This window comes from Okeania hirsuta (genome assembly GCF_003838195.1).
In the GTDB taxonomy this organism is placed as follows: domain Bacteria; phylum Cyanobacteriota; class Cyanobacteriia; order Cyanobacteriales; family Microcoleaceae; genus Okeania; species Okeania hirsuta.
Genome location: NZ_RCBY01000010.1, coordinates 1 through 57,671 on the forward strand (window position 1 = coordinate 1; position 57,671 = coordinate 57,671).

Here is a 57,671-nt window from a genome sequence, read left to right on the forward strand (position 1 = left end):
CCCCAAGTAATTTTGAACACCCCCGTTGACGGTGGGGGATTAAACCCACAAAGAAAATGATAATGATCATCATTTTTAGAGAAGGGGTTGGCACGTTGAGCTTACCAATCCCTTCTCCCCCAATTCAAGTTGATTTTTATCTCAATTGTTGATGGTAGCCATCACTCACATTTTATGGTAGAAAAAGTCGATCCACTTACATAAATAGACCGACCAAATGCAATTTTTATCAGTGATACTCAAGTCCAAACTTTAAAAATTTTAGTTTGGTGATTAACGGTATAGAAAACTGTCAAAATAGAAAGGCATTTCTGGTTGTTTTCCTTTACCAATCACATATGAAAGTTGTCGAAAACATATACAAAGATTTTTAACATTATTTTCTTTGAGCCTTCCATTGTTTTGGTTTCCGATGATCATGATGATTATTAGTCGAGAATTTGTTGATGGTAGTCAATTAATTTTAACTATAGATAGAAGACAATGGAAAAATCATCATATCTTCGTGATGGCCACTATCTACAAAAAAAGAGCATTACCTATTTACTGGCAAGTTTTGCTCCAAAAAGGCTCTACTAATTTAGCGGAGCAAAAGGCACTTATTCAACCAGTTTTACGGTGATTAAAAAAATATAAACTGGTGGTTATTGGAAACCGGGAATTTTGCCAACGCAAAGCTCCGCGTAGAGTTATATCACTGGCTAAAAGTGAGAGCTAGAACTCCAAAAATTAATTTGATCTTCCGACAAAAAACAAAATACTACCTATAGAAAAAAAGGGAGGCATCATTAGCTTTCGCTGTTTTCGATGGCGTTCTCCATCTTGTACAATTAATAAGTTTTCTCCAAGTTGAGGTTTGAATATTTCATTAGGAGCAGCTGGGGCATCAAGAATTTTGTTTTTAGGATTAAATAACTCTTGAATATCCTGGGGATGACTGACAACTAAAGTCTCTAAATTGCCAAAGGAATTGGTAAAAAAAGTTCTCCATAATTTTGGGCACAATTATCCAAAAACTCTAATAGTTTTAGGGTTGATTGGATTTGTTGGATAAATTTAGGAGTTTTAAGTTTATCAATTTGTTTTATTGTTATACTGCTTCATCAAACTGATACAAAACGTCACAATAGGAGCTAATTCTTAAACAGGTACTAGCTGATTTTGATAACGCTTTCCCTTAACCACCATCCGAACCCCATCTGCTGGAGCCATCAACAAACCACGACGCACTGCTTTAACAGGCTTTTCATCTGCTAATGCCAACTCCCAACTAGATAGTATGGTTGCTAATACCAATTTCATCTCAAACAAGGCAAAAGCCTGACCAATACAGCGACGGTTGCCACCGCCAAAAGGCAAATATTCATAAGGGGAAAATTGACGTTCTAGAAAACGCTCTGGTTTAAACTGCTTCGGTTGAGGATATAAATCTTCCCGATGATGAGTTAAATAAATACAGGGACTCAGAAAAGTTCCTGGTTGAAACTGATAACCCATAATTTCTAGGGGTGACTTCACCTGTCGTTGAAGTGCTAATATCGCTACTGGATAAATTCGCAGAGTTTCTTTGCACACAGCATCCAAATAGGGCAATTTTAAAATTTCCATCGGATCTGGTTTATCTCCGAGTGCATGAAGTTCTTGCAGCAGTTTATCTCGAATTTCTGGTTGACGGTGAATCCAGTAAAATGCCCATGCTAAAGCTGTTGCAGTAGTTTCGTGACCAGCTACTAACAGAGTAATTAACTCATCGCGCAATTCTAAATCTGTCATAGGTTGTCCCTCTTCATCCCGCGCTGCCATCATCAAAGACAAAATATCGGTGCGAGATGGATCGGGATTTTCCCTACGTTCAGCAATTTCAGCATAGATTAGTTTATCAATGTCTCGCTCATTCTGCATCAACCACCCCCAAGGACTTAACGGACCCCAATCTTTTTGTAGTGCAGGGAAAAATAATAAGATAGATCTGAAGATAGATTCTCTTCCCTCAAATCTAGTAGTTAACAATTGGTCCATTTCTTGTAAGCGTTGACCTTCTTCTAAACCAAATACAGCTTTTAAAATTACTTGAAATGAGATTCTTTGAGTAGAGGAACGAATGGAAAAAGTTTTGTTTGTTATCCATTGAGATGTAACTTGCTGAATGATTTCACGAATGAGCTCGCCGTAAGCTAGCATCCTTTGGCCATGAAATGGTGGTGTTAAAAGTTTCCGTTGTCGTCTGTGAGGAGCGCCTGAAAGTGCTAGAAGAGATTGTTCTCCTAAAAAAATCAACCTTGTCCCATTTCCGCCGGCATCTAATTTTTCTGGATCGGTGGCAAAAATTTCTTGAATTCCTTGGGGGTTACTGATGATTACCATTGACTGTTTACTCTCACCTAATAAAACAGGAAGGGTAAAGATATCACCATATTGTCTAGCATTACTTTCCAAGAATTCCAAGGGTTTGACTATTCTTTGCAGTTTATTCAGGAATGACAGATTTTTTGGGCCTTTAGGGAGTTGGGATGTGACCATTTTTTTTTCTGAGTTTGATTGCTACTCTACTAATATACTCTATCTATATTAGGACTTACCCATAGACACTATATTGACTGAGAGCGAATACGATTTGCGTTCCACAAAGCTCCGCTTTACATGTTGCGGAGCAAAACGCCCCTACATACGGTGTTTTCAAGGTTATTCTGTGTAAGTCCTGTATAAATTAGGACTTACGCACCTGCAACGTATTGTCGTCCTAAGCGACCGATAGGGTTTGGGGAGTATTCCGGAACAGAAAGCAATCTCAAACCCTGGTTTTTTGTACCTCATGCGTAAGTCCTGTATATCTGTATTTACGATCGCATTTTTACTACATTCATTAGACTTCCCCGGAAAAGATGGATTAGAGGGAAATAATTTATGATTTATCTACGATAATTGATTTTATTTTTTATTATTGGAGATGTTTATTATGTAGCTTCTAGCAAAGCCAGATTCTTAACTCCAAAATACACTAGATTGGGACTTACGCAAATACGCTATATATTACCTTGGAATAAAATAGGTTGAAGAAGGAGACAGGAGACAGGAGACAGAAGGAAAATTACATGGGGATTCGCTCCCCCAAGTAATTTTGAACACCCCCGTTGACGGTGGGGTATTAAACCCACAAAGAAAATGATAAACTATCAGGAAAAGTTATCAAATCTGACAAAAGCTTCCCTTACAAATTTTTAACTCTATAGATGTACTAATTTGTCTAGATTAACCGTAAATCTTTTCAGATTTGCCCACCCGACATTTTTGATATTCTCTTACTGTATAATCAAGATAATTATACTTAAATATTATCAAAATTATGCTAGAGATACTTCACAATTTATCATCAGATAAAAAATCAAAATAAAATTTCCTAGATAATTGATATAAATCATCGCACAAATATCAAAAATTTTAACTCCCTCATGTCTGCTAAAGTCAAACTTACTATTATCCAAGGAAGTATGCTCGGCAAAGAATTTATCTTTGAAGAACGAACTACCTGTATTATCGGTCGTCATCGAGACTGTAGACCCAGACTACCTAGTGATGAACAACATCGTACAATTTCTCGTTATCATTGTCTACTTGATATTAATCCTCCAGATATACGAGTGCGTGATTTTGCTAGTAAAAATGGTACTTATGTTAATGGTAAAAAAATTGGGCAACGTCAATCTGAGCATATTCCTGAAACAACAAAAAAAAATAATTTTCCTGAATATGAATTACAATCAGGAGACCAAATTCAATTAGGAAATACTATTTTTCAGGTTAGTCTTGAAGAAGAAACAGAAATGCCTCCAGAAATGCTTGATCAACCAAGAACTTGGCAAGCAAAAACAGTTGAATTATCAACTTTACGACCAAGTTTAGGTGATTCTACTATAACTACAATTCCTGGTTATACGACACTTAATTTATTAGGAAAAGGTGGCTGTGGAGAAGTTTATTTAGCTAAAAATAATCATACTCAAGAATTAATAGCTTTAAAAACAATGTTGCCAGAAATCATAAATAATCCTAATGCTATAAATCGTTTTTTGAGAGAAATAGAAAATACTAAAGCTTTAAATCATCCGAATGTTGTTAAATTGAAAGATTATCATTATAGCGATCGCCTATTTTTTTTTACTTTAGAATATTGTAATGGTGGTAGTATTTGGAACTTGATGCAGAGTCATGGTTATCAGTTATCTGTTGAAGTGGCAGTGCCGATTATTTTACAGGCTTTAGATGGTTTAGAATATGCCCATAATGCAGAAATTCCTTATGTAAAAAAGGCAGATGGTAGTTTGAGTATTGGGCGAGGTTTGGTTCACCGCGATATTAAACCAGCTAATATTTTTCTGAGTAATGTAGATAATTCAACAGTAGTAAAAATAGCAGATTATGGATTAGCAAAAGCTTTTGATTTAGCAGGTTTAAGCGGGCAGACAATTACGGGAAATAAAGGTGGTACTTTTCCATTTATGCCCAGGCAACAAATGATTGATTTTAAATATGTAAAACCAGAAGTAGATGTTTGGGCAATGGCAGCAACTTTATACAATATGTTAACTGGTGTATATCCTCGTGATTTTGTTGGTAAAGACCCAATTTTAACTGTATTGCAAACTAAACCTGTGCCAATTAGACAAAGAAATATTTCTATTCCTAAATCTTTAGCAGAGGTAATTGATTTAGCATTAATTGATCAACCAGAAATTTATTTTAAAACAGCTCAAGAATTTAAACAGGCATTGTTAAATAGCGATCGGTATTTTCCGTAACGGAATGATCTGCAAACAGCACTCAGCTTTCAGCACGCTAATCAAAAGCTTAAAATTCAGACAACGCTAGATATTCCTTCTTCCTTCTTCTGCCGATCTCTGACTTCACGTCACAACCAAAATCCTGTAAGGGCGAATGGCCATTCGCCCCTACTTTGTTCTACCGAAATGATACTAATTTAATTAGTTTGAAGATTTTTTCCAAGGTGATTGATAATATATCTGAGAACCTTTGTCTGAGACAAAATGACAAGCTAAATAAGAGTTGATAAAACTCTTCCATACAGGTTCGCTTGAATACCGATAATACTCACCCAAAAGAGGTTTTATTGCCTCCGTAGCTGTCTTTAAATGATAGTGTGGCATACTCAGAAAAATGTGATGAGCTACATGAGTACCAATATCGTGATGAATAGAATTGATAAAACCATAGTCGCGGTCAATACTAGACAATGCACCTTTCAGGAAGTACCAGTCATCTCCACGATACCAGGGAATATCTGCTTCAGTGTGGTGTAAGTAGGTGACTAAATCTAGCCAGACGACAAATATTACATAAGGAACTAGGTAATATTTTACTAAAAATACCCAACCAAACTGATAGGTGAGCCATCCCAGAAAACCTACCATTAACATCCAGAGTGCTGAACTTGTTAAGACATCCCACTTTTCAGAAGGACGAAATAATGGACTGTTGGGCAGAAAATGAGAGCCAGCACGATTAGGCGATCGCCTAAATAAATAGAGTGGATAAGCTAATAATGGCAGGTAAAAGCGAAATAGCTTTTCATACCAAGGCATCATATTATACTTACTTTCAGAAACAGGATACCAACTTTCATCAGTATCAAGATTTCCAGTATTGGCATGGTGAGTTCTATGACTAATGCGCCAACCGTGGTAAGGCACGAGAATGGGAGTGTGAGACAAATGCCCAATGAGGTTATTAAACCATTTATATTTGGAGAAAGAGCCATGACCGCAGTCGTGTCCCACTACAAATAAAGCCCAAAACATAGTTCCTTGCATTAACCAGAAGATGGGAAAAAAGAACCATGAATCCAGATTATAGGCGATTGCATACAGACCAGCAATAATGCCAATATCAAGAAAAAAGTAGCTCAGAGACTTCCAGAGAGAAGGCTCAAAACAGTGTGGAGGAATAGCTGCTTTCACTTCTTGAAGAGTAAAAGGTAACTCTATTTTTGAGGGAGTTAAGTTTGTCTTAGTTGCTTGATCGAGAACAGTGTTTGATTGCACTAAATTTTCAACTTTGTGTAATATGTCTGATATTTCATCCTCACAAGTCACATTTTGCAGATTTAGCTTCCATCAACTACCCCTAACTCTTCTGAACTAACAGAGAGAAAAGGGGTATAAATTTATGGAACTTTCACTGCATTAGGACGAATCTCATCAGCTATAGAACAAAAGCTAGTGAGAGATGAAACGACCATTATTATATATTATCTAGGGGTAATTTTTGACAAAAATTTTATATTTCTAGTGCAGGATGGCAGATTATTAAGATAGTAGGGGAGCGGGGGGTTCTTGAGGACACGGAGAGGGGGAGACAGGGAGACGCGGAGATAGAGTGTCACCGACACGCCGTGTCCCCGTGTCCGGTGTGTCTCCGTTTCCTCATAGGGAGTAGGGGAGTAGGGAAAATAGAAAGATTTACTGTTGAAGCACTCATGATAAGTTTTTTCCAGAGCGCTCTTATCTGCACATGATATAACCAGTTACAAAATCCTAAAAGCCTTAACAATCAAGACTTTCAAGACTTTCAAGACTTTCAAAAAATTTTATTTTTAATTTTTTATTTACCAAAAAATTGTGGTTTAAAGCCTCCCCTTTTAAGGGGATAATAAATAAAAATTGCCCTTTGAATCAATCCTCTCCTTGAAAAGAAGAGGTAATTCTAAATTCTTAATTCTAAATTCTAAATTCTTGAAGCGTAGCGGCACTAGGCTAAAAATAGCTTGTAGGCTGGGTTTTGGCTTTCATCCCAATAGCGATAACCAAAATTATGGACAAAACTTTGCCATTCGGCCATCTCATCAGGAGGGACTTGCATTCCGACCACAATGCGTCCATAATCTGACCCATTATTACGGTAGTGGAAAAGACTAATATTCCAGTTGGGACTCATGGAGGCGACAAATTTCATTAATGCTCCTGGCCGTTCGGGGAACTCAAAACGGTAAAGTAATTCGTGGTGGGCGAGGGGAGAACGACCCCCAACCAAATGGCGCAGGTGTAGTTTTGTCAGTTCGTCGTCAGTTAAGTCTAGGGTTTTCAAGCCTTGATTTTCAAAAGTTTCTACTATTTTGGCTGCATCAGCGCGGTTTTCTATTTGTACTCCTACAAAAATGTGTGCTTCTTTTTCCTCAGCAATGCGATAGTTGAACTCAGTAATATTACGTTTGCCCAGACAGTCACAAAATCTACGGAGACTACCTGGAGTTTCGGGAATAGTAACGGCAAATATGGCTTCGCGACGTTCCCCAAATTCTGCTCTTTCAGCCACAAAACGGAGGCGGTCAAAATTCATATTGGCACCACAGGCAACGGCGATCAGGGTTTCATCTTGAATTTTTTCTCGCTCAACATAAGCTTTTGCACCAGCGATCGCCAATGCGCCAGCAGGTTCGACAATGGAGCGAGTATCTTCAAATACATCTTTGATAGCTGCACAAGTATCATCTGTTTCGACGAGAATAATATCATCTACATATTGCTGACATAGACGAAGTGTTTCTTCTCCTACTTCTCGCACTGCAACACCATCGGCAAATAATCCTACTTGAGGTAAGCGGACTCGGTGTCCAGCTTTGAGAGACTGCGACATAGCATCAGCATCAGCAGGTTCAACGCCAATAATTTTGATTTCCGGACGCAACCGTTTAACATAAGCAGCAATACCAGAAATTAAACCCCCACCACCAATGGCAACAAAAATAGCGTGAATGGGTTTTTGATATTGGCGGAGAATTTCCATACCAATTGTTCCTTGTCCGGCGATGACGTAGGGGTCGTCAAAGGGGTGAATAAAAGTTAAACCTTTTTCTGCTTCCAGTTGATGGGCGTAACTAGAAGCTTCATCATAGGTTTCGCCATACAAAATAACTTCCCCTCCTCTAGCTTTGACAGCATTAACTTTTAGTTGAGGGGTAGTGACAGGCATGACTATGATGGCGCGAGTACCGAGGCGACCTGCAGCTAGGGCAACTCCTTGAGCGTGATTTCCAGCGGACGCTGCGATGACTCCCTGGGAGAGAATTTCTGGAGGCAGTTGAGCCATTTTATTGTAAGCTCCGCGTAATTTGAAGGAGAAGACTGACTGCATATCTTCTCGTTTGAGTAGGAGGTTGTTTTGGAGGCGTTTTGAAAGGTTGGGAGCGGTTTCAAGTGGTGATTCTTGGGCTACGTCGTAGACGCGGGCAGTGAGAATTTGTACTAGATAGTCACAATACATAGGTTTTATTTGGTTAGTAAATGCTTGATTATTGGGAAAGGCAGAGGCCAGGAGGCAGAAGGCAGAAGGGTATAAAACCATTTCTCAAAAACTTTTCTACACTTTGTTGAGCAGGGGACTCACCCCTAACCCCTCCGGTGGAGGGTAGGGCTGTTTCATTCTCGATAGACACAGGGACACGGAGACAGGTCAACACCGGGATGGAGGCTTTTAAGCGCCATTGAACCCAATATCCTCTCAGAGCTTAAAGACGCTTATTGGCGCTCAAAATCGGCAAATTTTGGCAAATTTCACTGTTCCACTATCCCCTCATCTCCTGTTCTCCCGCTCATCCTTAATCTACAATACTTTAAAACAGCCCTGCCTCCCAGGAGGGGAAATAGGTAGTTGCATGCAACGTCCGTACAGGGAGAAGCAAACATAAGAATAATTAACATTAACGCAAGCTTAAATTAGCAAAAAAGTGATTTTGTTTGTACCGATCAGTTGACAACTGAAGTACTGCCCAAGTATAACAATAATGCATGGGAATTGGTATAAAATCCTATCCAGTTGTTCCTTCTACCCTTTGCTCTGAGCATGGCTGCCTTCGCTCATCTTATCATTACCTACTAGACCGACACATCTAATTTTATGCATTAGATTATTGGGGCGGGGGCGGGTTTACTTAGTCGTAGGTGACACCATTAACTTAACGCGGAACCCGCCCCTACTATTGCACCATTTTAGGCGTGTCAGTCCACTACAGGACTTATATCATGTTAATTCTTCCAGTTTTTGATATTTTTTTATACCTCCGGTATCGCACAAAATCTCAAAAAAAGCGATCGTTCTGCCTGCTATTGGAGAAAGTGACAGAGTGATAGTTTTTCTTGAAAATAGGAAACCGAGATTTCGGTTGATCTCATCGGGTTATATCATGTCCGGATAAGAGCGTGATCAAAACCTTTTCCCTTCTAACCTTTTCTTTCCTTCTGCCTCCTGCCTCCTGCCTTCTGCCTTACCTCCTCCAAAGTGTTAAGTATTCAACCGGACATGATATTACTGAGCCACAAGAGCGCGATCGCTCTTAGACAATATGCTTGGCGTTTATTTCATATTCCATTGATCTAGCCAAAGATTCTTAAGTTTTTCAATTGTGCTTTCCTTGTCTCTCACTATCTTTTTCCAGCCTGCTCGGATCGCGTCCTTTTCCTTCTTTGTTAGTTTCCATGAGAGTGGTGGCTCGTATTCACCTTCTGCGCTATAAAATGATTGTTTTGCTTTTAGATCTGGAGTAACTTCTTGCTCTGCAGTCTTTAGTCCTAGTTTTGCTTCCTCAGTAATAGAAGGGAAGAAGATGGGGAAATATTCAATTTCTACGTTTCCATCATTCTGTTTTGCGCTCTCCCATTCCTGCAACAATTCTACCTCAGTTAAATTGCGGGAAGTAAGAATTGGCCTGCGAACCTTGAATAAGCCTAGCAACGGACCAATAGTTGCCATAAACAAACCTCGCTTCTTTTCCTTTTTAGGTTGCTCATTAGGTTTGGTTTCAGGAAAAGGATTGATTTGTAAGATCAGAATTCTTTTTATTTCTGGGGTAGTTTCTTCACCTTTTTGGGTAGGTTTTTCACGAAGAAGCTCCTCAAGCCATTCTAATGCTGTCACAAAACCAGAATTGTCGAAATAGCCACCATCAGCGACGTGATAATTTTCTATCTTGCGATCTTTACCATCAGCGACGCGGTCGTCGGCTCGACAAATGGGAGATATGTAAGGGAACGTGGCAGAAAGTCTTGCACCTGTGACAACATCAATATCTTTTCCTGGATAAAGACTATTAAAGTCGAAGAATTTTTTCTGAGAGTTGTTGGGAAATTTCGCTGGTGTAACTAGCAACCGCCAGCCATTGTCAACCAGAGTTGCATTCAATACAGGGAGCGGAATATTACCTTCTTCAACTTCCCCTCGCCAGTCGGCTAAGGTTTTTGGAGACTCTGGGGTTTTCATACGTCCTTGCCAGTCCTTCTCGATCGCAATACCTCGATCTCTGACTTTGGGAGTGAGAATGTCTGGTAGGAACGGGAGGAAAATCACGCGCCACAAGTCAGGATAGGCTAATCCCCAACCTACTGCATCTAAACTGTTTGCGGTAGCGCCCTCAAATATTTTTTCTGATTCTGAAGTCGGTGGAAAACCTTTATATGTAAAGCGATCCAGATAATACATTGCACCTACTGAGCCACCAGAAACGGAACTAATTAATCCAATTGCTTTAGTAAATGATTCCCCTAACTCTTCTTGCAAGCCAGTCAATACTTGAGCCGTCCATCCAGCGGCTTGAATTCCACCTCCACTAGCACAGACAACAACTACAGTTTGTTTTGCAAGAGGCTCTTCTAGATCTTGTTTGTCCAGACGCTTTTGTAATAAGGCCGTCAAATTTTTTTGCTCTTCTGGCTGTTCTGGAGCATCCTTTAATGTAAAATAGTGATCGACATTCAAAAGCCTATAGAGCGCTACAGCAATCAGCACCCAGAAGAACAAGACAGAAATACGCGAGTAATCGAAGAAGAAGGTAAGACTGCCCAACAAAAGCACCGATACGGAAATTAACAACATTACATATAAAAGTGCTGGCGGTTCTTGTATCTTCTTATCGGGGGGCAACGAACTTGGCATAAAAAGCTTAAATGCGATTATATAGATAACAACAAGAACGATGAAGAAAACAATAGCGTCAAAATGATTGTTGTTTAAAATACCATTATCGATATAGCCTGCTGCTTTGGAAGAGTGTTGGGTCAAAAAGGAAATTGCTTTCACCAAAACCTTATTAATACCGGGAATTTTATCGACCGAGAGAAAGTTTTGAATCAGTTTGAAAAGAAACAAAAAGATAACGCCAAATGACACCCCCAAAAACAATCCAGACCATCTTTTGTTATTATCCATTTCTTCCTGGGATAATTCAAATACTGTCAGGGTCGTCGGTAATGCCAGGGCGATCGCTAACACATAATACCAAACTTTAGAAGAAGAAACTCCAGGCAGTTCCGGAACCCCAAAACGAGCTGGCGCACCACCAAGGATTATTGCAACGACAAAGGTTACGGCTGTTCCCGCCACAGTTGCACCCAAAATTGTCAACGCAATTTGACCAGCGCCACGCAGGACAAAAAGATTCTTGAGCATAGATTTCAGGGCACCTGTTGCGAGGAAAGGGAGCGCAATAAGCAATACACCCATGAGCAGAGGTATGCGTAGAAAAAAGACATACTGCCAAAAGGCGCTAGGCAGTAGCAGCCATCCCGTAACTACTACCCCTACAAGCACCAGCCATAAAATAATTTTTTGAAGCACGATATTGCTTTCCTCCTAGAACGTTTAACTCAGCAAGACTTTACATTCACTGGACTTACGCTTTCAAGTCGGTTCTAAAGCTAAATGTAGTTTCCGGTGCGCGGTGCGGCACCATATACGTCTATTATACTACAATTTATTCTCTTCTTCCTTCTTCTTTCTTCCTTCTTTCTTCTTCCTTCCTGACTCCTCAAAATTTACTATCCCAGTAATTTTTGCTCTAATTGTAGCAACTTTTCAATTCGCGCCTCTGTGGATGGGTGAGTAGAAAATAAATTAGCCATGAATTTACCGGAAAATCCATTCATAATTAGTAATGGCTCAAAAGCTGGGTTACCATTCAATGGCATTTGTCTAGCATTTTGGTCTAACCTCTGCAAAGCTTGAGCAAGGGCGCGGGGGTTGCCAGTTAAATCGCCAGCACCTGCATCAGCAGCAAATTCACGAGTCCGGGAAATTGCCATTTGTACAACACTAGCAGCAACCGGAGCTAACATGATCGTCAATAACATCACAATTGGGTTAGATCGGTTGTCGCGGGAACCCCCACCAAACCACATAGAATAACTAGCTATTTGAGTTAACCAAGATATCCCACCTGCAACGGTTGCTGCTACTGCTTGGGTGAGAGTATCGCGATTTTTGATATGACTGAGTTCGTGGGCAATTACTCCTTCAAGTTCGTCCTCTGGTAAAATTCTCATAATACCTTCGGTAACTGCTACTGCTGCGTGATGGGGGTCTCGACCTGTGGCAAAAGCATTAGCTGCGGCAGTGGGAATGATATAAACTGCTGGCATGGGTAGACGTGCGCGATCGCACAATTTTTCTACCATATTATAGAGTCCTGGTGCTTCTGCTTGATTTACTGGTCTGGCATTATAAGCTGCTAGAGCTATTTTGTCTGAGAAAAACCAGGAACCCAAGTTCATTACTGCTGCTAATACTAACCCCACTGTAGCACCTGTTAGGCCACCGATTAACCAATAACTAACTGCTACTAATAAACCGCTAAGTATTCCTAATAAAGCCACAGTTTTTACTATGTTCATAAAGGTTGCCTCCTGTTAAGGCCAATGGTTTCTATATTTTATTCTCAGGTGGCGATCGCTCTTTTATGATATTTTTTTCATTGTAGCTTTTACGATTGGTTTACTTATGGTCGGAAATCATGACAAAAGGTTCGGTTTTTGTGAAATTTTATAGCTATTAATACTCAGCTCGTCTCTCTTTAAATACCCACAAATAACATTTATTAGGCAGCAGTAGGGACGGGTAGTGCTCAATATGTAATGGTAGAGGAGTTTCGACTTAGTTAACAATTTGCGCAATTTATTGACATAATACGCTAGTTCTCACAGGCAAGTAGTAACGAGGGTGACGCTTTGTATCTTCTGCACTAATCCCTGCTATTCGCATTTCTGGGGTGTCTATCTATATAGACGTAGACCTATCCTGAAATCTCGCTCCCTACGCTAAAACGGCGTAGTAAGGGTTTGAGGACTTTTTTAGTTATGTTAATTGACAAAGACTTAAATGTAAGTATAGAGTGTAGAGATGGGGTTGGCTTGACCGTTAATGCCTGTGGATGAGTAACCGCCGACGGCCTCAGTAGAAGCAGGAAGTAAACATCAATTTGTTACGTTATGTGACGCTTTGTATCAGTTTTATGAAGCAGTAAAAGTTACTGTTGTCCATCCATGCCTACCTGTCCAAAGTGTGCATCTTCAAAAACTGTCAAAAATGGCCATATCTATAATGATAACCAGCGGTTTTTGTGCTGCGAATGTGGACGACAATTTGTGGAAAACCTTACCTAGAAACTGATTGACCAACCTACTCGCGAGCTGATTGACCAACTGTTATCAGAAAGGATTTCACTGGCTGGCATTGCACGCGAGTGTCCAAGTTTCGGACCAATGGCTACAAGCTGGCTGTCAACCAGAAATATGCACAAGTGCCCAGAAAGCTTAAGGTTCAGCCAAAAAAAAAGGAGAAGCTCACAATTAAATGTGATGAATTATGGTCATTTGTGGACAACAAAGGTAATCAGCAGTGGGTCTGGTTAGCGATGGAAGTAGAAGCTCGTGAAATTTTGGTGTTGATATCAGCTCACGGGATGAAGAAGCAGCTAGACATTTGTGGCAGTCCTTACCTGGGGTTGATCGTCAATGTGCCTTTGCGGAGCGTTGCTCTAGCGGTATCGCATACACTGATTTTTGGGCTGCAAGAGCGTGGTGTTTTACCCAGTAAACGACATCAAGCGGTGGGAAAAAAAACAGGGAAGACTTCTGACATTGAACGATTCAATAATACCTTAAGACAAAGGGTATCCAGGTTAGTACGAAAAACTTTGTCCTTCTCCAAATAAGATTGAAAATCACATTGGCGCTATTTGGTATTTGATCCATCACTATAATCAATCATTACTTGTTTAGCACTACCAGAGGGGCTTTAGATTCCTCAAAAACCCACAATTTTTTGCCGATAGTTTTTTTGTGGAAAAACCGCAAAGAGTCGAAACAATATTATTTATCATGTCACTGTGTTTATTAGTATATAATCTCGGCCAAAGAGAGTTGATAAATACTTGAAAAAGTACCAGTAATCTCCTCAAAAATCAGTTAGAAAATATGACAACTACTCCCACATTAAGATGGATATTTCAATGCTTTCAAGGAGTTCATTTGTTAACCATAAATCAACGCCAACAAGTAGTTAATCTCACAGAGGAACGGAGTTGAATTTTACAGTTTTTACCCTCCCCTTGCCAAAGATAAGATATTATCAGTGATGCGCTTCGGGTGTGCAATGATGTTCCGCACCCTCCGGGACATGATCGCACTACCTGAATTGAGAAAACTGATTGATGCTCTCGATGGGAGTATAGTTGCTCCTGTATTTTCTACTGATGATCAGAACTTTCTGGTTGCTCAACAATACTTTAACCCTCACTTTTTTGATGTTTTATACAATTAGGAGTTGGCTGAAATTCCGAACGCGATTCATGTTTTTTTGTAATACATTATGAAGTGCGGAATGTGGGTTATAATATCAAATCCGTTTAATTGGACATAAAAAAAATCTTCAATCGTCATAACTACGCTCATCTTTGTAATTCTTTCTTCTCCTGACTCCTGAGGACTGACTTCCCCTCCTGGGAGGGGCGGGGGTGGGTTGACTCCTCCTAACTTAACCATTCTATGGTTGTTTAACCGGATTTAATATAAGTATTCAACCGAACATGATATAGAACCCCCGATCGTATCTTTGCACGGGGTATGTGCTTTTGGCTGCCGTCCTCAGAACTTAGTTCTGGTGAAGTCAGGAGATTCAGGAACGAGAATAGGGCAAAAAGCGGATGGGACCCCGCGTCCTTCGGGTATTTCTTTCCTCCGGAGGAGGAGCTACGCTAACAGAAACGCTTTGCCTAGGGCAGTTGCTTCAATTCGGCGGGGCGCCTATTGGGTGGTGGCAGGTTCTGCCCACAGTACCTTGGGAACCCTAAGGAAGGGCGTACTGCACTCACCGCCCTTCGGGGTACCAGGTAGGGCGCTAAGCAGGTAGAAAAATGCTTCCATTTCCCTATTTCCCCATCTCCCCATCTCCCCATCTCCCTATTTCCCCATCTCTTTTTAAATAGATCTCAAATGGGTTCTATAAGTCCTATGTCTATCAAGTCTATGCAAGAAAATGAACGCCACTGATATCACTGCTATTCAATTCACTAAAAAATTCTTCAAATGTACCTGATGTTGAAATACCCAGGGTATTTGGGTTAAAGATAAATACATCTTCGTCTTGACCCGATACATCAGTTACAGAAAAGCTACCGGTTGTGGACAGAAGTAGTTGCTCTCCATTAATACCAATAGCATCAATGTCTTCACTATGCCCGGTAAGATCTACATCACTACCGTCGAATTCAATAGACCAAGCTCCAGTATCAGGATTGAAACGTAGTATATCTTCATCTTTACCGCTAATTCCTGAGACATTAAAGCTCCCTCGAGTGGAAATTAGAAGGTCTTTAGTAAGAGGATCGACACTCAGACCATCAATATCTTCACCACCTTCAGTTAAGCCAACATCTGAACCATCGAAGTATAGCTCGAAAGAACCGCTACTGTTGTCTCCAGATGATGTGGGAGTAAACTTAACAATGTCAGAGTCATCTACTTGGATGCCATTTATATTTTTAGGTCTCTCAAAAGAAAACAGAATTTCATTATCGTCAATCACTTCAAAAGCATCAATCCTAAAACCTTTAAGACCAACATCTGAACCATCGAAGAATTTACTGAAACTCTGGTCAGTTAGATTATACTCAACGATGTCTTCTCGTCTGAAACTAACTCCACCTAGAGTTTGGTTGTTTTTTAGGCTAAACAGTAAAGATTCAGTTTCGGGAGTTGGTGGTTGAGGTTCGGGAGTTGGTGGTTGAGGTTCGGGAGTTGGTGGAGGATGAGGTGTTAGCGGTGCGGGTGGTAAGGTTGGCGTTGGAGGTAGATTGGTGGTTGAGGTTCGGGAGTTGGTGGTTGAGGTTCGGGTTGATGGAGGATGAGGTTCGGGTTGATGGAGGATGAGGTGTTAGCGGTGCGGGTGGTAAGGTTGGCGTTGGAGGTAGGTTGGTGGTTGAGGTTCGGGAGTTGGTGGTTGAGGTTCGGGAGTTGGTGGTTGAGGTTCGGGAGTTGGTGGTTGAGGTTCGGGAGTTGGTGGTTGAGGTTCGGGAGTTGGTGGTTGAGGTTCGGGAGTTGGTGGTTGAGGTTCGGGAGCTGGTGGCTGAGGTTCCTGTACTTCATAAGCACCGATATCTACCGTACCATTGACAATGCGATCGAATTCCTGCCCCCGTTGGTCGAACGTTAATCCTGTTGCACCTCCGTTATCCCCGGCATCAATAGCAATACTATCAGAGAGTAAGGCGTGGGTTTCAGTAGAACCACCGTTATTTTGTAGGGGACCCAAACCAGGATCGCCTGATAAAAATGGATTATAATGGCCGTCTTCAATCAAATTATTGACGTTAGTGTCGATCTTGCTAGTCTTCAGCACGGCATCGCGACCAGTGCTGTTGGCAATGATGGTATTGGTGAGGTTTGTCCTCCCTTCACTAAATAAACCACCTCCACGTCCATCAGCAGAATTACCATAAATGGTAGAATTGGTAATTGTTGCGATACCAGAACTACTGAAAATACCTCCACCATCAGCGCTATTACCCGCAGTACTGTTATAAGAAATAGTAGAGTTAGCAACGGTTAAATTGCCATTTTTACTGTAAACTCCGCCACCATCTGTTCGATCTAGGCCAACTGCTGAATTACCTGAGACAGTTGAATTGGTAATTTCTAGATCGCCATTACGGCTAAAAATACCGCCCCCATCAGCAGATCCGAACTCACTGGTCATTAATGTCGAATTATTAGCGATGGTTGAGTTTGCGATTGTCGTATTACCATGGCGGTTATAAATACCACCACCGCTACCCAGGGCAGTTCCTTCAAGAGTATTGCCAGAGATAGTCGAATTAGTAACCGTTATGTCACTATACCAACCATAAATCCCACCACCGTCACTCAGACCACCAGTGACTTTATTACCGGAAATAGTGCTATCAACAACGTTGAGCTGACCATTGCGGATGGATACACCACCACCGTCAGGGTCGTCACCAAAATCATTTTGAAATTCGGGGTTTCCGTCGGCTAATTGTCCCTTGACTTCATTATTAATAATATCTGTGTTGACGATTTTCAAATAACCACCATAACTATTGATTCCACCACCATCAATAGATCTGCCTATGTCGTATTGCCCCTCAATGCCAGTTGAGGTATTGCCGGAGATGATACTGTCTTGAACGGTCAGATTCTCGGAGGTGAAAATTCCACCACCACCACCTATTGGATTGCCTCCAGTAATGGTTAAGCCATCTATGAATACATCAATCAGATCGTTATTGCCGTTATCGATATTGAAGACCCGGAAGCCATTCTGTTGTGCATCCACTGTCAGCAGATTTGCACCTAATCCATTGATGGTGAGAGGATTGGTGATCGATAATTCTCCACTGGTCAGTCCGATGGTCATTCCTGTGAGGGAACTATCAAAGGTAATGGTATCGGCATCCGGCGTAGCATTTGCCATCGCAATAGCATCCCGCAGACTGCCATTACCCGCATCCATGGTGTTGGTTACATTAAAAGTTGCCATAAGATTAGTAGAATTTCCTGTTTATTTTGCCTAACTTGATCTTGATTTAGGGCTTTGTTGGATCAAAACACCATCAGCTTAATCTACAATGCTTTTATTAATAATAAAACCTTGTATGACACAGCAAGAGGTTCGGGATATTCATGGAACAAAGCTTGGAATTTACTATAACATAAACATTATTACTTTTGAGTGATTTTTTAGTGGCTTTACATAATCTTCATAATCCCTTTACACAATCTTCATAATACATAGATTTTTATCCACAAAAAACGGTTAAACAAAGCATTATTTTTTTTGCTAAGGCTACAAATTTTTACTCCTAAAAAATAGCACAGATATTTGTGCTACTGAAACTCAAATAAATTCAACTATTATCATTTTCTTTGTGGGTTTAATACCCCACCGTCAACGGGGGTGTTCACGCATTACTTGGGGGAGCGAATCCCCATGTAATTTTCCTCCTGTCTCCTGTCTCCTGTCTCCTGTCTCCTTCTTCAATACCATCATTTAAACATTTATTTACCAAACCATAACTTATCTATAGAAAGATAGCAATCAGAAATAATTTGTCAAAAATCTAAGGATATATAAAAAATCTGAAACTTTTACCTCTATTCCCTGTTCCCTGTTAAGAGTTCCCTAAATTCAAAGATATTTTTACCCGCAACTGAAATAGGATTGCTATCACAAACAAAGTCAAAAAAATTACTATCTTATTTCTATCACTTCATCCTGTGAAAAAATTGAACTTTACCACCAATTTAACTAGATTAATAAAAGTATCTAACTATACTAACTATTTATTAAAAAAGTATACTTTACAAAGGTTCAAGACTACCTTACAATCAATATTAATTTGAACAAATATCAAAATATACCTTAATTAACTATGTCCAAAAACAAAAAGAATGCGACAGAAAGTGCAGAAACTAAGGCAGAAAAAAATTTTAGCGATCCACAATACTACTTTAATAGAGAATTTAGTTGGTTAGAGTTTAACCGTAGAGTTTTATCTGAAGGTTTAGACCCCCGTACTCCCTTATTAGAGCGTTTAAAGTTTTTAGGAATTTTTAGTTCTAATTTAGATGAATACTTCATGGTCAGAGTAGCAATTCTGAAAAAACAAATAGAAGCTGAAGTAAATAAATTAACTCCAGACGGTCGTACCCCCCAAAAACAACTTGATGGGATTAATCAAAGACTATTGCCAATGGTTTCTTTACAACATCAATTCTTTGAGAAAACTTTACGACCAGAGTTAGTAAAAAATGGCATTCATATCCTCAATTATATAGACCTCAATCAAAAACAAAAAACATACTTACAAAACTATTTTGAAGAACATATATTTCCTGTACTAACACCTTTAGCTATTGATGCTAGTCACCCTTTTCCATATCTATCTAATCTCAGTTTAAACTTAGCAGTAATGCTGAAAAATCCAGAAACTCAGGAAGATTTATTAGCCAGAATCAAAGTTCCCAAAATATTACCTCGGTTTTTACCCTTGCCAGAAAAACTACAGGTGCAAGAAAAGAATGAAACTGTACATTGGATGGGAGTGACTCTCGAACAAGTCATTGCTCATAACTTGGGTGCTCTGTTTCCTGGTATGGATATCCAGGAATATCATCTATTTCGGGTTACTCGTGATGCCGATCTATCAGTGCAAGAAGATGAAGGTGATGACTTGCTATTGGTAATTGAAAAAGAACTGCAAAAACGCCGTATTGGTGGTACCGTAGTGAGAATGGAAATTAATTCAACAATGCCTAGTACATTAAAAAAGATATTAATGGAAAAGTTGGAGCTATCAGAAAAGGATGTATACACAGTAGATGGATTACTTGATTTAAAAGATTTGATGTCATTCATGGGGTTACCATTACCACAACTCAAAGATCCAAATTGGGCATCTACTATCCCATCACGGTTGCGAAATCATGGCGATCGCATAGCAACTTCTGACCAGAATAAGAATAATGGCATAGACTTTTTTGCAGTCATTCGCCAGAAAGATGTATTGGTACATCATCCATATCACTCTTTTGCAAGTACGGTACAAAGTTTCATTACTCAAGCTGCCCACGATCCTAATGTGTTGGCAATTAAGATGACTCTCTACCGTACTTCTGGAGATTCACCTATTATCAATGCTTTAATTGCTGGAGCAGAAAATGGCAAACAAGTAGCAGCATTGGTGGAATTGAAAGCAAGATTTGATGAAGAAAATAATATTCAGTGGGCGCGGAAGTTAGAACAATCTGGCGTTCACGTTGTTTATGGTTTAGCAGGTCTGAAGACTCATACGAAAATTGTGATGGTGGTGCGTCAGGAAGAAGGTCATATCCGTCGCTATGTTCATATTGGCACTGGTAACTATAATCCCAAAACAGCTAAATTTTATACTGATTTAGGTTTATTTAGCAGTCGCCCAGAGTTAGGAGCAGATTTAACAGATTTGTTTAATTTCTTGACAGGATATTCGCGCCAGCAGTCTTATCGGAAATTGTTGATAGCTCCTGTAAATATGCGCGATCGCTTTATTAAGCTCATTAATCGTGAAATTGAGAATTGCCAAAAAGGAAAAACAGGTCGCATTGTTGCTAAGATGAATTCTTTGGTGGACTCGAAAATAATTGCTAAGTTATACGAAGCTTCTCAAGCAGGGGTGAAAATTGATTTGATTGTTCGAGGTATTTGCTGTCTGCGTCCTGGTTTAGAGAGTGTAAGTGAAAATATTAAGGTAGTAAGTATTATTGGGCGTTATTTAGAACATTCTCGTATTTTCTACTTTTATAATAATGCTCAAGAGGAGGTATATATTGGTTCTGCGGACTGGATGCCTCGTAATCTTGACCGTCGGGTAGAAGCTATTACTCCTATTGAAGATCCTGACTTAACGAAAGAGCTGCAAGAGATTATGGGTATTCTGTTATCTGACAACCGTCAAGCTTGGGATTTACAATCAGATGGTCAGTATATTCAGCGTCGCCCTGTTGATAATTCTCCAGAATTGGGTTCTCATAAAATTTTGATGGAAACATCAATCAATAATTAGATATAGGCACTAGACATCTCCTCCAAAAGAGGGAGTAGGCAGCTTTGCTGTAGGCAGTAGGGAACCCACCCCTCGCCCCTCCCCCTCCCAGGAGGGGAAAGAATTGATATATCTAGTGTGAGAATTGATTTGATTTTTGATTTTTACCAGATGTCTACTAGACTAAATTAAACTAGAAGATAGTATTTTGGTTTAAACTGTGAAAGTAAGTTTTAATTTTGGGCGTTGCTGATTCTAGGTATGATTTGATAATTTTGTCTTTTGTATTTTTTATTTTGGATAGTTTGAACTACTTGTTAATATTAACTTTTCCCTATTAATATCAAATCCGTTTAATTGGACATAAAAAAAATCTTCAATCGTCATAACTACGCTCATCTTTGTAATTCTTTCTTCTCCTGACTCCTGAGGACTGACTCCTGAGGACTCCTAACTTAACCATTCTATGGTTGTTTAACCGGATTTTATATAACTTTTCCCTATTCCCTATTCCCTATAAACTTACTTTCATACCTTAATTCAGCAATGCCTAATTTTGATATATTACTAAAGGAAAAGCAGGTGCAAATTGAAAAATTAAATTAGTGCTGAATCCACAATATTCAGAGGATGATTAACTCAGAAAATTTAGAAGAATCTGATGATCCGAGTCAGGGGAAATATTTTTCCCACTGTTCCCTCTTCCCTGCTGTTCTTACAGAAGAACAGTAATATCATGTCTGGATAATTAGTAGACCTCTGGTGAAAAAGATATAGATTTTTTGCAGGAGTAGGCAACAGGCAAAAGATAAGATTTTTTTAAGATATTTTTACGAAAAAGGCACGAAAAATGATTTTTTAGGGTGAATTTTTCGTATCCAAAACCTGCTCTAATTAAAAGGTTTATTTATTTTCCATCAGATGTCTAGTGATAAAAAAAACTTTCTCCTCCTCTTTCTTCCCTCCTGACTCCTGAGGAGGTCCACCTGATTCCTCCGTCGTTTATTTATAACTGTTCAACCGGACATGATATAAGTAGCTAATTAACTCGAAATTTAGGGGCGAAAAGTTGTTCGCCCCTGCTCAGATTAATTAATTGTTGTGGGTATTATTTTAGATAAATGTGATTAATTTATCGGCGTCGTCTAGATCCAAAACCACCACCGCGACGAGAGGGAGATAACCCACCACTACCAAAACTACGACGTTGTTGGCGAGGTTTTGCTTGATTGGAACGACGCAAGTCACTAGCACTAGCACCGCTTCCTGTGGAACGATTGAGATTTTGCTGCTGTCTGCGAGTGTTGTTACTTCTAGTTGAATTAGTTACACCTGTAGCACGCAATGTTTGACGATTTTTAACTGCTGCTGGTGGAGCTTGATAACGTTCTTGATATCGGTTAACAGCTTGGTCATAGCTATTACCATACCCACCATAACCAGTCATTACTCCACCTGGTTGATAAACTGGCGGTACATAATATTGAGGTCTGAACAACATATTACTAATTGCTCCACCAACTACCTGACCTGCTATTGCTCCAGCAAAAGGTGTCCAGAAGTTAGACTCCCGACGCACAATTATTGTTTCTTGTCTACCTGTTTCGGGATTTGTTTGAGTTTCAGTTACGTTATGTACATATTCAATTTTAAAGTCTGGTTTAATGTGTAAACTAGCTTGGTTGCCATTAATCTCAGCATAGTTAGTTTTGCCTTCCTGAATTTCTTCCTCAGTCAAACTTGCCATTTGCAAATCTGTCGTACTATACATCGGTGGTTTACCTGACGGAGTATTCAGCAACATTAATGTATACTCACCGTTAGCATCATTATAAGTTGCCTGTTGTACAGGATATTGCCCCTGGGTTACTTGGTTTCGGTTTTGCTTAATGGGGTTGGAGGGAATATTGGGATTTGAGTTTTGATCTGAAGTTGTGTTTGAACTGCCACAAGCGACTGTTGTCCAACACAATGTTAAACACATAAACAATACCGTCAATTTACGCAACATATTTTACGATCGCTCCTAAATAATCTAATTTTGAGTGAGTGTTACTTATTATTATACCTTTATTTTACCTTTGAGAGGGGAATAAAGAAGTCAGAAGTCAGAAGTTAACCCACCCCTAACCCCTCCTGGGAGGGGAAGTAGGGGATGCGTGAGCAACCCTCCAAAAACCCGATCGCCTTAAAAGGCGAGGTTGCGCGACCAAATTATTTTGATCAACCGAACTATCTTAAGTTTTACCGAGAAATTGTAGTCTCAAGTCTCCCCTTTTAAGGGGATAAAAAAAAGAAAATTCCGTATTTTCGTAGCCTCCTTATTGGAGAGGTACTGTTAGCGTAGCTCCTCCGGAGGAGGCTAACTGATAACTGAAATAACCTACAGGGGAATCAATTCAGGAAAATTGAGTAATAGTTGTTCATTGTCTAACTCATCCCCTAAACGTGCTGGAGAAAAATGTATTTGAATACCTCGCAGTTTTTCTTGATAATGCAGATTAATTAAGGCTTTTAATGCTACAGTCATTGCATTCATGCTAGCAAGATCGGCTTCAATATCTGGCACTTCTCCCTGAAAAGCAACTGTGAGCATTACTACTAAATTACCAGTAGGTGATAAAGTTAGAGGTTGGTCATCTGCCTCATAATCTTCATTGTCCCCAGAACTTAGGTAACGAGAGGCTGAGTCTGTAAAGAGTTCGTCAAAGAAATCTCCTGCTTCTCCTTCATCCCAGATCACATCTCCCTCATTAGAAGCAGACTGCCAATAGGTATCATACTGTAGGAGACTCTGACAGACTTCAACCAGTCTTTCTCCTGCTACTTCCAAGTTACCTTCTGATGCAACTATCTCCCTCACAGCTCGATTCAAAACACCCAATAAAGGCGTTACCTCTGAACCCGCTAAGTGAACAAATAAACGAGAGACAACAAATCGAGTTTTACCTGTAAATTTCTTGAAACTATCTTGCCAAGAACTCATAATTTACCTTCAAAAAAATCAAAAGTCAAAATTAAAAAGTCAAAAGTAATAAACGTTAATTATATCATGTTTGGATAATCAGTTATGATTAAAATTTAGTGGTTATATCAAATCTCATTAATTAGCCATAATAAAAATGTTTTTCTCTCTCATGCGTTGTTAGGAACGATAGGTTAATCTCCCTATAGAAAATTAATCAAGCAATGGCTAAAGTAGCGAGTGTTTGACAACAAGCAATTCCACCCACCTCTCTAGCTTCCCTCCTGGGGAATGGGGGTGGGCACACCTCAAGGAGGGGAAATAAGTCCCCTAAAGTCCAAACGTCACATTACACGGTATGGAAGAAAGACTTATGGAATTTGCCAAATCTATAGACATGAAAAAACTGAAAGGATTGAAAACGCTGATTAAACCATCCTCCAAAAGTATCAGAACTCATTATCGAAAATTAGCAGAAAATCGAAAATTAGCAGAAATATGTTACCTTTATACATCTGCATCAGCTCAGTGTTTATAGATGAAACAGGTGTAATGCTTGGTTTAACAAGAACTCATGCCGGTTCAAACAAGGGAACTAGAGTATATGAAATGAAGCCATTTTATCGAGGTCAAAAAGTTACAGTAATTGGTGCAATAAGTGTTAAAGAAGTAGTAGGGTTAATGACAATAAATAATTCCATGGATAGCAAAGCATTCAAAGTATTTATTGAACATTTTTTACTGCCAGAGTCATGGCCAGTAGCAGTAGTAGTTATGGATAATTTACCCGCACATAAACTAGCATCAATTGAACATAGAATTGAATCTGTAGGAGCTAAAGTCATAAATTTATCTCCATACTAACCGGATTTTAATCCCATTGAATTATGGTGGTCACAATTAAAATCTTTTTTACGGAGCTTTTCTCCAACTACAGCAAAAATGGTTGATAGAATCATCTCTGTGGCAATTAAGTCAATGAATCCTCAACATTTAAAAAACTGGTTTGCCAAGTGTTGTTACTGTGCCTCATAACAACGGAAAGCGCTGTAAGAAGAAAGAGTAGTATAAGAGAAAGTTTTTTGTTAACTAATTTGATATCATACCTCAAATCACCAACACCGCTAAATTAAATCCGGTAATCAGAGGATGGGTAACTACTACTCAACTCTAGTCAGTAAGGAGACATTTAAAAAACTAATAAATTAAATCCGGTAATCAGAGGATGGGTAACTACTACTCAACTCTAGTCAGTAAGGAGACATTTAAAAAACTAAATAGTCTTCTTTGAAGCTAGAAGCTCGGTTTTTTCCATAACGTTATTAAACGGACATAATATTATCATTTTCTTTGTGGGTTTAATACCCCACCGTCAACGGGGGTGTTCAAAATTACTTGGGGGAGCGTAGACGCGGAGCGGCCCTTCGTTGACTATCCCCATGTAATTTTCCTCCTGTCTCCTGTCTCCTGTATCCTGTCTCCTTCTTCAAAAATACTGATGTCAGTAATATTAATAAATATGGCGATCTAATCTGAGAAAAACAATTTCAACCCCAGCAAGCAAATTATAGCGATCGCTACAGAGAAGGATTTGCTTTAGAGTGCAAAGTCATCCAGCAAACCCAGAAAATAATTGCTATGGACAATATCATTATTCTGATTCCTTTTTATCAGCATTTTGTCTTTTTCCTGTCAAATATTTTTACAGTTGAAACCAAAATGGTATTTAGTCTTTACCTACCTAATGACATAATCTATAGCAGTAGAGTTATTGGCTCTTATTTTTGTGAACCCCATCAAAATTAGTACGCTTTAACTATATATAAATACAGATGTCAAAAACAATGATATTAGTTATGATATTAGTGAATGTTCAACTAATCAAAATAATATAATTTCCTAATATTAGCGAGTAAAAAGTTATGAAATCTGATGTCAATAGTTTGTGCACCTGCCAAAAACAGTTAGTTGATTTACAAAATGAAAATGCTATTATTCAAGAACGTTTATATCAGTTGGAGCAAATATTAGATATTTTACCTGAAAACTTGATTTGTCAAGATTTGACGAACCAGGAAATATTTTATAGTAATCGTGCTTTTCAACAACTCAGCAATGAAAATCAAACAGAAATTTTAAAATTCAGCAGGGAGACAAACCATAGACATCCAGTAGAAAAAACTACCCAACTCAAACTAAATGATCATACAGAAGAACGCTATTTAGCTATCCATCAAATTCCTCTGCGTAATAGTCAAGGAAAAATTAGTTATTTAGTAACATTTTCTCAAGATATCACTGAATTGAAACAGGTTCAAAAGTCCCAACAGTTATTATACTCAATTATCAATAGCTTACCTCAAATGATTTTTTGGAAAGACCGCAACAGCGTTTTTTTAGGGTGCAACCGTTATGCTGCTCAAATTTGTGGTTTTTCATCACCTACAGAAATTATTGGTAAAACTGATTACGATCTCCCTTCGACCAAAGAAGAATCTGAGTGGTATCGGGAGTGCGATTTTAGAATTATGGAAACTAACACCCCAGAGTTTAATATGACAGAAACCCAACATCGTCCAGATGGTAGTCAAGCTTGGATCGATACCAACAAAATACCACTCCATGACCAAGAAGGAAATGTGACAGGTATAGTAGTATCCATCGAAGATATCACTGAGAAAAAGCACACAGCAGCACAACTACAAGAAGTTACAGATCGTTGGCAACGTATTGCTGCTAGCACCCCTGGACTTTTTTATCAATATTACCAATCTCCTACAGATCCTATAGGAAAATTTACTTTTCTGAGCGACGGTTGTGATGATATCTACGAAGTCGAACCAGAAGTTGCCCTTCAGGATAATAGTATGTTGTGGGAATTAGTTCACCCCGACGATCTCCTTACTGTTCAGCAGTCTGTAACTCAGGCATTCAAACTTGAAGCAATATGGCAAACAGAATATAGAATTACCACTCCTTCTGGCAAGCTCAAGTGGCTACAAGCAACTGCAATGCCATGCAAACAAAAAGATGGAAATGTCTATTGGGATGGCATTATTCTTGACACTACTGAACTAAAGAAAACTGAAGTTGCCTTGCGTCAGAGCAAAAAAAAATTAAGATATTTTTTTGAAAAGTCTCCTCTAGCTGCAATAGAATTGGATGCTGATTTTCGCGTTGTTGACTGGAATCATACTGCAGAAAAAATCTTTGGTTATAGCAAAGCAGAAGTCTTTGGTAAGTCAACCTCAGAATTTAATCTTGTTCCTCCCTCAGCTCAGGATGATGTAGCTCAAGTAATTCAACAGTTACTTGCAGGAACAGGAGGAACATTCAATATTAATGAAAACATAACTAAAACAGGAAAAATTATTATTTGTGAGTGGCACAATTTTGCGTTTTATGATGATGCTCATCAGCTAATTAGTCTTTTCAGTATGGCGCATGATGTCACAGAACGCCAAAAAATTCAGTCTGAATTAGTCGAACAACGACAGTTACTCAGAACTATTGTAGATACTTTGCCCCAAGCTATTTTCTGGAAAGACTGCAATAGTATTTACAAAGGTTGTAATAGTACGTTTATTAGAGAAATAAATCACCAATCTTGCGAAGAAATTGTTGGTAATACAGACTATAATTTTGCCTTGAGTGAGGAGAAGGCAAGATTAGAACAACAGAGCGATCAAGAAATTATGTTATCTGGCAAACCACAAATGCACTTAGTTGAACAAAGACAGCTACCTAATGGCAATCTGGTTTGGTTAGATACTTGCAAAGTTCCTTTAGTTGATGAAAAGGGTAGAATATTCGGTATTCTCGGTACTTATGCAGATATCACTGAACGCAAGCGAGTAGAAGAACAACTCAAACAGCAAATGATGGCAATTGAAGCAGCAATTGATGGGATTGCAATTTTAGTTGATGGAGAACATTACTCATACATAAATCATGCTCATGTGCAGATTCTCGGGTACGATAACCCAGAAGAGTTACTGGGTAAAAGTTGGCAGATTTTATATGAACAGGAACAAATAGAACGTATAAAGAAAGAGGCTTTTCCTATAATTTCTCAACAAGGTTTTTGGCGGGGAGAGTGTGTTGCTAAACGCAAAGATGGTACAAAGTTCTTCCAGGAAATTGCTTTGACAATGACAGATGTAGGACTTATTTGTATTTGTAGGGATATTAGCGATCGCAAGCAAGCAGAAGCCAAAATCAAAGAGAGTTATAACTTATTAAATGGAGTAATTAATAGTACGACAGATTTAATTTTTGCCAAAAATTTACAAGGAGAATTTCTGTTAGTTAACACTGCTTTTGCCAATAGTTTTAATAAATCAGTTGAGGATATTCTTGGCAAGGATGATACAGCTATATTGCCTCTTGAAGTTGTACGAGAAGTCAGAGATAACGATCGCCAAACTATTAATAGTGGCATTTCAAAAGATTATGAGGAAATTGTGCCCATACAAGGTCAACTCAGAATCTTCCTCACGACAAAAACACCTTTTCAAGATGCTGAAGGCAATATTATTGGTATTGTAGGTATGACAAGAGATATTACTGAACTCAAGGGTACTGAACAAAAGTTACGAGAAAAGGCTCAACGAGAACAACTTTTTAACCAAATTATCAGTCAGATACGCCAGTCTCTGGATATTGAAACTATTTTAAATACTACTCTCAATAGAGTTCGGGAGTTGATGCAAACAGATCGATGCCTTTTTTCCTGGTATTGCACTGATGCAGAAGAACCTTATTGGTATTCTAGTAATGTATCTCAAATTCCAGGTTTGCCCGATATACCAGATAAATATCCAGCTTCGATATTAGGTTCGATTAATCAAAAGGCTTTGCATTTAGAAGTTATCAAAGTAGTTGATAATGACTTAGAACCAGATCGAATCTTTAGAAAATTGCTCAAATCAATAGGAATTCAATCTTTTCTGTCTGTTCCCTTTCAAAAAACATCAGGTCAAATTGGAGCATTAGTATGTCATAATCACACTCAGATCAGCCACTGGAGTGATACAGAAATTAGTTTACTAAAAGCTGTAGTGGAACAGTTAGATATTGCCTTGACTCAAGCAGAACTTTATAATCAAAGTCGCAGCAAGACAAGAGAATTAGAAACTACTCTCAAGAAACTGAAGCGGACTCAAACTCAGATGATTCAAAATGAAAAGATGTCTAGTTTGGGTCAACTTGTAGCAGGAGTAGCTCACGAAATTAATAATCCCGTCAGTTTTATTTATGGCAATCTTTCTCATGCTAAGGAATATACTCAAAATTTATTCAATTTGATCGATCTATATCAAACCCATTATCCTAACCCACATCCTGAAATTCAGGAAGAAATAGAAGCTATAGAATTAGAATTTTTGCAGGAAGATTTACCGAAACTTTTTAACTCAATGAAGGTGGGAGCTAATCGTATTGAAGATATTGTCAAATCTTTGAGAAATTTTTCACGCCTTGATGAATCTGGACATAAAAAAGCTAACCTCCATGAAGGAATTGATAGTACTCTTACTATTTTATACAATCGTATTAATCGGCGACATAATCTTCCTGCAATTGAGATAGTTAAAAATTATGGTAATCTTCCAGAGGTGGAATGTTATCCAGGAGAGCTTAATCAGGTATTTATTAATATTATTAGTAATGCCATTGACGCTATTGAAGAAAAAGATGCAAAGCGGACTACCGAACAAATCAAATTAGAACCAAGTCTCATTGAAATTTCCACTAAAGTTGTTGGTAAATTTGTACAAATTTGTATTCGGGATAATGGACCTGGTATTCCACCAGAAGTCAAAGAACGTCTTTTCGATCCTTTCTTTACAACTAAGGAAGTTGGTAAAGGTACTGGACTAGGATTATCTATTAGCTATGAAATTGTAGTTGAGAAACATAGCGGTAGCCTAAAATGTAATTCTAATCCTGGTAAAGGTACAGAGTTTGTGATGAAAATTCCCATGAAGCTTATACCCTTTCAATAAATTCAAAAGTCCTCACTAAAGTCAAAAGTCAAAAGTCAAAAGTCAAAAGTCAAAAGTTAGAAGTTATATGATGTCCGGTAGCATAGTTTGTGTATAAAATTAAGGTGACAATAGGAGAAAACCTTCTGCTTCCTGCCTTCTGCCTTCTACCTTCTGCCTTCTGCCTTCTGCCTTCTTCCTTCTTCCTTCTTCAAGAAGATGGTATCAAACGTTTTCTCATAGATTCTGCACGTCTTTTTGCAGTATCATTTTTTGGGTCACATTTCAATGCTGACTCATAAGCTTCTAAAGCTTGAGCAGTTAATTTTTTCTTCTCATAAACATGGCCTAAATTATTGTAAACAGTTACATAACTAGGGTCTATTTTTAATGCTTCTTTATATTGCCTAATAGCAATATCGTATTGCTCTTTAGCAAAGTAAGAAAAACCAAGAGCATTATAAATTTTAGCAAAACTTTCTGAATTTTCTGAACCTTTTAATTTCAGAGCTTTTTGTAACAATTCAGTTGCTTGAGAATACAATTTTTTTTCTAAAAATATACTGCCAAGCTGATAATATTCATCTATTGTTCCCTGTTCTTTTGTCAGTTTACTTTTCAAATTAGAAAGCTGAATTTCAGTTTTCCTTGTCTTCGCAATCTGGCGAATGACAAATATACCTGCCACAGACAATAATATCAGTAGTATTAATAGGTATAAAACTGGTAGAGTGCTATCCATAATTAATATTAATTTTTATAAGTAATAAGGCTAGATTTGAAATCTTATGGAGTGGAGTAGGAAGTAGGAAGTAACTGTCATAAAAATTCCCGGTTCCCAACTCCCTAAATCTTCTAGTTGATATTATCCTTTAGCTTGACTTGCTAATTCAACTACTTTAGCAAAAGTTTCAGGATCTAAAACTGCTAATTGGGCTAACATTTTACGGTTAATGGCAATATTAGTTTTTTTCATATTACCTATTAGTTGACTATAACTCATGCCCTGTTGACGAGCTGCAGCATTTATCCGAGTAATCCATAAACGACGGAAATCCCGTTTGCGTTTACGGCGATCGCGATAGGCATTGCGTAACGCCTGCATAACTCGCTGGTTAGCTACTTTAAATAGTTTAGACTGTCTACCTCTAAATCCTTTAGCTAGTTTAAGAACTTTGTTACGGCGTTTACGGGCAACATTACCTCTTTTGACTCTGGTCATAAATTTCCCCCTAAAATTTTACAAATATGGAAGCATTAAACGTACATTTTCTTCATTAGTCTCATGGACAAGAGCCATTTTAGACAGACGACCCTTGCGAGTGGAGCTTTTATGTTGCAACAGATGACTCTTAAAAGCTTTACGACGCATGATTTTTCCACTGCCTGTTACTTTAAAGCGTCTAGCTGCCGCCTTGCGAGTTTTTAGTTTTGGCATGATTTGCAGTAATTTTAGACACAATGTTTTATTATAGCACAAAAATTTGTTAAAATCAAATACCTATTTTATTGGATATGTCCAGAAAAGAGGGAATAGGAAACAGGGAACAGGGATAAATAATTGATGATTTATATAGGACTTAACTTTTTTTCTTGCTCTTAAGCTTCCTGCATCTTCCTTCTTCCTTCTTCCTGACCTTTGCTACCGGACATGATATTAGATTTGGACTTCAAGTTTGACCTAACAACAACCTTATGATAAAAAAATCAGACTAGACTACTTTGCGCTTCATTGATGAGCAAAGTTTTCTAATCACAATTACCGAAAAATTAAGGTATAAAGCCTCTCAATTCATGGATAAAAAAGCGGTGGAGGGATGGCGAACCGCGTTTGCGGTAGCATTCCGTAAGGAAAGCAGCTCTGATCAGAGCTGGTTTTGGAGCCATATCCAATCGACCAAGAGAAGAAAAAAAATCCATCGATCCAATCCTCTTATTTATAAGAAGAGGTAATTCTAAATTCTAAATTCTAAATTCTTGAACCCCAAAGTAATGATACTAAATGTTTAGTCTTCCTAGTAAAATTGAGGCAATTTTATACCTCAAAGGACAACCCCTCTCCATTTCTGAAATTGCTGAAATTGCCAAATGTGAGCGTGGCCAAGTTAAAGATGCTTTAATCGAATTAATGTCTGAATATGCCCATCGACATACTGCCTTAGAAGTTATAGAAACAGAAAAAGGTTATAGTCTTCAACTCAAAGCAACTTTTGCTGAGTTGATAGAATCTTTGATTCAACCAGAGTTGGGAGTAGGTGCTCTGAGGACTTTAGCAGCGATCGCCCTCAAAGGAGGTATTACTCAATCAGAATTAGTAGATATTCGTGGTTCAGGAGTTTATCAGCACGTTCCAGAACTTGTTACCTTGGGGTTTGTTCGTAAACGTCGTCAAAAGGAATCTCGTTCTTATTGGTTACAAGTCACAGATAAATTTCATCAGTATTTCCAACTAGATCAACTTCCCCAACAATTATCACTTGACCTTAATTCTTTATCCCATGATGAAGAGGAATAAAATTTGGAAATACAAATAATTCTTAAGTAGGCAGAATCGTATCCACTCAATATAATAGACATCTCCTCCAAATGAGGCAGTAGGCAGCTTTGCTGTAGGCAGTAGGGAACCCACCCCTCGCCCCTCCCCCTCCCAGGAGGGGAAATAATTGATATATATAGTGTGAGAATTGATTTGATTTTTGATTTTTACCAGATGTCTAATGGGATAGGCAATAATTATAACTGCCAAGGCCAATCAAAGGGATGATAGAAGAGCGAGCATATGGGTTCAATCAATAAGGGTAGCCAAAATAAGAATATTGTATGAACGAAAACGATTATTATTAAATCAATTTGTTGCAGATTTTGTTGTGAAGTTAAGTTTTGGTCTATTGTTATAAAAGCATCAAAACTTGATGATGCTAATTTTAACAACTCTCCATTTTTTATTCCTGCCCAACCTTGTTCTGGAACTGTTATTACTTGATGATTTATAATTTCTCTTTTGAGCTTTTTAGGTAAGCATTCATCCAGCAATATTTTCATAGGTTTGTTTCAATAATGTTTCTTGAGCTAACTTTAATAGAGAAACTGCTTGTTCTTGAGTCACCGTAGGAAAATCATCAAGAAAATCTGCTATAGTTTCTCCTGCACTTAAATAATCAATAAGAGTTTTAATAGGAACGCGAGTATTTTTAAAGACTGGTATACCTGATAATATTTCTGGAGATATTTCTATTAAATTATTGTTCATAGTTTTTGCTCTTTTGTGTTTTGATTTTTGTAATCCTTTTGAGGATAGCACAAAAAGTTGTAATAAAAAAGTAGCGATCGCGAAGCGGAACGGAGTTCTATCGCCTGTTTTATCTATGTCAAGATAGACCGATTTTTTGGTGTAGGAATTTCTCGTCCTAATTCTTGAGCAGTTTCTATCCATTCTTGCATAATTATTTCTACGTTTTGTAGTGCTGACTGATAGGTTTCTCCATCAGCAATACAACCTGGTAATTCTGGAACTTCTGCTATAAAGGCTTGGTCTTCTTGACTCCAGTATACGATTATTTCGTAGTGTAGCATTGGCTTAATTTTCTAGATGATATTTGATAATAACTGCACAAATTTGTTTGACTTGATGAGCTTTTGCTTATGGGCTTTTGGCTAGAATATTTAGAATTTCAGGCTAGGTGGCCAATTTAGAGTTAAGGTTTTGGACTAAAGTATAGCTTCTTTAAAGAGCGATCGCTCTTTGATTTTATAAGTTTTTCTGGAAATTCCTTATTAGTTGAGAATATGCTTGTGCTACATTATTAGAAACTATTAATTTTTTTTATTTAAGCCTAGCCATCTCTAAAATGAGGAAAATTTTATGACACGAGACCCCGCTGTTTTAAAAAAAGTATCAGTTAGTCTTCCTTTTGGTCTGGGTTCAGCAGAATGGGAAGCTGACTCAACAGAACGTCATGCTGCTTGGTCGCTTTATGTTGAATTGGTAACGCGTATTTCGGTACAACCTTTGCAGGAAGATGAAGGTATTATGAGAGAGGCTTTAAATTCCCTCTATAGTTTGTTTGGAACTACTCGCGAAATTCTCAGAGAAGCTGGCCCTGATGTGGGTGCATCTCATAATTCAGTTGGTGGTCTTGCTATTGCTGTTCTCAACCAAGGATTACGACCTTTTCTGACAAAGTGGCATCCTAATTTAGAGGAATTAGAGAAACAGCTTAGTTTGGGAAAGTGGAAATTAGCAGATTCAGTAACTTGTTTTCATCTGTTACAACTTGTAGGACGTACAAATGAAGGTTGGCTGGGAGCAGAAGATATAGACAGGCTTCCTTGTGATGACATTCACAGAATAAATAAACTTTGGCTCAAATACAGTAATGAACGTTTTGGGTTTAGTGTTCAGAAGGAAATTTATATTGGTACTGGAAATATATTGGGAAAACTGAACAAAGATGCTTACAAATTATTTGTACAGAAAGTAGGATGGAAAAAACAGCGAGATTGGGGGTTTAGTGGAGGATGGTTATCTTACGATGATATTACTTTTGATCTTGCAGCTCCAAGAGGACACCTCCCTGTTGTGGATAAACGACTAAGAATAATAGGAGAAAAACTACATTGGAGGACTAGCAATCAATATGATTTTTCTCTCTTGACGCGCCGTTTTTTGACTTGTAGTCTGTAGCACTTTCGGGTGCAAGTCTACACTATTGTACTCAACCAATATTAAAAACTCTAACATATAAATGTCTGATCCAAAAAAGTTTAATGTTTTCCTTTGCCACAATAGTCAGGACAAACCTGCCGTTGAAAAAATTGCCGAGGAACTTCTTGCTCAAATTGCTGGTGTTGAATCTTGAAAAAAGGAAGATAGTTAATGGCTGAAACAGAAAAGTTTGATGTCTTTCTTAGTCATAACAGTCGTGATAAAGATAGCATTAGAATTATTGCACATCAACTTGAACAAGGGGGTTTTATCACATGGTTCGATGAAGATCAATTTAAAGGAGGAATTGTATGGCAAAAAAAACTCTATAAAGCACTTGATAAAACTAATCTTGCTTTCTTTTTTATTGGAACAAATGGTGTAGGACCATGGCAAGAGGAAGAGATAGACTATTTACATAATCGTTATATAAGTAGTCGCAAGAAAAATATATCCATTATTCCTATATTTCTACCTGGAGCTGGTATCAAGGATGTTCCTAGAGACCTAAATTATCTAAATAAGTTTCAGTTTATATTTCTTCTTAACTTGGATGATTATAGCGAAATTAGCAAATTGTTGGAAATATTTTCAACTTTTGGCATAGTCCCAAATAAACGAAAAAAAAAGCCTAAGAAGGACGACGACCCCACACCAAAAAAAACGCATCCTTGTGGCTACATTAGGTTAGAGAGATTGCTTAATCAAGGAAAATGGAAAGAGGCAGATGAAGAAACTATTACTTGTATGGTAAAAGTTTCAGAGCAAAAGGGAACAGGAAGATGGCTGAATTTCAAGCATATAGAAAACTTTCCTTACACAGACCTTTGTACCATTGACAATCTCTGGGCAGAAAATAGCAAAGGCAAATTTGGTTTTTCTGTCCAAAAGGAAATTCATCAGATTTCTATGAGTAAAACGAAAAATAATAAGCAAGGATGGAAATTGTTTTGCAGTAGAGTTGGCTGGCAAAGAGCTGATATGGAAACAGAAAGTAATTTAACTGGACACTTTCCTCGGAAAGTTTGGCAACGCATTCGACTTTCAACAGTTGCAACAGTTGAACCCCCATTCTTAGATTTATATACCGTCATTAGTCTTATCATTAGCTCTATAGTTAGCTTAGGTAGTGCGATTATACTTGCTAATATATTAGATGCAGGTAATCATTTTCACCCATCATATGTTTTATGTTTTTTGCTTTGGTGGGGTATTATGATATATAGGGGAGTATCTCGACAGCGATTTGAGGCAAAAATGATAGTTTTTCAGACTTTACTTTCAAAAGTAAGGTGAGCAAATATTCACCCACCCTACCAATGGATAATTAATAATTAGAGATAACTTTCATTATCATCCATTATCCATTAATTACTCTATCCCTTCTATCCGATCCTCTACTTGCTGATACAACTCACGCAACTTATCCAAATTACTCTCACTCGTCTCCCAATAACCGCGACCGTTCACTTCCAACAATGTAGTCACCATCTTGCGGAACGAATGCGGATTCAAATTCAACAACCGCTGCTGCATCTGCTCGTCTTTAATAAAGGTCTCATTCACATCTTCATAAACCCAATTATCAACGGCACCAGCAGTCGCACTCCATCCCATAGTATTCACGAGACGCTTTGACAACTCCCGCACTCCTTCATAACCATGAGACAACATTCCCTCATACCATTTTGGATTCAACATTTTTGTCCGCGCATCTAAACGTACTGTCTCAGATAATGACCGCACCTGAGCATTGGCAGTTGTCGTATCCGCAATATAAGAAGATGGTTTTTTACCATCATCTCGGAGAGTCGCTACAATCTTTGTCGGATCGGAATCAAAATAATGACTCACATCCGTCAAACTAATTTCCGACGAATCTAAATTCTGGAATGTCGCATCCGCAGTTTTCAACGCTGACTCAAACACTTTCCGGTTATCTTCCATCATTCCTGGGTTGTCAGAATTAAACGCAAACGACTTGCGCTTCAAATACATTTCCTGTAATTCTGACTCATCTTCCCAGGTACTATTCTCTACTGCCAAGTTAACGTTAGCAGCATAAGAACCGGAAGCATTAGAAAATACCCGCGTTGCAGCTTGACGTAAATTTACTCCTAAATCTTCCGCTTGCTTGAGAGCGTGCTTCCGCACAAAGTTCATCTCTTCGGGTTCCTCTGCTTCCGCTGCCATTTTCACAGCTTTATCCAAAAGGTTCATTTGATTGATAAATAAATCTCGGAATACACCGGAACAGTTAATCACGACATCAACGCGCGGACGACCTAATTCCTCCAATGGAATTAATTCCAACTTATTCACCCTACCCAAAGCATCAGGTACAGGTTTCACACCTACCATCCACATTACCTGAGCGAGAGATTCACCGTAAGTCTTGATATTGTCAGTTCCCCACAACACAACAGCGATAGTTTCTGGATATTGCCCACCATTTTCTTGCATCTGTCGCGCCAATAAACGGTCAACCACAATTTTTGCCGACTTAACCGCAGCAGCAGTAGGAATAGACTGGGGGTCGAGGGCGTGCATATTCTTACCAGTAGGCAAAACATCGGGGTTCCGAATAGGGTCGCCACCAGGTCCGGGTAAAATATATTCCCCTTCCAACGCTCGTAACAGGGAACCCAACTCATTATCAGCACAAACCTGCTCAAGGCAAAATTCCAAATATTCAAACAGAGGTTTAATAAGTTCCGCATCAACATCCGGAAAACCTGCTGTTTCCAAAGCTTCTATCCAAGGTGCTTTTTTCCTCATGTTGAAGAAATTGAGTTTGCTAACCATGGAAACTCGACCTTCAGCATCGGTTTGTTGTTTCACTAATGCAGCAACAGCAGCACGAGTCGCTTCCGTAATACTCTGAACTAACTCTACATCTGCCAAAATACCTTTATTATTGTTTTGGTAAAGTTCCTCAATATCTCGGTTGAGACTATTAGCAATTATTCGAGGTAAACCAGTTATCCCTTCCTCTTCTCTGTCTAAACTAGCAATATTTACCAAAGTAGCGATCGCCTCTTCAGCACTAGGAGGTTTACCAATAATGTGCAAACCACAAGGCAACAACCGAGACTCAATTTCCATCAGTCTGCGATAAACATCCCCAACAATTTTATCCCGTTCCTCAGCAGTCAACTCCTGAGCATCTTTTTCTGGCAGCGTCACATCCTGGTCTAAATTCACTATCCGACACTTATCCATAATAGTGTTGACAATGGGAATACCTCGTCCGCTATCCTTCAAAGTTTGATAGGAACCGATCAACTCGTTCAACTCCTGCAAACCCTTATATAAACCAGCATTTTCCGCAGGGGGAGTCAAGTAAGAAATAGTCTCAGCATAACTCCGACGTTTAGCAATAGTCGCCTCACTAGGATTATTCGCTGCATAATAATAGATATTGGGAATACTACCAATCAGATTATCAGGATAACAATCTCCAGACATTCCAATTTGCTTACCAGGCATAAATTCGAGAGAACCGTGAGTACCAAAATGCAGCACCGCATCAGCTTTCCAAATTTGTTCTAAATAAGTATAGTAAGCAGCAAAACCATGATGGGGACTAGCGGAACGAGAGAACAACAACCGCATCGGGTCGCCTTCATAACCAAATGTTGGTTGTACTCCAATAAAAACGTTGCCGAAACTCTTACCGTAGATTAATAAATTTTCGCCATCGCTATTCAGGTTTCCTGGAGGGGGTCCCCAATTTTCATGTAAACGTTCGGAATATGGTGTCAAACTTTCATATTCTGCAACTGACATCCGGTGAGCAATATTCAACTCCGGACTTTGATACCGAGCAGTCGCATCATGGATGACTTGCTTCATCAACTCTTCTGCGGAGTCTGGCAAATCTTGAATATCGTAACCGTTACCTTTGAGTGCTTTGACAACTTCATAGATAGAACCAAATACATCTAAATATGCAGCAGTACCAACATTTCCTTTATCTGGTGGGAAACTGAAAATAGTAATAGCAACTTTTTTATTCAGTTTAGGTTTACGTCTAAGAGTTGCCCACTTGAGAGCACGTTGAGCAACAGCTTCGATGCGGTCTTGGAGAGCGATCGCTTTTCCGGTCGCCCCATCCCGTCCAGACATAATAATAGGTTCGATCGCTCCGTCAAGTTCAGGAATAGCTATTTGCAAAGCTACTTGTATGGGGTGCAAACCAAGTTCGCTTTCTTCCCATTCTTCCGTAGTTTGGAAAACCAGAGGCAAAGCTACCATATATGGTCGGTTCAACCGTTTCAAAGATTCGATCGCCTTCGGATGGTCTTGTCTAGCAGGTCCCCCCACCAGTGCAAAACCTGTCAAAGAAATAACTGTATCTACTAATGGTGTGGGTTCAACTCCTTTAGCAGCAACTTCCCAGAAATAAGCATCGACTGGTTTAGAAAAATCTAACCCTCCAGCAAATACAGGCACAACTCGCGCTCCCATTGCCTCCAACTCTTGCAACATCGCAACATAGTGAGCATCATCTCCCGTAACTAAGTGAGTACGCTGCAATACTAAACCAACACAGGGAGCGAGGGGGTCTTTCAAATCTTCAGAAATGTCTTGGCGCTGGTTGTACCAGTTGAGATACTCTTTAACATCCTCAAACATTTTTGGTGCGAGGGGATGCCAGATACCCATGTCTGGATAAACTACTGGATCAACATATTGGAGAGAGCTGTTTTTCTTATCTTTAAAAACATATTTATCTGCCAACATCAGTAGGAAATTTTCCAGGTTTTCCGACGAACCCCCTAACCAATATTGGAAACTAAGCATAAAGTTTCTAGCATCCTGCGCCTTATCAATAGGCATATACTTCAACACTTTCGGCAGAGTTTGCAACAACTTCAGCATTCCATCTTGGAAAGAAGAACCAGATTTTTCCTTCCGCTTCCGCATGAACTGAGCGATCGCGCTTTTGCTCTGACCTAGTTGTGCCATTGAGAAACTTCCCATTTTATTCAGGCGCATCACTTGAGGCATGGAAGGGAATACAACAGCAGCGTCCAGCTTATCTCGGTGGGGGGTAACAGCCTCCACTACTTTTTCGGCCAGGTCTTCAATGAAAATTAGGGAAGCGATAAAGATGTTAGCTTCAGAAACTTCTTTTTTAAAGTTTTCGTAATTTTGTGGGTCTCTTAATTCCTCTATTAAATAGCCACTAATTTCAATGGCCAAATTAGGACTTTTTTCGTTGATAGAGCGCACCGCTGCTGAGAGAGAACTCTGATATTGTGCTTCTAGAACGATATATACAACTTTTAAGAGCGATCGCCCTTTCAAGTCTTCTGGGACAATGTGGCGAACGCTCTTAAAAGTTGTATATATTGTGCTTCTAGAACGATATATACAACTTTTAAGAGCGATCGCCCTTTCAAGTCTTCTGGGACAATGTGGCGAACGGCGGGTTTAACAGATGTGAACATTAAGTATTGCTCCTTGAGGATAATTGCTGATACTTAATGAGTATATTTACCAGAAAATGTGAAAAAAAGGTAGGGTAAGTTCTTGTTTTGATACAATTCTATAAGAATTTGGAAATTTTTCGTTACATTTATTGACAAAATGAGGAGTATATACTCTCAATCTTTGTTCATAAAAGTTAAGGCGATTTGTATACAAAATAATCTGGGATGAGGGTATAAATTATCAATTACCTGATGATGAGAAATTAGGATATGTAATTAGTTTTGCTTATGAATTTAATAAGACAGGACTTAACTAATTTTCTGACCTGCATTTTACTGAGGTAAAAAACAAACCGAGAACGGAAATCACCTCCCTACTCTTCGCTCTCCATCTGGGAGATAATCTGCAAACTCCTTTGATCAGATAACTCCCCTTGACGATTTTCGTTAAGGACTTGCTGCAAAAATATTCCATAATTCTTCATAACAGTCTGAGTATTGGGATGCTCTTCTCCTAGTTGTGAAAACAAAATAGTCAATGCTTTTAAAAATAAAGGTTCCGCTTCTGTGTATCGCCCCTGGAATTTGTAGAGACCTGCCAGGTTGTTGAGACTGGTGGCAATATCTGGATGTGCCGACCCCAGTAGTTGCTTTCTCATTTCCAAAGCTTCTGTATAGAACCCCTAAACGGATCTATTTAAAAATAGAGAAGGAGATGGGGAGATGGGGAGATGAGAGTATTTTTCTACCTGCAAGGGAAGCTACCAGGTTTGCTATTGGGCGACGCGGGGTCTCATCCGCTTTTTCCCCATTCTCGTTCCTGAATTTCCACAACTTCCTCAGGCTGAGGACGGAAGCCAAAAGCACATACCGCGTCCAAAGATACGCTCAGGGGTTCTATAATCCATCCAGGCAGTCAGTATGGGCAACAAACACTCACGACCAAGGTGCTAGAGTGTTGGCAATGCAAGCAGATGGTAATTTAGTTATCTATGCAGATGGAGGCCGTGTTCTTTGGGCTTCAAACACTCATGGGAATCCAGGTGCTTTCCTAGCTATTCAACAAGATGGTAACGTGGTTGTCTACACCAATCGTGGTGTGCCACTTTGGTCTACGGGTACAAATGGTCGTTAATTGGCTATTGGCTGAGTACGATCGCCGATCGCGTAGGCTATGTTAGCAGGGAAGCAATCTATCAATAAATAGATAATCTCTGTTCCTGCGTAACTCACAAAATCCTTTGCATAACTAATCTAGCCACAGCAGTAAGGTGTGTTAACAATAGGGAACTTACCACAGGATTAACTCAACTCATCCTTGAATGTTTCCCTGCCTATCCCTGTACTAAATCGAACAGCTTGGCGATCGCATTGCAGATAAGCTCTAGAAGTCTTCTCTGTCTGCGGGCAGCAAAAGTTTTCGATATAATGCTAAGTAAACATTTTTTCCTCATGCCAGTTTATGAACTACCGAGACATCATTACAATTGAGCCTGAAAAACGTGGTGGTAAGCCTTGCGTCCGTGGCTTGCGTATTACAGTCTATGAAGTCCTTGAGTACCTAGCTTCTGAGATGACTGAAGCAGAAATTCTAGACGATTTTCCCGATCTGACGCGAGAAGATTTAAAAGCATGCATTGCTTATGCTGCTGACCGCGATCGTCGGTTTATGAGTGCCCCATTATCCCCATGAAATTACTTTTTGATGAGAATCTATCGCCTAAATTACCAAACCGTTTGAGCGATTTTTTCCCAAACTCCCTTCACCTTCGAGATGTGGGCATGAAAGCGACAATCGACCCAATCGTTTGGGATTATGCATGCATACAACGATCTAATCATCGTCTCGAAAGATGCTGATATGCACGATCTGAGTTTAGTATTTGGAAATCCACTGAAAGTGATTTGGCTTCGCCTTGGGAACTGTTCGACATTACAAGTTGAAAATTTGCTGCGTCGGGAGTTTAGCGCGATCAAATTATTTGACGAAGATGAGACTTTATCCCTGCTTGCTTTATCATGATGCACTAGGTTTTTACCTGCTGCGATCGCATACATTTTGTTTTGCGAGCGCTTGCTTGCTATACTTCCCTCAAAGACAGTCCATACCGACGAGACAAACACCGGGAAGTTAAAAGCTGCTGGAGTAAAGCAATGGTGAAACCTTCAATTCTTGACCCTGCCACAAGTTACAGCTTTAGCCAGTATAACACCCTAGCCTTTGACACCGCCGATGTTCTAGCGGGACTTGAACGATAAAAAGCAGAAAATTAGGATATAATGCAATTAAATCAAGAGTTTCACGTTGAGAGGTAAGAGTTATTAATGGCTTTTAGTGATTATAAAACTATTGCTCAAGTTCAACAAGAGTATAAGATCAAGTATTTGGAAGCAGACTTTATTGAAATTACCCATTTAAAACCTTCTGATCTGTTTGTCAGGGAATTGAAATTCAGCGAACAGAACATGGATATATACACATCTGAATACTCAAGATGTGAAAATATTATTTATCCAATTTTAAGAGAAGTTTATAAAAGTTTTATTGATAAGTATACTCTTTGGAGCCACAAGTTCATAACATACGATACTAAACTAAATGGAGCGCCTGATTACTTGTTTTCAACAAAGTCAGAATTAGGTAAAACTGTTTTGGGTTTTCCAATCGTCGTTGTTGTTGAAGCAAAAAAGAATGATTTTAGTGAGGGATGGGGGCAATGTCTCGCTGAGTTGATTGCTGTGCAAAAATTAAATAAAGCCGAGGAACTTGCTGTGTATGGGATAGTAACAGATGGAGAATTATGGCAATTTGGAAAATTAGTATCCGATGAATTCACAAAAAGCAAGTTGAGAATTGCTATTACCGATTTAGATAAAATTTTCGGAACAATAAGTTTTTTATTGTCAAGCAAAAGGGAAGCAGATTGAAATTAAACTCGGTTTTTTCTTGCCTTCAACACCAAAGTTTAATAGTATCCCATGTCCTTTATTGAAAATCAAATAGGGGTTCCCCTCTGCAATCCAAGGTTTGAAGAGGGGAATTCTCACTCCATTGTTAAATTTGGGTAAAATTAGCGGGGTCTTGATCGCGCCGATCGCGTACTGGAATGGGTATTCCTTGGCGATCGCCAGATAGAGCTGCCGTCGTTTCTAATGCTTCTCTCAGTCGTTTGCTAGCATAGATAGACATATCTCTGGGTACATTAATACGATCGCGCAGGTAGCGCAGGGCTGGATCGGAAGCAGATGGTGGCGGACACAGTTCTCCTGTTATCATGTAAGTCAGAGCGCAACGCAAGGCTTCATCAAAAAGGCGATCGTCCGCTGGATTAACGCGAATGATATTCTCACGATGCTTGATCACCCGTTGCAGAGCTTCTGTTCGAGACGTTTCGGGTTCTGGATACATCACATCTGGTAATCCCAACCAAGGACCGCAATCGACTCGTTTTTGATTAATCTCAGTTTGAGACTCTTGGTTAGGATAACATCCGCCCATTTGCGGTGGTAAATCGTGGGCATGGGTATGAAAATCGCTTTGTGTTCCTCTATAGGTGGATCGGGTTTCCATAGCATCAAACCAATCAGAGAGCTTTGGGTTTTCTTCCCGCAATGAATAGCCTTTGTAGTAGTAGAGACTGGCATTCATCCGCTCGATGTATGGAGTAAAAACCAAATCAACTATACCAAATTCTTCCAGAAAATAAGATCCTGGAGTACTGGCAAGAGCTGCTTCAACTTTAGCCACGATGGTGGTAAATTGATCTCGACTGCGTTGTTCGTCCCTTTGCGATCGCGTGGGGTAGCACAACCAACTACACCAACCGCGAAAGAGTAGGCGTTCTAGCTGGCGCAGAGGCAGCGCTCGGCGATCGCCCATTCCCACCCGATTTAATGGACCAAATGCGTTTTCTAATGCTAATAAGATATTATCACTTTCTGTAATTAACTGACCGTCAAGTTCTAGCGCAGGAAGCATTCCCGATCGCACCTTTTGCTTATACCACTTTTCTTTCGTTCCATAACAGAACATAGTGACTTTCTCGATACGGTACGGAATTTGCTTTTCCTCTAACCACAGCCACACTTTTTGGCAATAAGGACACCAAGCATGATGATCGCGATAAAGAGTAACTCGCACATCTGATTCGGCTTGTCCAAACAGCCGCAATCTTGCTTGGGAATTGGTTGGTCCGTTAATGGTATCTCGCTCAAATGTGGCGAGTTGTTGTAGTTCTTCCCAACTCAAAGGCAAAGATTTGGTCGATATCATAAGTTACTCCAGAAAATAATGTTCAATTTTATCACAACTTCATTTATCCGATTCGGAGTCTGACGGTTAGCAGCTTGAGGAATATAGGAAACCATGCGATTGTTCATACTTTCGCCCAAAAATTAAATAGGGCTAAGGTGTTGAGAGGGTGGGGAGTGTGGGAAGTTTGGGGAGGGTGGGAAGACAGAGAAAGTAGGAGGAATAATTTTTCTTTGATTTTTCTTCCCCTCCTCACCCCCAAATTCTGAATTTTTGAGGGTAAGGGAATTAAAACAGGCGCACTTTTTTAGAGTCGAAAAAGGCTAAAAGCTTTATTTACCGAAAAATTGTGGTTTAAAGCCTCCCCTTTTAAAGGGATAATAGAGAAAAATTTTCCTTTGAGTCAATCCTCTTCTTGTCGCTGATCGCGCGATACCAGACCCCAAGATGGTGGAAAAATATCCGAAATGCTAGAATTCAGTTGTTCTGGACGCATAATTGTGTCATTGAAATTACCGATCTAAAACCTTCTGATTTTTTTGTTAAGGAATTAAGGCTGCACTCAGAAAAATTGTAAAATATAAGTCCTAATAAAATCAGAGGCACTATAAATGTCTAAATCTAGTCAAGTTTTAATTGATGCTTTTCTCGCTGAACGTAATACACCAAATCCTCTCGGTGACCGTAGTCCTACCTGGGGTCGTCATGTAGACGATCTTTCTCTGGTCGATCCTGGAGAAATTGCAGAAAGTGTTGTAGTTATTGAACCCTGGGAGCATGTTGGCGAACGACCCAAGGATAAAGTTGGGGTCATTGCATCAGAGAACGTGGCCTATATTGTCGATCAGATACTGGGTTTACCTACCCTTATTGTGCCCGCTTGGAAGCATGGTATTTCTGACCTAAAGCGCTTTGCTTCCCTGGCAAGGGTAGCCAAACTTATAGTATTGGAAGGGGGCAAACCGGATGTTCATGTAAAAGATACTTTTTCGCCAGCATTTCCTCGTTCAGATGCTACGCAACTGATTGTTGAATTCCTCTTAAAACAGGTGCCTTTCATTGGCATTTGTCTCTCTCATCAGCTTACGGCGCAGGCCCATGTAGAATTAATCCGTGAATCTGTGGATCGTCTAGAAAAATCACAACAACCAGCGTTTGTTGCTGTCAGTCGTCGCATTGCCGAGGTGGCAAATCGCCTGAAGGTCGAAAAGAGTTATGGTACTGTCGCCCAATCTTGGAATGATGAATCGTTTGCAGTTGCTAAGAATGAAGAAATTAGCCATTCTAATACACGTTTATACCCCTACCGGGATCTTGAGATTCCTCATGTTCCGACTGAAATCACGGAGGCATATCGTGTAGTAGCAAAACGTTTTGATGCTATCATTGATGTAGCACTCCAGTACGAGAACAATCTGCACATTCAGGCATTTCATGGCAACGAAGTATCAGAAGAATCAATGCGGTTCGTATGTTGGGCCTATCAGCAAATTCACCATGCGATAACTGCTTACAGCCTTGAAGCGGCCTCGATACTAGACCTACAAAGCCTAATGGATGCACCCATTGGTGTCGAAATTTTAGCTTCAACACATACTCAAAGTGGCGATCCGTTATGTGAGGTGGCAGCAACCGGTATTTATTGGGATAACGGCCGGAAAGCACTAACTACCCAGTTTCACCCAGAACTTGATGAATCGTTAATAACAGCATCTGAAGGTTGGGCACTTTCCTGGGAAGATATGAAAAATTCTGATGGAATTCGTTTGTTAGCACGTATACTTCAGTCAGTTCTCTAAAAATGAGTAAGAAACCGCTTCCCTCATCAATTTAGGGCAAATGCCATTGAGGGCGAATGCTATTCGCCCCTAAATATGTCGTTTTCAAGGGAGTTGTATGCGTAAGTCCTGATGGTATTAATTCTTATCCTCAAATCCTGCCACTTCAGATAAAGTATAAAGAGGTCTACCTTTCACTTCTTCATAAATACGTCCGATATATTCTCCTAAAATTCCAATACTTACTAATTGTACTGCTCCTAAAAAGAAAATTGCCATGATAATTGTTGCCAAACCAGTTAATGGTGAATCTGGATAAAAAATCCGCCAATATAAAACTAAACAAGCCATCAATAAAGCAATACAAGCAGCAAATAATCCTATATAAGTAGAAAGTCGTAAAGGTACTTTAGAAAAAGAGACTAAACCATTAATTGCTAAAGCTAAAGACTTAGCAAAAGTATATTGAATATCACCAGCAAAACGAGGTTCGCGCTCAAATTTAATTGCTGTTTGTTTAAAACCAACCCATGCTCTTAAACCTCGAATATAACGATTAGTTTCTGGCATTTTATTCAACACATCTACCACACATCTATCCATTAAACAAAAATCTCCCGTATCAATGGGAATATCCACATCTGCTAAATGTTTTAAAATCCGATAATATAGAAAAGCAGGCAACTTTTTTAACCAACTTTCTTGATGTCTTTTTGTGCGTTGAGCATAGACAACTTGATAACCTTGTCGCCACTGTTCAATTAAGTCTGGAATTAATTCTGGTGGGTCTTGCAAATCTCCATCTAAAACTACAATAGCTTTCCCCCTAGCAAAATTTAAACCAGCAGTAACAGCAATTTGATGTCCGAAATTACGGGCAAAACTTAAGTAACAAATTCGAGAGTCTTGTTGATGTAATTCTCGGAGTATTTGTAGAGAGCGATCGCGACTCCCATCATTAATTAAAATTAATTCTACATCTCCATCCATTCTATTCAGAATGGCACTGATACGCCGATATAATTCTGGGAGATTTTTCTCTTCGTTATAAATAGGAATTACTATAGAATATTTCATAAAAGTAGGAAGAAGGAAGAGGGAAGAGGGAAGAGGGAAGAAACAATAATTTCCTATTAAAATAGATTTTTCCATAAATCATATTATCCTTTTCGAGCTACTCTTGTAGAGATGTTTTATAGAACATACAGCGTATTTCATATTAGCCAGGTATACCAGTCACTGGTAAGATGCCCGCACTACAAACACTTTAGCATTTATATTTGTACCTCATCTATCTGCAATCTGCTGTATCTACATTTCTGAAATTGGTTGAATAATCTTAAACTAAAACATAATATAATACCACTGAATGAATTTATGGAAAATATGATAAGCTAAGAATAGTTTAGATTCCCTATTCCCTATTCCCTATTCCCTATTCCCTTTGACAAAAATTTAGATATATGGTTTCAATGCAAAACAGCTTATCAAATAATTTATGGAAAATAAATCAACAATTAGCAACAGTATGTTTATCTCATCCTTTTGTGCAAGGAATTGCTGACGGTACACTGCCTCATAAAAGTTTTGCCTATTATGTAGGACAAGATGCTTTTTTCCTCAAAGCATTTGCCCGTGCTTACAGTATTGCTGCAGCTAAGTCCCCAGACTGGAAAACATTTGAACTGTTTCATGCTCTCGCAGGTGGGGTAAAAGAGGAATTGCAACTGCATCAAAACTATGCGGCAGCATGGGGAGTAAATCTAGAAACTATTACACCAGGATTTTCTACACGGCGTTATACAGATTTTTTATTAGCAACAGCTTGGAGTAATAATATTGGAGCGATCGCTGCAGCAATGACTCCTTGTATGCGACTTTATGCTTTCTTAGGACAACAGTTGGCTACACCAGAAATCCCAGAGCATCAATATTCTGAATGGATTCGTACTTACAGCAGTCAGGATTTTGAACATTTGACGCAAAAGCTGGAGAAAGTGATAGACAGTTACGCAGATAATACTCAAGAAGCAGAATCAACCTACTGTTATGCCATGCTCTGCGAACGAGATTTCTTTCAAGCAGCTTGGGAAATGGCAAGTGTTAACAGAGTAGAGGAGTAGCTAGGAGGAGGAGAAAATAATTTAACAGGACTTACGCACGGAAACTAAATCTAGTGAGGGCGCCATTCAGAGCTTTGCGGAGCGCAAATGCCATTCGCCCCTACATATCAATGCAGACATAAAATGCCGGAATATGCCTAGATAATTCCCACTCTCATCCTTCCTTTCTCCCGACTCCTGATATAGAATCTGGTTACACAGTATATGTTTATAATTCTATCCACACTTCTATCTCCCAAGAATTCTAATAAGTATTCAACCGGATTTGACATAACTCCTTTCTCCTGACTCCTGACTCCTGACTCCTGACTCCTTCTTCTAACGCCCCAACTTATTCGGAATACCTTCACAACCACCAGGTATCTTTCTCCTACTTTTTTCCCCAGACCAAGCACAACAATAATAACGTTGTTCGTCAGACAACCGTTTGACTCCATTAAAGTCAACATTTTCTACCACTGCACCAGTACAAATACCTGTTTGATAGTTAGGTACATGAGTACGACTGCGAGGAGTAGCAGTTTCTGCATTACCATAGAAAAATCTTGCTCCTCTCAAGTCAGCACCTACCAGACTTGCTTCATACAAAATAGTACGAGAAAAATTTGCTTTGACCAAGTCACAATCACTAAGATTAGCTCTAACAAGATTAGCATCACTTAATTCTGTCCAACGTAAATCTGTTTTTGTCAGGTCAGCACCAGCTAACATTACTCCTAAGTCAATCACACGAATACCATATTCCCTGTCTTCCGCATAACCCCCATTACCATCTAAAATAGGCCGACCAAGTTGGCGATCGCGCTTAATCGGTGTTATTAGTCTAGACTGAGATAAAAATCTGAGAATTTTCGCTTTACCTTCTCCATCTACACTTTTAATAATAGCTGCTGTACGTCCTTCAGCGATCGCTCTTTCCTGTGGCCAATCTTCCAATAAACCTTTTTCATCCATTGCCAGATCGGAAACTCCTTGAAAGTAAGCATCAATGGTTTGTTGTTGAGTAATGCGGTTTTGCTGAATGGTCAAATCTTTGGAAATAACGTATTGTCGCCAAGCTACATATACAGCAATAATTGCAATTAAAATTTGACCCAAAGCTCCGATGAGTTCGCCCACCGCTCCAATGGCATCCCAGTTAATCTGAATATTACGAGTACCTGGTTCTTGGTTTGCTCCACTTAACATCAGTAAACCAACAATAGCGGCCAAGATACCAAAGCAAGCAATAATCAGATTACGCCAAACTGGAGGAATGAGGGTTTTCCAGACTTTACCCCAACTAGGCCAAATCATTCTGATGGAAGCTACCATTGCCACAACCGCGCTGCTATAACCAAGCAGCACATTATCTATGGCTAACCCCAGAATCATTACGGCAATTGCTGTCAGGGAGACAATGGACGCAATTCGATTCTTTGGCCCTTCCTCTGCTTGATTGTTTGCCAAACCATTAAGTTGTGTGGGAGAGGAGGGTAACATTTGTTCTATTTCATTTTCTACCAAGTTTAATTGCTCTATTGGTGTTTTTACAGGAGCGATCGCTGCTTTTGTGCCATTAGAATTTTCTGAGGTTGGACTGGTGTTTTGAGAATTAGCTGAAGAAGAGTTTGAATCATTATTCATATAATTTTTAATTTTGATTTTTTTGATAGACAATTAATTTGTTAAGTTTTTGTAATATCTATAAAAAACTGAAAACATTAGAAAAGAGAAGTTATGCCAATAATTTTACGGGTAAGTTTAGCTAGAGGTTAGGTTTTATATCAATTATATTGGGACTAAACCTGCCAAGACATTAGAAGTCAAAAGTTAAAAGTTAAAAGTCAAAAAATATTGATTAATCTAGGACTCAGTCAAAAGTCAAAAGTCAAAAGTCAAAAGTCAAAAATTAGAAGCAAAAAAATATTAATTTAGGACTCAGGGGGGTTTTGATTAATTGAGATAAGGACTTTGACTTTGAGTTGGATGTGATAAGTTAACTTGACTATTTATCAAAATAATTGGGTCGCGCAACTCCGCCTTTTAAGGCGAAATATTTTTGGAGAGTTGCTCAAATCCCCTACTTCCCCTCCTGGGAGGGGGAGGGGCGAGGGGTGGGTTGACTTCTGTACGTCGCCAATCCGACGGCTCCCCTATCTAACTTCTGACTTCGTTAAGGCTCAGAGGCCGTGTATTTTCTATTAGGATAGATAGAAAGAGGTTCAAAAAGTACCTTTGTTTAAAATTTAGCCATTACTTTGATATTGTAAAATTATGACAAATTCTGAAATTCTAGTTAAGAAGGAAAAATTAGAGAACCCACCTTTGGAAATACATTATTTGGGCGATCGCTCTTTGCGTCAGTCAGCAAAGCGTGTGAATAAGGTAGATGATGATATTCGGAAACTGATACGAGAAATGCTCCAAACTATGTATAGTGCTGATGGTATTGGTCTAGCTGCACCCCAGGTGGCTGTCCAAAAACAAGTAATTGTTATAGACTGCGAGCTAGATAATGCTGCTACGCCCCCTCTAGTTTTGATTAATCCTACGATTAAAAGGTATGGTAAAGAAGTTTGTCTTTTCCAAGAAGGGTGTCTGAGTATTCCTGGGGTTTATTTAGATGTTAAACGTCCCGCAATAATTGAAGTTACCTACAAAGATGAAAATGGTCGTCCGAAAACTCTTCAGGCTAAAGAATTATTATCTAGAGCAATTCAGCATGAAATGGACCATCTTCAAGGGGTGCTGTTTGTAGACCGAGTAGAAAATAAATTGGCACTGAATGAAGAGTTGACTAAGCATAAGTTCTCTCCTAAAGCTGTCAAATCTGTTGCTTAAAGTCTCGCAAAATTAATAGACATTTCCAGAAAAGAGGCAACAGGCAACAGGGAGGAAAAATTGATAATTTCTTGATCAGAATTGATTTTATTTTTGATTTTTACCAGATGTCTAATAGACATCTAGGAATAGGGAGTAGTAGGGACGTTGCATACAAAGTCCGTACAAAGTAGGGGGAAATAATTGGGGCTTACCGATCTAATCTAAAAGCATTGACATATAAAGACAAGTGCCTTTTTGGGGTCGAATTGCAGTACCTGGTTTTTAGCTGTTGATGCTCATGCATGGAGCGTATTTTAGGCTCATAGTTGGGCAGAAAAATCCCAAATTGACAATTCTTACTCCTACTTCCTCGCTCATTCCCATTTCTCCCCTCCTGGGAGGGGGAGGGGCGAGGGGTGGGTTGTCTCCTACCCCAGCAAAAAGACTTTCCATCAGCAAACCCTAATTGATGATTTATGTACGGTAATTGATTTTATAGCAAAGAACGAGTTGATGATGAATCTTAGACAGAGAAATTCTTTTCCCACTGTTGCCTGTTGCCTGTTACCTGTTTCCTGCTATATTTTTGATTTTTACCAGATGTCTAATACAAAAGCAATAGTCCAGAAGTTTAAGATTTATTAGTTCTTAACTTTAGTGATTATCATAAAAAATTAAAATAGTCAATATTTTTGGAGAAGAAAGTTATGGTAGGAACTCCTAAATCAACATTGCTTTTGGGTGGGTCTTGTATAGCAGCGATCGCAGCAGTTGGTTCTATTTTTGAGTTATCTTCTGGGGAACCAGAATTAGGTGGTCTAGTAACAGGGATAATTTTGAGTCTGAGCATTCCTCTAGCTACTTTACTCTTTTATTTAGCAATTCAAGACGCTAAGGCGAATCAATAGAAATTAAAGAAGCGGTCAGCACTCAGCACTCAGCAAGATTACTTTTTTTAAAGTGCCAGAAGGGGATAGGGGACACCTCCTAAGATTAAACGACAAGCTAGAAGTCAGAGATTTAAACCCAAGCTTTTAGCAGTCTGAAAGCTGAGTGCTTTTTGCGGAGCATTCTGGTACGGAAAATACGGATCGCTAGTTAAGCAATAAACAATGGACAATACAGCAGATTGCAGGTATATGAGGTACAAATATTGATGATAAAGTCTTCGTAGTGTGGGCATCTTGCCCACAACAGATGTACCCCACTGATATGAAATATGCTGTATAGCAATGTGTGCTGGCATATTTACAAATTACAAGAGGTGTCCAATAGCTAAAAGTCTTATATTATCGGTTTTTTATTCCCCCAGATAAGCTGTTGCCTTCCGGAGCTATTGCCTGTTGCCTGCGCACGGCGCTATATTTAATTGACAATTAATTGTTCATTGCTTATCAATAATTATTTTGACTAAAAATTTTAAAGATATCTAAAAAATGGCATTTCTGCGACAACTGTCTACAAGAGGGGTATACGAGGAAAAGCTCATAAAAAAGTATCTATCTGAGATAGAGGAGATAGTGCTAGGACGCGATCCCAAGTGTCAAATTGTCCTAGAGACAAAATTTTATACAACGGTTTCTCGCCGTCATGCCCTAATTCGTATTCATACCAAACAGGCCAAAACTACTGGTTTAGTATGGGAAATCTGCGACCTCAATAGTTCTAATGGTACTTATATTAATGGACGAAGAATACAGGGAAGTCAAATTTTACAGGTGGGCGATCGTATTCGTCTGGGTTACAAAGGACCAGAATTCATCTTCGATAATTTATCCTACCAAAAATCAACCTTATCAGTATCACAATCAGTAAACTCTACTTCACTTCCTGTCAATTCTGTTCCTAATGTTGAAGATGTTGAAGATACTGAGTCGATAACTTTGACCCAGTTATTTCCTATTGCCTCCACAGGAAAGCAATTAGCTAAAAAAGCCTATCTTTATCCAGGTATTATCACTGTATTTTTTGTGATTTTAATGTTTTTAACCGTGGGTAGAGCAATAGCTTTCAATTTTTTATTAGCAGCTTATATTGCTACTGCTGCTTATTATTTCGTTTATCAACTTTGTGGCAAACAGAAACCTTGGTGGGTATTATTCGGAGTAGCTTTAACAACTGTTATTATCTTATTAAGTCCAATTTTGACATTGTTTATTGGAGTATTTCGTTTTATACTTCCTGGTGATATATCAGTAAATCCTGAGCAAGTTGGCTTTCTTGATTTCCTGATTAGAATGTTTTTTGGCGCGGGATTAATGGAGGAGTTGTTAAAAGCATTACCTGTGTTTTTAGCACTATTAATAGGTCGTAATTTACCTGATCCCTGGCGAAATAAAATTGGTGTTTGGGAACCTTTAGATGGAATTTTATTAGGAACAGCTTCTGCAGTAGGATTTACTTTATTAGAAACTCTGGGACAATATGTTCCGAGTATTGTGGATAGTGCTAGTTTACAATTGGGAGTAGATGCGGGTCAATTGGTAGGATTACAATTGTTAATTCCCAGAATTTTAGGTTCAGTAGCTGGACACATGGCTTATAGTGGTTATTTTGGTTATTTTATTGGGTTAAGTGTTTTAAGACGTCGTAATAGTTGGTTGATTTTGGGAGTTGGTTATTTTACCGCATCTATTCTTCATGCTTTATGGAATGCTTGTGGGATTTTAAATATATTTCTTTTGGCTTTTGTGGGAGTTATTTCTTATGCTTTTTTAGGGGCGGCTATTTTAAAAGCAAGAGTTCTCTCTCCCACAAGAAATGAAAATTTTGCGACTCAGGTTTTAATGAAGTAATATCTAAATTTAATTAAGCAAAAAAATAGATTAATTAACCATAGGCTATATATTTTTGCTTGACCACAGGATTACATTTAACCATCACCACAATTGGACTAATTTCATCAGAAGCTATTTAATTTGATTTGATTGGGGGAGTGTTAATTTAACAATATCACTCAGTGAAAAAAGTGATACAACTGGGCGATAAAAAAACAATAGTTTAAGCTTTCCCAAGAAGTTTGGAAACTATATTATTGTGCTAAATTATCATCATTGTAAATAATACCAATTCCCAAAAATAATGCTATAGTTCATGAGAACTTCAGTTATTAAGTAATTAACTTATATAGAATAACTTTTTTGCTACTTTAAGGTAAGTTAATATCAATTATTATTATGTTTTATTCACCTCCTGGTAGGAGTTAGGAGTGGGTACCCTACTCAAGAAAATATAGAAAAGTTTTTGAGAAATAGTATAACAAATTTGCAATTAATCAAAAGTTGCTTCAAATACTCCAAAGCAATTTCTACTTCCAGCTTTTTGTCTGAAGTAAAAATGCCAGTTATACCTACTCCAGCTTTGAATTTTGATTTTTTCTGAGTAAAAGATTGACTTAGAGGCCAATTAACAAGGGAATGCCAGTCTTCTATTCCTACAACTTCAGACAACTTTTTGAAAGAATCAGGAGAAATAGATGTGCTACTCATAAAGCACTTCAATGTTGATATTGAAACAAATGCTGATTCATACCACTCTTTTTGTGTTTTTTTCCAACTTTTTTTGATTCTAGCTATATTTACTTTTTTAATACCTTCTTCTGAAAGACATATAGAACTTGAAGTTTTTTTTCTGCTCATACAACACCTCCAGTATATGGTCGTTAAATATTGCTATTAGCGTATATTTCTTTGGAAAGAAATTAATGAGTCAGAATATATATAGAACAGAAACAAATGAAAACAAGTAATGTTGCAGTATATTAACTGTACTAACAGACAGAAATAAATTGGCCATAATATATACAAAAAGAGCCAAAATAGAACTAAATTGAATAGTTCAGAGAAAAACATCAATGTGACACCGTTAGTATTGTCACAGTAAAAGTTTGGAGTCATAAAAAAACTTTCAAAATCAACTCAACATTCTCTTTTTTGTCTCAATATTATTGATTGAGGTAAAGTTATCCTGTTTTTTATTAGACCAATTCCCATGCATTAATGCTATACTTCCGATGAACTTCAGTTATTAAGCAATAATAATCGTTTAGTAATGTTTATAACGATTATCGGCATTAAACCAAGATATCTTATGAGATTTGGTATTAGATATCTCCCAATAAATAATCAGTTTTGAAAAATACCGGAGAATAAAAACGGAAAATAACTCTACTCAAGAAAATCAAACATTCCCAAGTTGTATCGAAACCCAGGAAGTGACTCCTATTAATTTAATTTATAAAGTTGCCGACCTGGCAATTGAAAATAGTGATGCTGGTTTAATTCCTGCTGGAGCATTGGGAAGTTCTATTGTTATTTGTGCGATTGCCCACTCAGCAATCAAATTAATCCGCGCATTGCGTTAGTAGAATATTTTTTAAAAGGATATTTGTACAGTCAAAAAATCTAGAAAAACCTCTACTCTATGACCTCCGAATAGAGAAGTTTTCAAAGTACCATTCTTTTGTCAGGAAGGAGGGTAGGGTAGTTAGGTTTTTGATTGGCAAATCACTTACCTATTTGAGGGGTAAATTTTCTAGATTAAGTATAGTGCTATAGTTTTTTTCCTAACTGTGGAAAGACTCTTCTGTGAATAGAAAGCTTTTCAAACCACTATTATCTTTTCGGGAAGGGAGTAACAGCAGTAAGATTTTGGAATTTGCAAATCATTTGTCTATTTGAGGGATAAATTTTCTAGATTAAGTATAGTGCTATAGTTTTTTTCCTAACTGTGGAAAGACTCTTCTGTGAATAGAAAGCTTTTCAAACCACTATTATCTTTTCGGGAAGGGAGTAACAGCAGTAAGATTTTGGAATTTGCAAATCATTTGTCTATTTGAGGGATAAATTTTCTAGATTAAGTATAGTGCTATAGTTTTTTTCCTAACTGTGGAAAGACTCTTCTGTGAATAGAAAGCTTTTCAAACCACTATTATCTTTTCGGGAAGGGAGTAACAGCAGTAAGATTTTGGAATTTGCAAATCATTTGTCTATTTGAGGGATAAATTTTCTAGATTAAGTATAGTGCTATAGTTTTTTTCCTAACTGTGGAAAGACTCTTCTGTGAATAGAAAGCTTTTCAAACCACTATTATCTTTTCGGGAAGGGAGTAACAGCAGTAAGATTTTGGAATTTGCAAATCATTTGTCTATTTGAGGGATAAATTTTCTAGATTAAGTATAGTGCTATAGTTTTTTTCCTAACTGTGGAAAGACTCTTCTGTGAATAGAAAGCTTTTCAAACCACTATTATCTTTTCGGGAAGGGAGTAACAGCAGTAAGATTTTGGAATTTGCAAATCATTTACCTATTTGAGGGATAAATTTTCTAGATTAAGTATAGTGCTATAGTTTTTTCCCTAACTTTGGAAAGACTCTTCTAGCAATAGAGAGATTTTCAAAGCACTATTATCTTTTCGGGAAGGAAGCAACAGGAGTGAGATTTGGGAATTTGCAAATCATCTACCTATTTTCGGGGTAAATTTTCTACATAAGTATAGTGCTATAGTTTTTTCCTGCCGTACATATTATTTTTCTACCTACCAAATTTAGGCCATAACACCTGGACAAAAAAATCATTCAAAATCTTGTTACATTGAAATGCCAGTTGATTTTGATCTAATTCATCTTTAGTAAAATAAGCTAAACGTTGACCTTCATTAAGTTGAATTTGCTTTAAATCTAAGTCTATTTGCTTCCAGAAAACGTAATGTTCTCTATCATAAATATTGTACTTTTGAAAAAAGTTAATATCTGTTAATTCAATTTCGATTTCTTCCCTTATTTCTCTGCATATACATTGTTCAGGAAGTTCACCATTTTCAATAAATCCTCCTAATAAATTCCAAGTATTAGGAAAAGGAATAGAATCTTTATTATCTCTAAGCACGAGTAAAATTTGCTGAGAACTGTTAAACAAAATAATTACACAACCTTGTAATTTGTTCATATTTTTCTTCTATTAGAATATATTTATTTGGGATATTATATAGATGGGATAAATATAGCGATCGCCTAATATCAAATCTGGTAACATGGGTGTAATTATATCTTATAGGGACAAATGGTTATCCGCCCTGACAGGGGTAATAATGGAATATAATTGAGAAATATTTGGCAATGATTGAAAATAGAACATTTTTTTATACATACAGCATATTCCAAATATATGAAGTAAAGAGATTAAAAATTGAATGTTATCAGTGCGGGCATCTTGCCAGCTTCGGGAGTAGATAAACAGAATTTTTACCCTGAAAATAAAAAGTCAAACTATTACCCACCCCAAACAAATAATTATCGGCAGTTGTCTCTAGAAAATTCTCCATATCAGTTAACTTATTACTGTGAAGAATCAGATTTTGCCGAAGTAGATAAACAGAATTTTTACCCTGAAAATAAAAAGTCAAACTATTACCCACCCCAAACAAATAATTATCGGCAGTTGTCTCTAGAAAATTCTCCATATCAGTTAACTTATTACTGTGAAGAATCAGATTTTGCCGAAGTAGATAAACAGAATTTTTACCCTGAAAATAAAAAGTCAAACTATTACCCACCCCAAACAAATAATTATCGGCAGTTGTCTCTAGAAAATTCTCCATATCAGTTAACTTATTACTGTGAAGAATCAGATTTTGCCGAAGTAGATAAACAGAATTTTTACCCTGAAAATAAAAAGTCAAACTATTACCCACCCCAAACAAATAATTATCGGCAGTTGTCTCTAGAAAATTCTCCATATCAGTTAA

At 38.4% G+C, this 57,671-nt stretch carries 51 protein-coding genes and 1 pseudogene (1 of these 52 running past the window's edge); 27 read left to right on the top strand and 25 right to left on the bottom strand.

Features of this window, described 5'->3' with window-relative positions; genetic code table 11:
* Positions 1 to 418 precede the first annotated feature (418 nt).
* Positions 419 to 622, top strand: a complete 204-nt coding sequence (locus D5R40_RS03015) for a hypothetical protein (RefSeq protein WP_124154213.1) — start codon at positions 419 to 421, stop codon at positions 620 to 622.
* A 107-nt stretch (positions 623 to 729) separates the two neighbouring features.
* Here D5R40_RS03015 and D5R40_RS03020 read toward each other — a convergent pair whose 3' ends face one another.
* Together D5R40_RS03020 and D5R40_RS03025 are read right to left on the bottom strand one after the other, a co-directional pair.
* Positions 730 to 1,005: a cytochrome P450 gene (locus D5R40_RS03020; RefSeq protein ID WP_124142826.1), complete on the bottom strand. Its 276-nt coding sequence runs from the start codon at positions 1,003 to 1,005 to the stop codon at positions 730 to 732.
* A 135-nt stretch (positions 1,006 to 1,140) separates the two neighbouring features.
* Positions 1,141 to 2,520, bottom strand: a complete 1,380-nt coding sequence (locus tag D5R40_RS03025; protein WP_124142825.1) for a cytochrome P450 — start codon at positions 2,518 to 2,520, stop codon at positions 1,141 to 1,143.
* 929 nt (positions 2,521 to 3,449) lie between these two features.
* Between D5R40_RS03025 and D5R40_RS03030 the strand changes: the two genes are divergently transcribed.
* The gene (locus tag D5R40_RS03030; RefSeq protein WP_124142911.1) at positions 3,450 to 4,796 is read left to right on the top strand and encodes a protein kinase domain-containing protein; all 1,347 of its coding nucleotides are present in this window, start codon (positions 3,450 to 3,452) and stop codon (positions 4,794 to 4,796) included.
* Positions 4,797 to 4,979: 183 nt separating this feature from the next.
* On the opposite strand, the gene D5R40_RS03035 is transcribed toward D5R40_RS03030, so the two are convergent.
* The 4 genes from D5R40_RS03035 to D5R40_RS03050 form a co-directional block, all read right to left on the bottom strand.
* Positions 4,980 to 6,056: a DUF3474 domain-containing protein gene (locus D5R40_RS03035; RefSeq protein ID WP_124142910.1), complete on the bottom strand. Its 1,077-nt coding sequence runs from the start codon at positions 6,054 to 6,056 to the stop codon at positions 4,980 to 4,982.
* Positions 6,057 to 6,762: 706 nt separating this feature from the next.
* Entirely contained in the window at positions 6,763 to 8,355 is a 1,593-nt protein-coding gene (ilvA, locus tag D5R40_RS03040) for a threonine ammonia-lyase, biosynthetic (protein ID WP_275670263.1), read from the bottom strand.
* Positions 8,356 to 9,363: 1,008 nt separating this feature from the next.
* Entirely contained in the window at positions 9,364 to 11,619 is a 2,256-nt protein-coding gene (locus D5R40_RS03045; protein ID WP_124154214.1) for a patatin-like phospholipase family protein, read from the bottom strand.
* A gap of 200 nt (positions 11,620 to 11,819) precedes the next feature.
* Entirely contained in the window at positions 11,820 to 12,671 is an 852-nt protein-coding gene (locus D5R40_RS03050; RefSeq protein ID WP_124146285.1) for a zinc metalloprotease HtpX, read from the bottom strand.
* Positions 12,672 to 13,319: 648 nt separating this feature from the next.
* Here D5R40_RS03050 and D5R40_RS43450 point away from each other — a divergent pair.
* From D5R40_RS43450 to D5R40_RS03060, 4 genes and pseudogenes are all read left to right on the top strand, one after another.
* Positions 13,320 to 13,439 carry an IS1/IS1595 family N-terminal zinc-binding domain-containing protein gene (locus tag D5R40_RS43450; RefSeq protein WP_445974404.1) on the top strand — a complete coding sequence of 40 codons (120 nt, stop codon included), beginning with the start codon at positions 13,320 to 13,322 and terminating at the stop codon, positions 13,437 to 13,439.
* A 137-nt stretch (positions 13,440 to 13,576) separates the two neighbouring features.
* Complete coding sequence (locus D5R40_RS34455; RefSeq protein WP_161564300.1) at positions 13,577 to 13,990, top strand: IS1 family transposase; 414 nt, start codon at positions 13,577 to 13,579, stop codon at positions 13,988 to 13,990.
* A 73-nt stretch (positions 13,991 to 14,063) separates the two neighbouring features.
* A pseudogene (locus D5R40_RS39020) lies at positions 14,064 to 14,363 on the top strand (IS1634 family transposase); the annotation flags it as partial.
* Between the two features lie 46 nt (positions 14,364 to 14,409).
* Positions 14,410 to 14,598: a hypothetical protein gene (locus D5R40_RS03060; protein ID WP_124142908.1), complete on the top strand. Its 189-nt coding sequence runs from the start codon at positions 14,410 to 14,412 to the stop codon at positions 14,596 to 14,598.
* Between the two features lie 702 nt (positions 14,599 to 15,300).
* Here D5R40_RS03060 and D5R40_RS03070 read toward each other — a convergent pair.
* On the bottom strand, positions 15,301 to 15,861 hold the full coding sequence (locus D5R40_RS03070) for a hypothetical protein (RefSeq protein ID WP_124154215.1): 561 nt from the start codon (positions 15,859 to 15,861) through the stop codon (positions 15,301 to 15,303).
* Between the two features lie 194 nt (positions 15,862 to 16,055).
* On the opposite strand from D5R40_RS03070, the gene D5R40_RS34460 reads away from it, so the two are divergent.
* A complete protein-coding gene (locus D5R40_RS34460; RefSeq protein WP_161564915.1) occupies positions 16,056 to 16,205 on the top strand; it encodes a hypothetical protein in 150 nt (49 codons plus the stop codon).
* Positions 16,206 to 16,209: 4 nt separating this feature from the next.
* Here D5R40_RS34460 and D5R40_RS03075 read toward each other — a convergent pair whose 3' ends face one another.
* Positions 16,210 to 17,835: a choice-of-anchor Q domain-containing protein gene (locus D5R40_RS03075; protein WP_124154216.1), complete on the bottom strand. Its 1,626-nt coding sequence runs from the start codon at positions 17,833 to 17,835 to the stop codon at positions 16,210 to 16,212.
* A gap of 892 nt (positions 17,836 to 18,727) precedes the next feature.
* Between D5R40_RS03075 and ppk1 the strand changes: the two genes are divergently transcribed.
* Entirely contained in the window at positions 18,728 to 20,899 is a 2,172-nt protein-coding gene (gene ppk1 / locus D5R40_RS03080) for a polyphosphate kinase 1 (protein ID WP_124142904.1), read from the top strand.
* Positions 20,900 to 22,010: 1,111 nt separating this feature from the next.
* Here the strand turns inward: ppk1 and D5R40_RS03085 are convergent.
* Positions 22,011 to 22,889, bottom strand: a complete 879-nt coding sequence (locus D5R40_RS03085; protein WP_124142903.1) for a hypothetical protein — start codon at positions 22,887 to 22,889, stop codon at positions 22,011 to 22,013.
* Between the two features lie 372 nt (positions 22,890 to 23,261).
* On the bottom strand, positions 23,262 to 23,864 hold the full coding sequence (locus tag D5R40_RS03090) for a DUF1517 domain-containing protein (protein ID WP_124142902.1): 603 nt from the start codon (positions 23,862 to 23,864) through the stop codon (positions 23,262 to 23,264).
* A gap of 352 nt (positions 23,865 to 24,216) precedes the next feature.
* On the opposite strand from D5R40_RS03090, the gene D5R40_RS37310 reads away from it, so the two are divergent.
* The 3 genes from D5R40_RS37310 to D5R40_RS03100 all read left to right on the top strand — a co-directional run bounded on the left by D5R40_RS37310 (position 24,217) and on the right by D5R40_RS03100 (position 29,848).
* Positions 24,217 to 24,381: a hypothetical protein gene (locus tag D5R40_RS37310; RefSeq protein ID WP_205127593.1), complete on the top strand. Its 165-nt coding sequence runs from the start codon at positions 24,217 to 24,219 to the stop codon at positions 24,379 to 24,381.
* Positions 24,382 to 24,395: 14 nt separating this feature from the next.
* Positions 24,396 to 24,707 (top strand): transposase, encoded by a 312-nt coding sequence (locus D5R40_RS03095; RefSeq protein WP_161564916.1) that lies wholly within the window; start codon positions 24,396 to 24,398, stop codon positions 24,705 to 24,707.
* 1,058 nt (positions 24,708 to 25,765) lie between these two features.
* The gene (locus D5R40_RS03100; RefSeq protein WP_124154217.1) at positions 25,766 to 29,848 is read left to right on the top strand and encodes a PAS domain S-box protein; all 4,083 of its coding nucleotides are present in this window, start codon (positions 25,766 to 25,768) and stop codon (positions 29,846 to 29,848) included.
* Positions 29,849 to 30,038: 190 nt separating this feature from the next.
* Here D5R40_RS03100 and D5R40_RS03105 read toward each other — a convergent pair whose 3' ends face one another.
* The 3 genes from D5R40_RS03105 to rpmI all read right to left on the bottom strand — a co-directional run bounded on the left by D5R40_RS03105 (position 30,039) and on the right by rpmI (position 31,265).
* On the bottom strand, positions 30,039 to 30,569 hold the full coding sequence (locus tag D5R40_RS03105) for a tetratricopeptide repeat protein (protein WP_124154218.1): 531 nt from the start codon (positions 30,567 to 30,569) through the stop codon (positions 30,039 to 30,041).
* A 123-nt stretch (positions 30,570 to 30,692) separates the two neighbouring features.
* The gene (rplT, locus tag D5R40_RS03110; protein ID WP_124142898.1) at positions 30,693 to 31,049 is read right to left on the bottom strand and encodes a 50S ribosomal protein L20; all 357 of its coding nucleotides are present in this window, start codon (positions 31,047 to 31,049) and stop codon (positions 30,693 to 30,695) included.
* An 18-nt stretch (positions 31,050 to 31,067) separates the two neighbouring features.
* Positions 31,068 to 31,265, bottom strand: a complete 198-nt coding sequence (gene rpmI / locus D5R40_RS03115) for a 50S ribosomal protein L35 (protein ID WP_124142915.1) — start codon at positions 31,263 to 31,265, stop codon at positions 31,068 to 31,070.
* A gap of 564 nt (positions 31,266 to 31,829) precedes the next feature.
* Between rpmI and scpB the strand changes: the two genes are divergently transcribed.
* Entirely contained in the window at positions 31,830 to 32,342 is a 513-nt protein-coding gene (gene scpB, locus D5R40_RS03120; RefSeq protein ID WP_124142897.1) for an SMC-Scp complex subunit ScpB, read from the top strand.
* 218 nt (positions 32,343 to 32,560) lie between these two features.
* On the opposite strand, the gene D5R40_RS03125 is transcribed toward scpB, so the two are convergent.
* From D5R40_RS03125 to D5R40_RS03135, 3 genes are all read right to left on the bottom strand, one after another.
* The gene (locus D5R40_RS03125) at positions 32,561 to 32,869 is read right to left on the bottom strand and encodes a DUF5615 family PIN-like protein (RefSeq protein WP_161564299.1); all 309 of its coding nucleotides are present in this window, start codon (positions 32,867 to 32,869) and stop codon (positions 32,561 to 32,563) included.
* Positions 32,850 to 33,077, bottom strand: a complete 228-nt coding sequence (locus D5R40_RS03130; RefSeq protein ID WP_124142914.1) for a DUF433 domain-containing protein — start codon at positions 33,075 to 33,077, stop codon at positions 32,850 to 32,852. The genes D5R40_RS03125 and D5R40_RS03130 overlap by 20 nt, the downstream gene beginning before the upstream one ends.
* A gap of 113 nt (positions 33,078 to 33,190) precedes the next feature.
* The gene (locus D5R40_RS03135; protein WP_124154219.1) at positions 33,191 to 33,400 is read right to left on the bottom strand and encodes a type II toxin-antitoxin system HicB family antitoxin; all 210 of its coding nucleotides are present in this window, start codon (positions 33,398 to 33,400) and stop codon (positions 33,191 to 33,193) included.
* A 289-nt stretch (positions 33,401 to 33,689) separates the two neighbouring features.
* On the opposite strand from D5R40_RS03135, the gene D5R40_RS03140 reads away from it, so the two are divergent.
* The 3 genes from D5R40_RS03140 to D5R40_RS03150 all read left to right on the top strand — a co-directional run bounded on the left by D5R40_RS03140 (position 33,690) and on the right by D5R40_RS03150 (position 35,828).
* Positions 33,690 to 34,511 carry a GUN4 domain-containing protein gene (locus tag D5R40_RS03140; RefSeq protein ID WP_124154220.1) on the top strand — a complete coding sequence of 274 codons (822 nt, stop codon included), beginning with the start codon at positions 33,690 to 33,692 and terminating at the stop codon, positions 34,509 to 34,511.
* A gap of 61 nt (positions 34,512 to 34,572) precedes the next feature.
* The gene (locus D5R40_RS39025) at positions 34,573 to 34,686 is read left to right on the top strand and encodes a toll/interleukin-1 receptor domain-containing protein (RefSeq protein WP_240041533.1); all 114 of its coding nucleotides are present in this window, start codon (positions 34,573 to 34,575) and stop codon (positions 34,684 to 34,686) included.
* A 17-nt stretch (positions 34,687 to 34,703) separates the two neighbouring features.
* Positions 34,704 to 35,828, top strand: coding sequence for a GUN4 domain-containing protein (locus D5R40_RS03150; RefSeq protein ID WP_124154221.1), 1,125 nt, complete (start codon positions 34,704 to 34,706; stop codon positions 35,826 to 35,828).
* Positions 35,829 to 35,903: 75 nt separating this feature from the next.
* On the opposite strand, the gene D5R40_RS03155 is transcribed toward D5R40_RS03150, so the two are convergent.
* The 3 genes from D5R40_RS03155 to D5R40_RS03160 form a co-directional block, all read right to left on the bottom strand.
* Complete coding sequence (locus D5R40_RS03155; protein ID WP_124154222.1) at positions 35,904 to 39,890, bottom strand: magnesium chelatase subunit H; 3,987 nt, start codon at positions 39,888 to 39,890, stop codon at positions 35,904 to 35,906.
* Positions 39,842 to 39,988, bottom strand: a complete 147-nt coding sequence (locus D5R40_RS34465; RefSeq protein ID WP_161564917.1) for a hypothetical protein — start codon at positions 39,986 to 39,988, stop codon at positions 39,842 to 39,844. Before D5R40_RS34465 ends, D5R40_RS03155 begins: the two co-directional genes overlap by 49 nt.
* Positions 39,989 to 40,344: 356 nt before the next feature.
* Positions 40,345 to 40,629, bottom strand: coding sequence for a tetratricopeptide repeat protein (locus tag D5R40_RS03160; protein WP_124142893.1), 285 nt, complete (start codon positions 40,627 to 40,629; stop codon positions 40,345 to 40,347).
* Positions 40,630 to 40,685: 56 nt separating this feature from the next.
* Here D5R40_RS03160 and D5R40_RS03165 point away from each other — a divergent pair, with 56 nt between their 5' ends.
* The 5 genes from D5R40_RS03165 to D5R40_RS03180 all read left to right on the top strand — a co-directional run bounded on the left by D5R40_RS03165 (position 40,686) and on the right by D5R40_RS03180 (position 42,898).
* Entirely contained in the window at positions 40,686 to 41,105 is a 420-nt protein-coding gene (locus D5R40_RS03165; protein WP_124142892.1) for a hypothetical protein, read from the top strand.
* Positions 41,106 to 41,432: 327 nt separating this feature from the next.
* Positions 41,433 to 41,663, top strand: a complete 231-nt coding sequence (locus D5R40_RS03170) for a DUF433 domain-containing protein (protein WP_124142891.1) — start codon at positions 41,433 to 41,435, stop codon at positions 41,661 to 41,663.
* Positions 41,660 to 41,830 (top strand): DUF5615 family PIN-like protein, encoded by a 171-nt coding sequence (locus tag D5R40_RS40690; RefSeq protein WP_275670262.1) that lies wholly within the window; start codon positions 41,660 to 41,662, stop codon positions 41,828 to 41,830. Before D5R40_RS03170 ends, D5R40_RS40690 begins: the two co-directional genes overlap by 4 nt.
* Positions 41,787 to 41,993: a DUF5615 family PIN-like protein gene (locus D5R40_RS40695; RefSeq protein ID WP_275670261.1), complete on the top strand. Its 207-nt coding sequence runs from the start codon at positions 41,787 to 41,789 to the stop codon at positions 41,991 to 41,993. Before D5R40_RS40690 ends, D5R40_RS40695 begins: the two co-directional genes overlap by 44 nt.
* 302 nt (positions 41,994 to 42,295) lie before the next feature.
* Positions 42,296 to 42,898, top strand: coding sequence for a hypothetical protein (locus D5R40_RS03180; RefSeq protein ID WP_124142890.1), 603 nt, complete (start codon positions 42,296 to 42,298; stop codon positions 42,896 to 42,898).
* A gap of 127 nt (positions 42,899 to 43,025) precedes the next feature.
* On the opposite strand, the gene D5R40_RS03185 is transcribed toward D5R40_RS03180, so the two are convergent.
* On the bottom strand, positions 43,026 to 44,243 hold the full coding sequence (locus tag D5R40_RS03185; protein WP_124142889.1) for a glutathione S-transferase family protein: 1,218 nt from the start codon (positions 44,241 to 44,243) through the stop codon (positions 43,026 to 43,028).
* Positions 44,244 to 44,833: 590 nt separating this feature from the next.
* Here D5R40_RS03185 and D5R40_RS03190 point away from each other — a divergent pair.
* Complete coding sequence (locus tag D5R40_RS03190) at positions 44,834 to 46,021, top strand: glutamine amidotransferase-related protein (RefSeq protein ID WP_124142888.1); 1,188 nt, start codon at positions 44,834 to 44,836, stop codon at positions 46,019 to 46,021.
* Between the two features lie 117 nt (positions 46,022 to 46,138).
* On the opposite strand, the gene D5R40_RS03195 is transcribed toward D5R40_RS03190, so the two are convergent.
* The gene (locus D5R40_RS03195) at positions 46,139 to 47,152 is read right to left on the bottom strand and encodes a glycosyltransferase family 2 protein (protein ID WP_445974444.1); all 1,014 of its coding nucleotides are present in this window, start codon (positions 47,150 to 47,152) and stop codon (positions 46,139 to 46,141) included.
* A gap of 311 nt (positions 47,153 to 47,463) precedes the next feature.
* Here D5R40_RS03195 and tenA point away from each other — a divergent pair, with 311 nt between their 5' ends.
* Entirely contained in the window at positions 47,464 to 48,123 is a 660-nt protein-coding gene (tenA, locus tag D5R40_RS03200; RefSeq protein ID WP_375339362.1) for a thiaminase II, read from the top strand.
* Between the two features lie 318 nt (positions 48,124 to 48,441).
* Here the strand turns inward: tenA and D5R40_RS03205 are convergent, their stop codons facing one another.
* On the bottom strand, positions 48,442 to 49,749 hold the full coding sequence (locus D5R40_RS03205) for a pentapeptide repeat-containing protein (RefSeq protein ID WP_124154223.1): 1,308 nt from the start codon (positions 49,747 to 49,749) through the stop codon (positions 48,442 to 48,444).
* 630 nt (positions 49,750 to 50,379) lie between these two features.
* Between D5R40_RS03205 and def the strand changes: the two genes are divergently transcribed.
* Positions 50,380 to 50,946, top strand: coding sequence for a peptide deformylase (gene def, locus D5R40_RS03210; protein ID WP_124142885.1), 567 nt, complete (start codon positions 50,380 to 50,382; stop codon positions 50,944 to 50,946).
* A 264-nt stretch (positions 50,947 to 51,210) separates the two neighbouring features.
* Here def and D5R40_RS34470 read toward each other — a convergent pair whose 3' ends face one another.
* Complete coding sequence (locus D5R40_RS34470; RefSeq protein ID WP_161564918.1) at positions 51,211 to 51,381, bottom strand: hypothetical protein; 171 nt, start codon at positions 51,379 to 51,381, stop codon at positions 51,211 to 51,213.
* 254 nt (positions 51,382 to 51,635) lie between these two features.
* On the opposite strand from D5R40_RS34470, the gene D5R40_RS03215 reads away from it, so the two are divergent.
* The gene (locus D5R40_RS03215; RefSeq protein WP_124142883.1) at positions 51,636 to 51,836 is read left to right on the top strand and encodes a hypothetical protein; all 201 of its coding nucleotides are present in this window, start codon (positions 51,636 to 51,638) and stop codon (positions 51,834 to 51,836) included.
* 528 nt (positions 51,837 to 52,364) lie between these two features.
* Positions 52,365 to 53,723: a PrsW family glutamic-type intramembrane protease gene (locus tag D5R40_RS03220; protein ID WP_124154224.1), complete on the top strand. Its 1,359-nt coding sequence runs from the start codon at positions 52,365 to 52,367 to the stop codon at positions 53,721 to 53,723.
* A gap of 426 nt (positions 53,724 to 54,149) precedes the next feature.
* Here the strand turns inward: D5R40_RS03220 and D5R40_RS03225 are convergent, their stop codons facing one another.
* Entirely contained in the window at positions 54,150 to 54,566 is a 417-nt protein-coding gene (locus D5R40_RS03225; protein ID WP_124154225.1) for a hypothetical protein, read from the bottom strand.
* A gap of 575 nt (positions 54,567 to 55,141) precedes the next feature.
* Here D5R40_RS03225 and D5R40_RS34475 point away from each other — a divergent pair.
* Positions 55,142 to 55,291, top strand: coding sequence for a hypothetical protein (locus D5R40_RS34475; protein WP_161564919.1), 150 nt, complete (start codon positions 55,142 to 55,144; stop codon positions 55,289 to 55,291).
* Positions 55,292 to 56,458: 1,167 nt separating this feature from the next.
* Here D5R40_RS34475 and D5R40_RS03230 read toward each other — a convergent pair.
* Complete coding sequence (locus D5R40_RS03230) at positions 56,459 to 56,872, bottom strand: NUDIX domain-containing protein (protein ID WP_124154226.1); 414 nt, start codon at positions 56,870 to 56,872, stop codon at positions 56,459 to 56,461.
* Between the two features lie 240 nt (positions 56,873 to 57,112).
* Between D5R40_RS03230 and D5R40_RS03235 the strand changes: the two genes are divergently transcribed.
* On the top strand, positions 57,113 to 57,671 hold the 5' portion of the coding sequence (locus D5R40_RS03235) for a hypothetical protein (protein ID WP_124154227.1). 209 nt of this gene lie beyond the right edge of the window; the window shows 559 of its 768 coding nt (coding positions 1-559); the start codon lies at positions 57,113 to 57,115; its stop codon lies beyond the right edge, outside the window.

Excerpts from the sequence above, each read along its gene's own strand:
- D5R40_RS03015 (WP_124154213.1), top strand. The coding sequence starts at position 419 with ATGATGATTATTAGTCGAGAATTTGTTGATGGTAGTCAATTAATTTTA.
- D5R40_RS03025 (WP_124142825.1), bottom strand. The coding sequence starts at position 2,520 with ATGGTCACATCCCAACTCCCTAAAGGCCCAAAAAATCTGTCATTCCTG.
- D5R40_RS03030 (WP_124142911.1), top strand. The coding sequence starts at position 3,450 with ATGTCTGCTAAAGTCAAACTTACTATTATCCAAGGAAGTATGCTCGGC.
- ilvA (WP_275670263.1), bottom strand. The coding sequence starts at position 8,355 with ATGGTTTTATACCCTTCTGCCTTCTGCCTCCTGGCCTCTGCCTTTCCC.
- D5R40_RS03050 (WP_124146285.1), bottom strand. The coding sequence starts at position 12,671 with ATGAACATAGTAAAAACTGTGGCTTTATTAGGAATACTTAGCGGTTTA.
- D5R40_RS43450 (WP_445974404.1), top strand. The coding sequence starts at position 13,320 with ATGCCTACCTGTCCAAAGTGTGCATCTTCAAAAACTGTCAAAAATGGC.
- D5R40_RS03075 (WP_124154216.1), bottom strand. The coding sequence starts at position 17,835 with ATGGCAACTTTTAATGTAACCAACACCATGGATGCGGGTAATGGCAGT.
- ppk1 (WP_124142904.1), top strand. The coding sequence starts at position 18,728 with ATGTCCAAAAACAAAAAGAATGCGACAGAAAGTGCAGAAACTAAGGCA.
- D5R40_RS03085 (WP_124142903.1), bottom strand. The coding sequence starts at position 22,889 with ATGTTGCGTAAATTGACGGTATTGTTTATGTGTTTAACATTGTGTTGG.
- D5R40_RS03090 (WP_124142902.1), bottom strand. The coding sequence starts at position 23,864 with ATGAGTTCTTGGCAAGATAGTTTCAAGAAATTTACAGGTAAAACTCGA.
- D5R40_RS37310 (WP_205127593.1), top strand. The coding sequence starts at position 24,217 with ATGGAATTTGCCAAATCTATAGACATGAAAAAACTGAAAGGATTGAAA.
- D5R40_RS03095 (WP_161564916.1), top strand. The coding sequence starts at position 24,396 with ATGCTTGGTTTAACAAGAACTCATGCCGGTTCAAACAAGGGAACTAGA.
- D5R40_RS03100 (WP_124154217.1), top strand. The coding sequence starts at position 25,766 with ATGAAATCTGATGTCAATAGTTTGTGCACCTGCCAAAAACAGTTAGTT.
- D5R40_RS03105 (WP_124154218.1), bottom strand. The coding sequence starts at position 30,569 with ATGGATAGCACTCTACCAGTTTTATACCTATTAATACTACTGATATTA.
- rplT (WP_124142898.1), bottom strand. The coding sequence starts at position 31,049 with ATGACCAGAGTCAAAAGAGGTAATGTTGCCCGTAAACGCCGTAACAAA.
- rpmI (WP_124142915.1), bottom strand. The coding sequence starts at position 31,265 with ATGCCAAAACTAAAAACTCGCAAGGCGGCAGCTAGACGCTTTAAAGTA.
- scpB (WP_124142897.1), top strand. The coding sequence starts at position 31,830 with ATGTTTAGTCTTCCTAGTAAAATTGAGGCAATTTTATACCTCAAAGGA.
- D5R40_RS03125 (WP_161564299.1), bottom strand. The coding sequence starts at position 32,869 with ATGAAAATATTGCTGGATGAATGCTTACCTAAAAAGCTCAAAAGAGAA.
- D5R40_RS03130 (WP_124142914.1), bottom strand. The coding sequence starts at position 33,077 with ATGAACAATAATTTAATAGAAATATCTCCAGAAATATTATCAGGTATA.
- D5R40_RS03135 (WP_124154219.1), bottom strand. The coding sequence starts at position 33,400 with ATGCTACACTACGAAATAATCGTATACTGGAGTCAAGAAGACCAAGCC.
- D5R40_RS03140 (WP_124154220.1), top strand. The coding sequence starts at position 33,690 with ATGACACGAGACCCCGCTGTTTTAAAAAAAGTATCAGTTAGTCTTCCT.
- D5R40_RS39025 (WP_240041533.1), top strand. The coding sequence starts at position 34,573 with ATGTCTGATCCAAAAAAGTTTAATGTTTTCCTTTGCCACAATAGTCAG.
- D5R40_RS03150 (WP_124154221.1), top strand. The coding sequence starts at position 34,704 with ATGGCTGAAACAGAAAAGTTTGATGTCTTTCTTAGTCATAACAGTCGT.
- D5R40_RS34465 (WP_161564917.1), bottom strand. The coding sequence starts at position 39,988 with ATGTTCACATCTGTTAAACCCGCCGTTCGCCACATTGTCCCAGAAGAC.
- D5R40_RS03160 (WP_124142893.1), bottom strand. The coding sequence starts at position 40,629 with ATGAGAAAGCAACTACTGGGGTCGGCACATCCAGATATTGCCACCAGT.
- D5R40_RS03165 (WP_124142892.1), top strand. The coding sequence starts at position 40,686 with ATGGGGAGATGGGGAGATGAGAGTATTTTTCTACCTGCAAGGGAAGCT.
- D5R40_RS03170 (WP_124142891.1), top strand. The coding sequence starts at position 41,433 with ATGAACTACCGAGACATCATTACAATTGAGCCTGAAAAACGTGGTGGT.
- D5R40_RS40690 (WP_275670262.1), top strand. The coding sequence starts at position 41,660 with ATGAAATTACTTTTTGATGAGAATCTATCGCCTAAATTACCAAACCGT.
- D5R40_RS40695 (WP_275670261.1), top strand. The coding sequence starts at position 41,787 with ATGCATGCATACAACGATCTAATCATCGTCTCGAAAGATGCTGATATG.
- D5R40_RS03180 (WP_124142890.1), top strand. The coding sequence starts at position 42,296 with ATGGCTTTTAGTGATTATAAAACTATTGCTCAAGTTCAACAAGAGTAT.
- D5R40_RS03185 (WP_124142889.1), bottom strand. The coding sequence starts at position 44,243 with ATGATATCGACCAAATCTTTGCCTTTGAGTTGGGAAGAACTACAACAA.
- D5R40_RS03190 (WP_124142888.1), top strand. The coding sequence starts at position 44,834 with ATGTCTAAATCTAGTCAAGTTTTAATTGATGCTTTTCTCGCTGAACGT.
- D5R40_RS03195 (WP_445974444.1), bottom strand. The coding sequence starts at position 47,152 with ATGGAAAAATCTATTTTAATAGGAAATTATTGTTTCTTCCCTCTTCCC.
- tenA (WP_375339362.1), top strand. The coding sequence starts at position 47,464 with ATGGTTTCAATGCAAAACAGCTTATCAAATAATTTATGGAAAATAAAT.
- D5R40_RS03205 (WP_124154223.1), bottom strand. The coding sequence starts at position 49,749 with ATGAATAATGATTCAAACTCTTCTTCAGCTAATTCTCAAAACACCAGT.
- def (WP_124142885.1), top strand. The coding sequence starts at position 50,380 with ATGACAAATTCTGAAATTCTAGTTAAGAAGGAAAAATTAGAGAACCCA.
- D5R40_RS34470 (WP_161564918.1), bottom strand. The coding sequence starts at position 51,381 with ATGGAAAGTCTTTTTGCTGGGGTAGGAGACAACCCACCCCTCGCCCCT.
- D5R40_RS03215 (WP_124142883.1), top strand. The coding sequence starts at position 51,636 with ATGGTAGGAACTCCTAAATCAACATTGCTTTTGGGTGGGTCTTGTATA.
- D5R40_RS03220 (WP_124154224.1), top strand. The coding sequence starts at position 52,365 with ATGGCATTTCTGCGACAACTGTCTACAAGAGGGGTATACGAGGAAAAG.
- D5R40_RS03225 (WP_124154225.1), bottom strand. The coding sequence starts at position 54,566 with ATGAGCAGAAAAAAAACTTCAAGTTCTATATGTCTTTCAGAAGAAGGT.
- D5R40_RS03230 (WP_124154226.1), bottom strand. The coding sequence starts at position 56,872 with ATGAACAAATTACAAGGTTGTGTAATTATTTTGTTTAACAGTTCTCAG.